A 54,337-nucleotide genomic window follows, 5' to 3' on the forward strand; every position below is an offset into this window, starting at 1 on the left:
GGAGTCGTGCTCACGCTGGGCGGACTCGCCGCGGCCGGGCTGGGTCTGGTCGGTCGCCGGGAATGAGCGCCCCCGGCGACTACCAGCGGCTCGTCGACGCCGCCGACGACCAGATCATCAACCATCCCGGGCGCATCGTCGGGGTCTTCCTCGTCCTGACGCTGGTGTTCGCGGGTGGCCTCGGCGCCGTCTCCACGGACGCCGGGACGGAGGGGTTCACCCAGGACGTTCCGGCGCAGGTTGCCTTCGAGGACGTCCAGCGCCAGTTCGAGACGACCCCGTTCAGCGCGGACACCGGGAGCACACAGCTCATCCAGCGTGGGGAGAACGTGCTCTCCCGGAACGGGCTGCTCCGGATGCTCGGCATCCAGGACCGGCTCGAGTCCCACGAGTCGCTCCGGGTGCAGTCGACCTCGTCGGCCGCGACCATCGTCGCGACCCAGCTCGACCCGGAGGCCCGGACGACCGAGGAGCGTATCCGCGCGGTCGAGCGCGCCACGCCGCGCGAGATCGACCGTGCGGTCTCGCGGGCGGCCGACCGGAACCCGCAGTTCGTCGGCCTGCTCTCGAACGACTTCAACCGTGAGAGCGCCTCCGCGAGCGCGACCATCGGCGTCGTCACGCACGAAGTGCCGGGCGGCACCTCGGCCTCGGCCGGGCAGGGTGGGTCGAGCTCGCTGACCCCGCTCCAGCTCCGGACCGACAGCGTCGTCGACGGCGCCGGGGGCGATGTCATCGTCTTCGGCTCGGGCATCGTCTCCGCGGAGTTCTCGAACGTCATCGGCGACTCGCTCATCATCGTCGTCCCAGCGGCGGTCCTGTTCATCCTCCTCTTCCTCATCGTCTCCTACCGCGACCTCGCGGACCTGCTGCTCGGGGTGGTGGCGCTGGCGATGGGGCTCATCTGGACGTTCGGGTTCATGGGCCTGGCCGGCATCCCGTTCAACCAGATCCTCATCACCATCCCGCCGCTGTTACTGGCGGTCGGCATCGACTTCGGCATCCACGCGGTCAACCGGTACCGCGAGGAACGGACCACCGGGCTGGAGATCGGGCCGGCGATGCGGGTGACGACCGACCAGCTACTGGTCGCGTTCTTCATCGTCATGGGGACGACCGTCATCGGCTTCGGCGCGAACCTGACGTCGGCGCTGCCGCCGATCCGTGACTTCGGGGTCGTCGCCGCGGTCGGTATCGTGTTCACCTTCCTGATCTTCGGCGTGTTCCTGCCGGCCGCGAAGGTGCTGCTGGACCGGTCACGGCAGAACTACCCCATCCCGACGTTCTCGACGACGCCGCTCGGAGCGGAGGGGTCGGCGCTGGGACGGGTGCTGTCGGGCGGCGTCATCGTGGCACGGCGGGCCCCGGCGCTGTTCCTCGTGGTCGCGCTGGTCGCCTCCGGCGGGATGGCCTACCACGCGACCGGCGTCGACACCTCGTTCTCGAACGAGGACTTCCTCCCCCCCGAGGAGAACCCCGACTACCTGATGGCGCTGCCCGAGCCGTTCAAGCCCTCCGACTACACGGTGACCGCGGTGACGAACTACCTCTCCGACACCTTCGAATCCGGCCAGTCCGACACCGTCACGGTGTACGTCGAGGGGCCGTTGCGCGAGGACCAGACCCTGGAGATCCTGCACCGTGCGGGCGATGACCCGCCCGACTCGTTCGTCCGGCGCGACGGCCGAGCCGACGCTACCTCGATCATCTCCGTCATCGAGGACCACGCCGCACGCGACGAGGAGTTCCGGCGACTGGTCGAGCGCAACGACCGCGACGGTAACGGCGTTCCCGACGACGACCTGCGGGCCATCTACGACGCGCTGCTGGCCGAGGACTCGCCGGTCCGGGGGCAGGCCCAGCGCTACATCGCCGCGGATCGACGCTCGACGCGGCTGGTCTACAGCGTGGAGTCCGGCGCGACACAGTCCGAGGTCACCGAGGACGCGCGGACCGTCGCGAGCGACATGGAGCGCCCGCGGACGGAGGTGACGGCCATCGCCACCGGGTCGACGGTCGTGTTCGAGGCTATCTCCGGCCTCATCCTCGACTCGGCGGTGACCTCCCTGGCCATCGCGCTCGCCGGGACCGCCCTGTTCCTGCTGCTGGTCTACTACGTGCTGGAGGGACGGCCCACGCTCGGCATCGCCAACCTCGTTCCCATCGTCGTCACCGTCTCGTTCGTGGCGGGGTCGATGCGTGTCTTCGGCATCTCGTTCAACGCGTTCACCGCGACCATCCTCGCCATCACCATCGGGCTGGGCATCGACTACTCCGTCCACGTCACTCACCGGTTCGCCGACGAGTACCGCGAGCGCGACCTCTCCACCGCCCTGGAGCGGACCGTCCGGGGAACCGGTGGCGCGCTCGCCGGGTCGATGCTCACCACGGTCTTCGGCATCGGCGTACTCGTGCTGTCGGTGTTCCCGGCCATCGGCCAGTTCGGCGTCCTCACCGGGTTGAGCGTCATCTACGCGTTCACCGCCTCGCTGCTGGTGCTCCCGTCGGCCCTGGCGGTCTGGGCGAAGCTCGTCGTGGAGCGCGGCGGGTCGGCGGCCGGCGGCCCGACCGTCGAGGAGGCGACCCCCGACGACGCCGCCTGACGGGTCGGCAGAGGCCGTCGGTCGGGGTCCTCCGGCCCACCGTTCGAACCGGTCGTAGGGTGGTTCCAGCGGACCTTTGGACGGAGTTGTCAGAACCTCTTCACGGGAGTACTCCTCCCAGTGTGATACGCGGACTCACCCGCACACAGACCATGTCGAACTCCGCCATCTCGCCCGACACGTCCACCCGCCCGGCGACGGCCCGACTAGCGACGGTCAGCCGGGACAGCGTCGCTCTCGTCGGTCAGCCGATGGCCGGCACGACCGATATCGCCCTCGAAACGCTCGAGCTGGCGGCCGAGAACGGGCGTGACGCCCTCCTCATCTCGACCGCGTGGGGTTCGAGTCGCCTCGACGTTCCCGACGGGGTCGCCTGTATCGACTGCACCCCCGGCTCGACGCCGGAAGCCGACGCGTCGGTCAGCTCCCCCGCCGATATGACCGGCATCAGCATGCCGCTGTCCCGGTTCCTCGACGGCGCCGACTCGCCGGTCGTCGTCCTCGATTCGCTCTCCTCGCTCCTCCTGTACGTCGAGAACTGCGACGCGTTCCGGTTCCTCTCCGTCCTGTCCGACCAGGTCGAGGGCGCCGGCGGGCTGGTCGTGGCCACGGTGGACGACGGCGCTCACGACGAGCGGACGGTCCGGACGTTCGCACAGCTGTCCGACGGGCAGGTCGAACTCCGAGAGACGCCCGGCGGCGTGGAGGCCCGCGGCAAGGGCCTCCCGACGATGCCGGCCAGATGGCTCCAGGCGCGGCGGTAACGGCGCGGTCCGGGTGGCTCTCTCGCTCTCTCGACGTCTCAGCCCCAGCGCTCGCGCAACGTCGCCGTCCGCTCTGGGTCGTGCCCCAGCAGGACCGTCGCGTCGGTCCGGCGCTCGATGTCCTTCAGGCGCCGGCGTGACTCGCGCCACGCGGCGTTGTCGGTGGTCAGCGACTGGCCCATCGGCACTCCCTCCTCGTAGTTCGCCGCCAGGAACGCCTCGTCGCCGGCGACGAGCACGGTTCCGTGGGCGTCGGTCTCCAGCCGCGCGCCCAGCAGCCCCGGCGTGTGCCCGGGGAGATGGAGCAGGTCGACCCCCGGCAGCAGCTGGCGTTCGCCGGCGACGACCGCCCAGTCCAGGTCGCGGTCGAAGTCGCTGGCGAGGTAGGCGTTCGCGCCCGCCGGCGTCTTGGCCGACAGGTAGGCGAACTCCACCTCGCGCCGGTGGACGTACACCGGCACGTCCGTCCCCTCGAACCGGTGGAGCCCGCCGGCGTGGTCGAGATGGAGGTGGCTCTGTACCACCATGTCGATGTCGTCGAGCGTGTACCCGATGTCGTCCAGTGCGGTCGGCAGGTCGCGCTCGCCGGCGTCCGGATGGGCGAACGCCTCGAACAGCGGCTCGGGCCAGTGGCCGTCGGCGGCCTCCGGATGTGAGCCGGTGTCCCAGAGCACGGTCCCCTCCGGATGGTCGATGAGCAGGTTCCAGACGGCGAACTCCCCGTAGTCCGCGTCCGGGTTGCGGTCGGAGTATGTCGCCGCCGTCGTCCCGTCGATGGCGAAGTTCCGGTCCGACATGATATGTCCCCTATCGAGGAGGTGCAGGTCCATCTCGACCATGCCCCCGGCTACGAGCGGTGCGGAGTTAACCGTTCAGGGGTGGTCGTCGGCCAGCGCGTCCTCTCGTGAGTACCGGTCGCAGCGGACGGTAGTGAGAGGGCATGGAGTATTACGCGGAAACGGCGTATTTATCGGGGTAACACGTACGATAATCCGATTACCGTCGGACTGCGAACCCCTCCCGGTCACCCCTGGGCCCGCGTCAGCGACCCGAGGAGGCCGTCGTCGGTGGCGGTTCCCGTCGGCGTCGCCCCCGGGACCGGCGTGTCGTCGACGACCCCGTCGTCGGTGGCGGTGGACGTGCCGTCGTCGAGTAACCCGTCGTCGGTTGGCGTCGGCGTCGGCGTCGGCGTGGGGGTGGATGTCCCGGCGGGGGTCGCGGTGCCGTCGCCCGTGTCCGTCCCGTTCCTCGTGCCGAAGATGTCGGTCTCGAACTCCTGCGTGTAGGTCAGCCGGTCCAGCGGGACGCGGATCTCGTTGCCGGTCGGGAGCTCGACCCTCGCGTAGAAGTCGATGCGCAGGGTGGTCCGCTGGTCGTTCTCCAGGTGTGAGACCCACCACTCGTCGAGGTTCCGGTTGTCGATGGTGGGCGTGGTGCTGATGGTCTCGGTACTACCGCCCGGGATGACGTAGGTCTCGTCTGTCGTGCCCTGCCCCATCGGAACCCCGTTCATCGAGATGTCGTAGCCGACCTCGGTGATGGTGTAGGGCTCTAACTGCGGGTTGTAGACGACGAACTCCATGGGGATGGGGGTCGTCCGGCGGTCGACCTCGCCCCACTCGGCGTCGGTGCTGTTGATGTAGAGGACGGGGTTGTCGTAGAGCGGGTTCGACGGGCCGTCGACGGGCCGGGTCTCGTCGGAGGCGAAGGCGCTGATGATGTCGGTCTCGACCTCCTGCTGCTGATCGAGGTCGAACGACCGGTTGCCGAGGACGGACGTGCGGACCGTCGCGTCGATGGTGACGTTGGTGACCTCGTCGTTGCGGATGTGCGACACCCACCACGGCGGGATCCGCTCGTTGAACATCCGGGTCCGGAACGGGAGGGTACTGTTCCCGGACTCGATCCGCAGCCCCGCCTTCGACCCGCGGGCCATCTCCACGTCGTTCATGAGGACGGTGTAGTTGACCGTGGAGTCACCGAGCCGGACACCGATCGGGTTCGGGTTGTCGACCGTGAGGCCGGTGTTGATGATCGTGCGGTTCTGGTTCACGTCGCCGAAGCGGTTCTCCACGGCGACGACTGACGGCGCACCGACCAGCCCGACCGCGAAGGCCCCCACGACGCTCGCCGTCAGCAGGCCGAACGCCGCGAGCGCGACCTGCAGCCGTGCGACGGCGCGGTCGTTCGTCATACCGGCCCGGAGTTGTGGCCGCGGTATCAACTTTCTGACTGTCGGTTCCCGACGAACCGTTCAGTCGGCGTCGGGTGTGGACCGCCGCCGGGGGTCGCAGGTGCCGTGCCGGTCGAAGCGGCAGTCTCAAGTGGTCGCCGTCGAACCGGAACGTATGGAGACCACGGCGACGTCCGACAAGTCGATCGGACTGAGCGTCCTGTTCGGGGCGCTGGGGCTCGCGGGGGCCCTGGGGATGTTCCTCACCGCTATCAGCCACGACCAGCTGGGCTCGGGTATCGCCTTCGCGGGCGCGATGATCGCCGGCGCGATGGCCATCGGCGCCGTTCACGCATACGGTTGACCGCCCGGTCAGGGGTACCGTCAGGTGGGGTCAGGACGGCCCGAACCCGGCAGCCGTGGCGGTGACCGACAACGGTTAAGTCCGTTCCGCCCTTGCCACTGTATATGAGCGAGATGAGTGAGGAAGACGAGCGGATTCTCTCGTATCTCCGTGACAGCGTGTCCAGGGGCGACCGGTACTTCCGAGCCAAGAACATCGCGACAAAGGTCGGGCTGACGGCGAAACAGGTCGGTGCCCGCCTCCCGAGACTCGCCGAACAGTCCGAGGACGTCGACATCGAGAAGTGGGGCCGCGCGAAGTCGACGACCTGGCGCGTCACCCCCGAGTAGCTCTCCGAACGAGTCCGACCGGCTCTCTCCCCGGTCGGCATGCCCTATCGCCGAACGGGGCTCGGCGTTCGACCGTCCCCCTTTTGTTCCGACACCACGATAGTCGTGTATGACCGTCCGCGTCGAACGCACCTTCGAGCTCGCGGCCCCACCGGCCGACGTGTGGGCGTTCATCGCCGACCCTCGCAAGCGGGCCGAGCCCATCAGTGTCGTCCGCGAGTTCGAGGTCACCGGCGAACACACCGCCGTCTGGCACGTCGCGCTGCCCATCCCGTACACGGACCGCACCATTGCGGTCGAGACGGAGGACACCCGCGTCGAGGAGCCGACCTACGTGGAGTTCGTCGGCCGCTCGAAAGCGATGAACGTCCAGGGCGAGCATACGCTGGAACCGGACGGCGACGGCACCCGGCTCGTCAACCGGTTCGTCGTCGACGGTAGGGTGCCCGGCGTGGAGCGATACTTCAAGGGGAAACTCGACGACGAGCTCGGGAACCTGGAACGGGCCATCCGGACCGACCTCGGGCTCGACGCGGAGGCGTAGGATGACCGGTGACGGGGGCAGACGCGTCACCTGCGCCCAGATCGCCATCGAGGCCACCGACCGTGCGGGGAACCTCGACCGTGCCGAGCGAGCGATCGAGCGGGCCGCCGCCGACGGGAGCGACCTCGTCGTGCTACCGGAGGTGTTCACGGTCGGCTACTTCGCGTTCGACACCTACCCCCGGACCGCCGAGCCGCTGGACGGGGGGACGGCGACCCGGATGGCCCGGGCCGCGGCCGAGCACGACTGCGCGGTGCTCGCGGGGACGTTCGTCGAGGATCTGGCGGCGACGGCGGAAGGGGTCCCCGGCGCGGAGCCGCCGGCCACGGACGGCTACGCCAACACTGCGGTCCTGTTCGACCGGACGGGCGAGCGCCGCGCGGTCTACCGCAAGCAACACCTGTTCGGCTACGGCTCCGCGGAGACGGAGCTGCTGACCGCCGGCGAGTCGCTCGGCGTCGCCGACCTCGACGGGCTCACTGTCGGGATGACGACCTGTTACGACCTCCGGTTCCCGGAGCTGTACCGGGCCCTCGCCGACGCCGGCGTCGACCTCGTCGCCGTCCCGAGCGCGTGGCCATACCCACGGGTCGAGCACTGGCAGCTCCTCCCCCGGGCCCGCGCCGTCGAGAACCTCTGCTACGTGGCCGCGGCGAACGGGAGCGCGACGTTCGAGGACGCCTCCCTCGTCGGTCGCTCGACCGTCTACGACCCCTGGGGGACGCCACTGGCCAGCACGGACGACGACCCTGCGCTGGTAACCGCCGACGTCGACCCCGAAGAGGTCCGGTCGGTTCGCGAGGAGTTCCCCGCCATGCGGGACCGCCGGGGGGATCTCTGACCGGCGATAACTCCCTCGAAGGGCGGGCCTCCCCCGATCGCGGCCGCATGGAGAAGCCAGAGTTTATATGCCACCGAACCGTACTCGGAGTTGCCCAACCGACGCTTTTCTCGTCGTGAGGGCGACAAAAACAGCGCGCCCGCAACGCGTCGGGTTGCCCGGCCCCCGGCGCACATCCACCGGCCCAACTCCCCCTTCGCTTCTTCAATCGTCTGAGGCGTCCACGTTCGCGAGCCATGACTACCCGCGAACCGTTCCCGAAAGGGTAGAGACACGCCGCTCAGCGGCGGTCGATGGTGTCGCGATAGACCGTCTCCAGCCGGTCGACCGCGTGCTGGACGCTCGTCGCGTCGCGTCGGGCCAGACAGGCCGCGGACAGCGCCTCGCGCTCCGCCAGCGTCCGGCTGATGGCGTCGCGGAACGCCGCCGGGTCGTCCTGCGGGAAGTGGTAGCCGGTCTCCCCCGCCTCGACGGTCTCGGCCAGGGCGCCGCTGTCGACGCCGACGACGGGCGTACCGCAGGCGTTGGCCTCCAGCGCGACGAGCCCCTGTGTCTCGACGGGGCTCGGGAACAGGAAGGCGTCGAGCGCCGAGTAGAAGGCGGGCAGCTCCCCGCGGTCGAGAAACCCGAGGAAGCGGACGTCGGCGTCGAGGTCCTCCGCCCGTCGCATCAGGCCCGCCCGGGCCGGCCCGTCGCCGCCGAAGACGACCGTCGGACGGACCCCGTCCACCCGGAACCCGTCGACGGCGTCGAGGATGGCGTCGAGCCCCTTCTCGTAGCCGTGGCGGCCCGTGTAGCCCAGCAGCGGGCCGTCACCGAGTTCGTGTCGCTCGCGGAAGCCAGCCGTCTCGACGGGGCGGAACCGGTCGACGTCGACGCCGTTGGGAACGACCTCCACGCTGGCGCCGACGCCGATGTCGGTCAGGTGCTCGCGGGCCGGGGCCGAGGGGACGATGACGGTGTCGGCGCGGTCCAGATACCAGCGCTCGTAGCGCCGGGCGACGCTCTCGACGGCCGCCGAGAGCCGCCCGTCGGCGATGTAGTCGGCGTACTCCGCCGTCGGAGTGTGGTAGGAGGTGACCAGCGGGAGGTCCCGCCGGCGGGCGAACCGGGCGGCGCCCAGACCGAGCAGGAACGGCGTGTGCGGGTGGACGATATCGACGTCGTCGCGCTCGACCGCCGTCGGGACGCTCGGGAGGCCGAGCCGGAACCCCTCGTAGTAGGGGAAGGCGACGCTCCGCACGGGGTGTTCGGTTCCCACGGGGTCGTGCGCCGAGGCGTCCGGGTAGACGACGTGCATCCGACCGCCGCGACGGCCCCACCGCTCCTGCCAGGTGCTCACGGTGTAGGTGACGCCGTTCACAGTCGGGAGGTAGGTGTCAGTGAACGCGGCGACCGTGGGGACCGCCATCGGACCCCGGTTCTCGGGCCCCCCGTTAATCCGTTCGGGTTCGCGGCTGTGGCGGGACGGTCAGGCCGCGATACCGTCCTCGGCTTCCAGCAGCTCGTGGTACCGGTTGCGGATGGTGACCTCCGAGATGCTGGCGACCTCGCTGACCTCGCTCTGGGTGACCTTCTCGTTGCAGAGCAGCGAGGCGGCGTAGACCGCGGCGGCCGCCAGGCCGACGGGCGACTTCCCCGAGTGGATGCCGGCCGCCTTCGCCGACTGCAGCAGTTCGCGGGCGCGGCGCTCGGCCTCGTCGCTGAGGTCGAGGTCGCTGGCGAACCGGGGCACGTAGCTCTCCGGGTCCGCCGGGGCGATCTCCAGGTTCAGCTCCCGGACCACGTAGCGGTAGGTGCGGGCGATCTCGTCCTTCTCGACGCGGGAGACCTGCGAGATCTCGTCGAGCGAGCGCGGCGTGCCGGCCTGGCGGGCAGCGGCGTACAGCGCGCTCGTGGCGACCCCTTCGATGGAGCGGCCGGGCAGGAGGTTCTCGTCGAGAGCCCGGCGGTAGATGACCGACGCGGTCTCGCGGACGTTGTCCGGGAGCCCCAGCGCGGAGGCCATCCGGTCGATCTCGCCGAGGGCCTGTTTGAGGTTGCGCTCCTTGGAGTCACGCGTCCGGAACCGCTCGTTCCAGGTGCGCAGGCGCTGCATCTTCTGGCGCTGGCGCGAGGACAGCGAATTGCCGTAGGCGTCCTTGTCCTGCCAGCCGATGTTGGTCGACAGCCCCTTGTCGTGCATCATGTTGGTCGTCGGCGCGCCGACACGGGACTTCTCGTCCTTCTCGGCGGCGTCGAACGCGCGCCACTCCGGCCCGCGGTCGATCTCGTCCTCGTCGACGACGAGACCACAGTCCTCACAGACCGTCTCGCCCTGGGCGGTGTCAGTGGCGAGGTTGCCACTGCACTCCGGGCAGACGAGTTCGTCGGTCGTCTCGGACTCGGTCTCGTCCGTTTCCTCGTTATCCCGCTGGAAGCGTCGGACACTCGTGTCTGTCATTGTGGAGATAGCAGCGATGTGGAGCTACCGTCAGAAGCTCCCTGTGTGTTATCACGTTGGGACCCAGCCGACTTAAAATATGGGGGTAGTTCACCGGTCTCGTCCCCGGTCGAGGCCGAATAACCCCAAAATTCGCCGCAGTTCGGTTCACGTCATATCGCTGAATGGTTGTTGTCCACGGGACAGGGATGAACCGGTGCCACGCGGGCCCGCCATGGACGGGGAGTCGAAACCCTTAGTGGCGGGTCAGTCGCATGCCAGGGCATGAGCGATTCCGAGTCCGTCGACCCCGAGGAGGTCCGCCACGTGGCCGGCCTGGCCCGTGTCGACCTCGACGAGGCGGAGGTCGAGCGGTTCGCCGACCAGTTCGGCGACATCCTGTCGTACTTCGACGCGCTGGACGAGGTGCCCGAGACCGACCGCGAGGCCGACCTCGCCAACGTGTTCCGCGCCGACGAGGTCCGCGAGGGGCTCACCCAGGCGGAGGCGCTCCGGAACGCCTCGGACAGCGAGGACGGCCGGTTCAAGGGCCCGCGGGTGGGCTGATGGCGGCCGAGAACCCCCCTGGCGACGGCCGCCTCGTCCCCGACGACTTCGACGACGACCACGCCGCCTTCCTGACCGTCCAGCGGGTCGCAGGGGCCGACGACGGCCCGCTCGACGGCGCGACCGTCGCGGTCAAGGACAACATCTCCACGGCCGACATCCGCACGACCTGCGGGTCCGCGATGCTGGCCGACTACGTGCCGCCCTACGACGCGACGGTCGTCGAGCGCCTGAAGACCGCGGGCGCGACCGTCGTCGGCAAGACGAACATGGACGAGTTCGGGATGGGGACGACCACCGAGACCAGCGCCTTCGGCCCGACCGACAACCCGACCGCACCGGGGCGGGTCCCCGGGGGCTCCTCGGGCGGGTCCGCCGCCGCCGTCGCCGCCGGCCAGGTCGACTACGCGCTCGGGAGCGACACCGGCGGCTCCATCCGCTGCCCGGCCGCGTTCTGTGGCGTCGTCGGTATCAAGCCGACGTACGGGCTCGTCTCCCGCTACGGGCTGGTGGCGTACGCCAACTCGCTGGAGCAGATCGGTCCCATCGCCCGCGACGTGGCGGGTGCGGCCGCCCTCCTCGACGCCATCGCTGGCCCGGACGAGCACGACGCCACGACCCGCCACGACACCCGGGAGGACCTGGACGTCGACGGCCACCCGGCCGACGCGACGAGCTACGCCGATGCCGCCGGCGGAGGCATCGACGGGCTCTCCGTCGGCGTGGTCACGGACCTCGTGGAGGGCGCCGACGAGGCCGTCGTCGAGCGGTTCGAGGCCGCCCTGGACGACCTCCGGGCCGCGGGCGCGACCGTCCACGAGGTCTCGCTGCCCTCGGTCGAGACCGCCGTCCAGGCCTACTACGTCATCGCGATGAGCGAGGCCTCTTCCAACCTCGCGCGGTTCGACGGCGTCCGCTACGGCCAGTCCGGCGGCTACGACGGCGACTGGAACGAGTCGTTCGCGACGGCCCGCGAGGCGGGGTTCGGCGAGGAGGTCAAGCGCCGCGTGTTGCTCGGCACCTACGCCCTCTCGGCGGGCTACCACGACAAGTACTACAGGCAGGCCCAGGACGCCCGTGCCTGGCTGAAGCAGGACTTCGACGAGGCGTTCGAGACCGCCGACGTCCTCGCCTCGCCGACGATGCCGGTGCCGCCGTTCGAGCTCGGCGAGTCGCTGGACGACCCGCTCCGGATGTATCTCGCGGACGCGAACACCGTTCCCGTCAACCTCGCGAACCTGCCCGCCATCTCGGTCCCGGCGGGCGAGACCGACCGCGGCCCGGCCGCGCTCCAGCTGATCGGCCCGGCGTTCGGCGAGGAGAGGCTCGTCCGCGCCGGCAGCGCGCTGGAGTGACGGGCGCTCGAGGATTCAGCCGCTCAGATACCGCTCCTCGAACGTCTCGTCGTCCATCAGCAGGTAGCGTGCCGCGTCGATGAGCGCCAGCAGCGCCGGGATGAGCGTCCAGAAGAAGAGCAGGTAGAGTCCGCCCTGGGCCCTCTGCCCGAGGTAGAACTTGTGGATGCCGAAGACGCCGAACACGAGCGCCAGCAGCGCCGCGATGAGCTTCTTGTCGCTCGCCGCACGCCCCGGCGGGTCCCTCAGCCGGACGCCGCACTCGGGACAGATCTCCGCGGCCTGTTTGATGACCTCGCCACAGGAGGAGCAGTACTGCTCGTCGGGACCAGGGGAGCGGCTCGTGCTCACGGCGGTCGAGACGCGGCCCCGGGTCGAAAGCGTGTCGGCCGGTGGCTCCCCCGACGGATGCCCTCCATCAGCGAGGCCGACCGCGACGGCGACCGACGACACATCGAGGGCCCCCCGTGGCCGCGATGGCCGCTCACGGGGGACGGACTGCCGGCTAGTACCGCCGGTTCGTGATGGTGCGACACGCCGTGCGCCGGGTGATGGCCCCGAGCCGTGGGCTAAAGCTCCCGGGATAGACCGGCAAGGTTGAAACCGGAGCCGAGCGAAGACGGAACCGGTATGCCAGGAGGACACGAGCAGACGCTGCGACCGTTCCTGTGGCGCGCCGAGACGCTGTACGAGGACACGGAGGTCGTCTCGCGCACCCACGACGGTATCGAACGCTACACCTACGACGAGTACTCCGACCGGACGGCACAGCTCGCGGGCGCACTCACCGAGGCCGGCATCGAGGAGGGTGACCGGGTGGCGACCTTCTGCTGGAACCACCACCGGCACTTCGAGACGTACTTCGCGGTGCCGACCATCGGGGCCCAGCTCCACACCATCAACCCGCTGCTGCCGGACGAGCACATCCGGTTCATCGTCCAGAACGCCGAGGACCGGACGATATTCGTCGACCACTCGCTGTTCGGGAAGCTGGCCGGGGCCCTCGCGGACGCGGACGACGAGTTCGACTCCGTCGACCGGCTCGTCACGATGGGCGAGGGCGTCCCGGAGGGCGCCGCCGACCTGCCGATCGACGTGGTGGCCTACGAGGCGTTCATCGACGGCCACCCGACGGAGTACAACTGGCCCGACGTCGACGAGGACCAGCCCGCCGGGATGTGCTACACCTCCGGCACCACGGGGATGCCGAAGGGCGTCGAGTACACCCACAAGATGCTCTGGAGCCACACGATGGCCACGCTCACGCCCCAGGGCATCCCGATGGCCGACGACGACGTCGTGATGCCGGTCGTCCCGATGTTCCACGTCAACGCGTGGGGGATGCCGTTCACGGCCACGGCGGGCGGCGCCAAGCACGTCTACCCGGGGCCCTCGCCGGAGCCAGAGGACATCGCGAGCCTCATCGAGGAGGAGGGCGTCACGGTCACCGCCGGCGTCCCGACGGTCTGGATGGGCCTGCAGGACTACATGGAGGACAACGAGGTCGACCTGTCGACGCTGGACACGGTCATCGTGGGCGGGTCCGCCGCGCCCGAGGCGATGATCCGGTGGTTCGACGACCACGACGTAGAGCTGCTCCACGCGTGGGGGATGACCGAGATGAGCCCCATCGGCTCCGTCTCGCATCTGAAATCCGACCTCGAGGACGCCGACTACGAGACCCAGCTCGACCGCCGCGCCAAGCAGGGACTGACCGTCCCCGGTATCGAGTTCAAAGTCGTCGACGACGACGGCAACGAGGTCCCGCACGACGGCGACGCGTTCGGCGAACTCCACGTCCGCGGCCCGTGGGTGACCAAGGAGTACTTCCAGCGCCCCGAGGCCAACGAGGAGGACTTCGAGGACGGCTGGCTACAGACCGGCGACATCGTGACGGTCGACACGGACGGCTACCTCCAGATCGTCGACCGCGCGAAGGACGTCATCAAGTCCGGCGGCGAGTGGATCTCCAGCGTCGAACTGGAGAACGCCATCATGGCCCACGAGGACGTCGCCGAGGCAACCGTCATCGGCGTGCCCCACGAGAAGTGGCAGGAACGACCGGTCGCGTTCGTCGTCCCCGGTGCGGAGGCCGACGAGTCGACCCTCGACCGGGAGGTACTCGACATGCTGCGCGAGGACTACCCCAAGTGGTGGCTCCCCGACGACGTGGTCTACATCGACGAGGTGCCAAAGACCGCGACGGGCAAGTTCTCGAAGAAGGACCTCCGCGACGAGTACGCCGACCAGTCGCTCGGCGGCGAGGTCCCGGAGGAGGCAGCGCCCAGCGAGAGCGACGACTGAAGCGGCCCCACCGGTGACCGACGGTGCCGGTCATCGGACGCCGCTGCCGTGCGGTTCTTGTTGCTCGCGGTCCAATGGTGGAACGTATGGAACTCAACCTGCTGGACGCGAGCCTGATTCCCGAACACGCCCGCGACATCAAGGCCGAGGCTCGCGAGTTCGCCCAGGAGCATATCGCCCCTAACGCCGAGACGTACTACGAGAGCGGGGAGTACCCCTGGGAGGTGCTGGAGGCTGGCATGGACGCCGGGCTGGTGGCCGCCGACGTGCCCGAAGAGTACGGCGGCCGTGGCTGGGACCTCTACCAGATCCTCGCGGCCGCCGAGGAGTTCTACCGGGCGGACGCGGGTATCGGGCTCACGCTCCAGCTCGCCTCCTTCGGGACCGAGATGCTCGCCGAGTACGGCACCGAGGCGCAGAAGGAATCGTACCTCGGCCCGGTCGGCCGCCACGAGCAGATCACCGGGCTGGCGGTCTCGGAGCCGGAGACCGGCTCCGACCTCGCCGGGATGACCACGGCCGCCGAGAAGGACGGCGACGAGTGGGTCATCGACGGCGAGAAGTACTGGGTCGGGAACGGCGTCGAGGCCGACTGGGTCACCCTCTACGCGAAGACCGGTGACGACCCGGACAACCGCTACGGCAACTACTCCATGTTCATCGTGCCGACCGACGCCCCGGGGTACGAGGCCGAGCATATCCCCGAGAAGATGGGGATGCGTGCCTCCAAGCAGGCCCACATAACGATGAACGGCTGCCGGATTCCCGAGGAGAACCTCATCGGCACGGAGGGCGCGGGCTTCTACATGCTGGCTGACTTCTTCAACCACGGCCGCGTCGTGGTCGGGGGACAGGGCCTCGGCATCGCCGCCGCCGCCACCGAGGAGGCCTGGGAGTTCGTTCACGGCCGGAACGCCTTCGACCGGCAGATCAACGAGTTCCAGGCGGTCCAGCATATCCTCGCGGACATGCGGCTCACCTTCGAGCAGGCGCGGTCGCTGAACTGGCGCGCCGCCGAGAAGGTCGCCGAGGGCGAGCAGGCCGGCCTCTGGGCCTCGATGGCGAAGGTCGCCTCGACCGAGTCCGCTGTCGACTGCTCCGAGCGCGGCATGCAGCTCCACGGCGGCCGATCCATCTTCAAGGACCGCCGCATCGCCCGAACCTACCGCGACGCCCGCATCCCGGTCATCTACGAGGGCGCCAACGAGATCCAGCGGAACCTCATCTACAGCCAGTCGTAGGATCCGCGAGTAAGCCCCCCGGTCGGCGGGCGCTCCCGTTGCCGGATAAACTCGTAATGTTCGCTATTGGCGGTCAAAACGGGGCTATCGGGGACTGATGACCGGATATCTGAACTGCGTAGCGGCCGTGCCGACAAGCCCCCGGGCACGCGACGATACCGACGCGACCGCTCCCCACAATCCTCTTTGCGATCCGCCGGCACCCGCAGATATGCGGTACGTCGACTTCCTGCTCATCCCGAAGGAACGGCATCTCCACCCGGCGACCGCCGCCATCGCCGCGGACCCCGGCGTCAGTCTCGAGGCGATCCACCACTTCAACGTCCTCGAGGACGGCACCGCGGTCGTCCTGATGGAGTTCTCCGGCGGGGTCGACCGGCTGGACGCGCTGGTCGGCGACAACCCGGACGTGCTCTCGTACGACCCCTCGGCCTCCGAGCAGGGGGCATTCGTCTACAGCCGCGTCACCGCCGACGAGGAGCTCCAGCAGCTGTACAGCGTCCCTCGGCGGCGGGAACTCGTCCTCGACACGCCGATGCGGTACACGGACCGCGGCGCGCTGGAGGTCCGGGCCATCGGCAACCAGCGTGCCATTCGCGAGGCCATCGAGGACGTCCCCGACGGGCTGACGCTGAAGTTCATCTCCACGGGTGAGTACGACCCCGACCGGCCCGAGAGCGAGGACCAGTTGACCGAGCGCCAGCGCGAGATCCTCCGCACCGCTGTCGAGATGGGCTACTACGAGGAGCCCCGGGAGACCAACTACCAGGAGCTCGCGGCGGAGCTCGACCTCTCCTCCGGGACCGTCGGCGAACACCTCCGGAAGATCGAGTCGACGGTGCTCAAGCGGCTCGTACCCTGAACGGGCAGCCTCAGCTGTAGATCCCGTCGATCTACTCGCCGAACCCCTCGCAGATGGCGCGACGTTTCCTCTTCATCGACGGGGTGAGGTAGTCGTTCTCGGCGGTCCACTCCTCGGGGACGAGCCGGAACTGCTTGATGCGGGAGTGCTTCGGGACCCCCTCGTTGACACGGCCGACCTCCTCCCCGATGTACTCGCGAACGCGGTCGTCCTCGCAGACCCCCTCGGGGTCCCCGGGCAGGTCGATGCCCTCCGTCTCGGCCCAGCGCCGGACCTACTCGAAGTTCGGCACGACCGAGCGCCGATGAACTTCTCGTCGTCGCCGGTCACCTCGTCGTCGTACTCGCCCTCGGTTCGGAGCCAGTCCGGCTCCACCTGCCCGCGGCCGATGGTCCCGGCAGGGTCCTGCGTTGCTATCCGCGGCTTGCCCGCCCGGGCGTGGTATTCTGACGGTTCCGAATCCCGTGTTCCGTCGAGCGGAGGCCGCTATCGGCCGCTCGCCGGCGGTAGCGGGTCCCGGGGTCGTGACCCGGCGCCGGAGCGGCGGGCGCGCTCGGACGAGCGCGTCCTCAGAAGTAGTCCTGCTCTTCCATCCCCTCGATGAGGGCGTCGACAAGCTCGTCGACGGAGTCGTAGGGGTATTCGGCCTGTCCGGATGCCTCCTGGTTGAGCTCCATCGCGGTGATGGTCTCGTCCCCGATCTCGAACGTCGTGCCGGGGCCATTGGGGAGGGCCGGCACGAGGTCCATCGGGCTGTTGACCGGGTAGTCGGCACCCTCGAACGCTTCGGTGAACTGCTGACGGACGTTCTCTCTGTCTGTCATAGCAGGCGGTGAGTCGTGTCGCGCAGTCGTATCCTTATCGCCTGTCAACTGCGGGCTTTTTAATCCCGGGCCCGCGGGAGCCGCGGCGGTCGGCCGCGGGCGCCCGGAACCGGGACCCGACACGCCTATCCGAACGACCGCCGCACGACGGACATGGAGCAGAAACGCGCCCTGACCAGCGTGGACTGCGCGGCGCTGGTCCGCGAACTCCGGAGCTACCGGGGGGCCAAACTGGACAAGGCCTACCTGTACGAGGACGACCTCGTCCGGCTGAAGCTACGCGATTTCGACGTCGGGCGACTGGAGCTGCTGGCGGAGGTCCGGGACCCGAAGCGCATCCATCTCGCCGACCCCGAGCGGGTGCCCGACGCGCCGGGGCGGCCGCCGAACTTCGCGATGATGCTGCGCAACCGGCTGTCGGGCGCCGACCTCGCCGACGTGCGGCAGTTCGAGTTCGACCGCATCATCAGCGTCGAGTTCGAGCGCGAGGACGCCAACACCACGCTCGTCTTCGAGCTGTTCGGCGACGGCAACGTGGCCGTCCTCGACGCCGAGCGGGAGGTCGTCTCCTCGCTGGACACGGTCCGGCTCAAGTCCCGCACCGTCGCGCCGGGGTCGACCTACGGGTTCCCCGACTCCCGGTTCGACCCGCTGGAGACGACCCGCGACGCCTTCGCCCGCCGGATGGAGAGTTCGGACACGGACCTCGTCCGGACGCTGGCCACCCAGCTCAACTTCGGCGGCCTCTGGGGCGAGGAGTTGTGCGCGCGGGCCGGCGTCGAGAAGGTGCTCGACATCGCCGAGGCCGACCGCGAGCAGTACGACGCGCTGTTCGACGCCTGGGACCGCCTCCGGGGCCGCATCAAGGAGGGCGACTTCGACCCCCGCGTCTACACCGAGGCCGTCGAGGACGCCGCGGACGACGGCGACGAGGAGGTCCCCCGACGCGTGGTCGACGTGACGCCCGTCCCGATGGCCGAGCACGAGGCCGCGGACCTCCACGCGGAGGCGTTCGACTCGTTCAACGACGCGCTGGCGGCCTACTTCCACCGGCTGACGCACGAGTCCGTCGGCGAGGGCGAGGGCGGCGGGGGCGGCCGTGACCGCCCGGACTTCGAGTCCGAGATCGCCAAGCACGAGCGCATCATCGAGCAGCAGGAGGGTGCCATCGGGAAGTTCGAGGAGCAGGCCGAACGGGAGCGGGAGAAGGCCGAACTCCTCTACGCCAACTACGACCTCGTCGACGAGGTGCTGTCGACGGTGCGGGAGGCCCGCGAGGCGGACCGCTCCTGGGAGGAGATCGAGGCGCGGTTCGCCGAGGGCGCCGAGCAGGGGATCACCGCAGCCGAGGCCGTCGTCGACGTGAACGGGGCCGAGGGCACCGTCACCCTCGAGCTGGACGACCATCGCGTCGAACTGGAGCCCGACGCCGGCGTCGAGCGGAACGCCGACCGGCTCTACACCGAGGCCAAGCGCGTCGCCGAGAAGAGGGCGGGCGCACTCGCCGCCATCGAGGACACCCGCGAGGACTTAGCGGAGGTGAAACGTCGCCGGGAGGAGTGGTCGACGGACGATGACGAGCCGTCCGAGGAGGAGGCGGAGGAGACGAGCGACACCGACTGGCTCGACCGGAGCTCGATCCCCATCCGGAGCGACGAGGGGTGGTTCGAACGGTTCCGCTGGTTCCGCACCTCCGACGACTTCCTCGTCATCGGCGGCCGCAACGCCGACCAGAACGAGGAGCTCGTCAAGAAGTACATGGACAACAGCGATCTGTTCTTCCACACCCAGGCTCACGGTGGCCCCGTGACCGTGCTGAAGGCGACGGGCCCCAGCGAGGCCGCGACGGACGTGGATATCCCCGACCGCTCGAAGCGTGAGGCCGCACAGTTCGCCGTCGCCTACTCCTCCGTCTGGAAGGACGGGCGCTACGCCGGCGACGCGTACATGGTCGACCCGGACCAGGTGTCGAAGACCCCCGAATCCGGCGAGTACCTGGAGAAGGGCGGGTTCGCGGTCCGGGGTGACCGCACCTACTTCGAGGACGTCGAGACCGAGGTGGCCGTCGGCATCCAGGTCGAGCCGGAGTCCCGGGTCGTCGGGGGGCCGCCCGAGCCCATCGAGGAGCGGACCGTGACCAGCGTCCGCCTCGAACCCGGCCGGTACGCCCAGAACGACATCGCGAAGATGGTCTACCGGGAGTTCCGCGAGCGGTTCACCGACCAGTCGTTCGTCCGCAAGGTGGCCAGCGCCGACCGCGTTCAGGAGTTCTGCCCGCCCGGCGGCTCTACGATGGTCGACCAGTAGGTGACTCGCCGCCGTGTCGCCTGTAAGCCCCGCTCCACGCACAGCTATCACCTCCGTCGACGTAGATGATCCAGCTGTCGTTCCTGCCCGTTCCGATGGTCCTCGTGCTCGGGTACGGGGCGCGGGTGCGCCGCGAGTCCGTCGCGGACCCCGGGACCGAGTCCGCACCCGTCTTCGACGGGGGACCTGCTCGCCGACGGCCTGAAGCAGCTCGCCGCCGCAGTCATCTACCTCCTGCTCCCGGCAGCGTTGACCTTCGTCGCCGTGTCCGGAAAGGTCGGTGACGCCTTCGCGTTCGGTCGGATGGGCGCGCTGGTGACGACCCGAGCGTACGCGGTCCGCTGGGCCGTCGCGCTCGGCGTGCTCGTTCCGGGCGGCGCCGTCGCGGGTGTCCTCGGTGCGACCGGCATCGGCGTGGTCGCCCCGTTCGTGACGTTCTACGCGACCGTCTCGGCGTACTACCTGTACGGCGGCGCGGTCGGCGTCATCGCGCCCACGGCCGAGGGGAGCGGCTCCGACTCCGCCGTCCGTCCCGCGGCCTGAGTCGCCGGAACGGCAAACGGACCCGCCTGCTCCTGGAACTACCGTTGAAGACCCGTCTCCCAACACGTGAACCGTCTACAACCGGGAAGTAGGTCCGGTGAGCCGTTCGGAAACCGCTACCGGTCTCAGTCGGTTGAGGGGTGACCACGGCACGGGTCTCCGGCGTGGTCGGCTCCGCGTGCGACGAGCCGGGGTGACCCCGACACCGAAACGGCGGCCGGGAACGGCAGGGTCTTTGCGGCCGCCCGCCGAGTCCGGGTATGCGAATACAGGACCGCCACGCCGTCGGCGAGGGGCGCGAGCGAATCGAGGTGGTCCCCGAGAGCCTGGACGACCTGTGGCATCTCACCTACGTCATCGAGCCCGGCGACGAGGTGGGGGGTGACACGACCCGACGCATCCAGCGCAACGACGACCAGATGCGCGACACCGGCGGCGAGCGCGAACACATGTACGTCACCATCCAGGTCGAGGACGTGGAGTTCGCGAAGTTCGCCAACCGGCTCCGCGTCGGCGGCGAGATCGCCGACTGCTCGCGCGAGGACCAGCTCGGCCTCCACCACACGCTCAACGTCGAGGAACTGACCGAGATCGAGATCACCAAGCGCTGGAAGAGCGACCAGCTCGAGCGGCTACAGGAGGCGGTCGAGGCCGCCGAGAACCCGGACGTCGTCATCGCCACCGTCGAGGAGGGCGAGGCCTACGTCCACACCGTCGCGCAGTACGGCGTCGAGGAGCGCGCCGGCATCACGGCGACGACCGGGAAAGGTGAGTACGCCCAGCCACGGGAGGGGCTGTTCGCGGAGCTGACGGACGTGCTCGTGCGGACGGATGCCGACGCGGTCATCCTCGCCGGCCCCGGGTTCACCAAGCAGGACGCCCTGGAGTACATCGAGGAGGAGGCCCCCGAGGTGGCCGAGCGGGTCACGACCGTCGACACCTCCGGTGTGGGCGACCGCGGCGTCCACGAGGTCCTCAAGCGCGGTGCCGTCGAGGAGGTACAGGCCGAGACCCGCATCGCAGAGGAAGCCGAGTACATCGACGAGCTGATGGACCGTATCGGGCAGGGTCACGAGGCCGCCTACGGTGTCGAGAACGTGATGGAGGCCGCCGAGTTCGGCGCCATCGACGAACTGCTCATCCTCGACGAGCGGCTGCGCGTCGAGCGCGCCGGCGAGGGGGACTGGGAGGCCGACGCCAACGACCTCGTGGAGACGGTCGAGCAGAAGGGTGGCTCCGTGACGGTGTTCTCCAGCGAGTTCGACCCCGGGCAGCAGTTGCGGAACCTCGGCGGCGTCGCCGCGCTGTTGCGCTACCGGATCGACTGACGCGCTCGCCCCACTCAGGACGGGTCCACCGTCAGCCCGTCCTCCGCGAGCCGGACCTCGCCGTCGTACCGTTCCGCCATCGACGCCAGCATCCCCTCCTCCTCGCCCCGCGTATGCGGGTAGAGATGGGTCAGGTAGACGGTCCCGTAGTCGCCGCCGGCGAGCGTCGCCCCGAGCGAGGCCGGGGTCGGGTGGTTATCCACGTCGACCGCGTCCGGGAACGAGCAGTCGTGGACGAGCGCGTCGGAGCCGTCGGCGAACCGCGCCAGCCGGTCCGTCGCCTCGGAGTCGCCCGAGAAGGTGAACGTCGGCCCATCGTCGCCCCCGTCGACCGTCCCGAACCGGTACGCGTGACAGTACATCGAGTGGACCGTCTCCATCGCGTCGACGCTGTAGCCCGCGAGGTCGAACGGCGCCTCGTCGGGTGTCACCTCGCGGAGTCGCAGGTCCAGCCGGTCCTGCATGTAGTCGTGGACGTCCAGCAGCCCCTCCACGAGGTCGCCCGTTCCCGGGGGCCCGACCACGCGGAGCGACTCGGCCCCGGCCAGCCAGCGGGCCTTCATCAGTGGCATGAGGTCGGAGACGTGGTCGAGATGGTGGTGGGTCAGGAGGAGGGTGTCGACGCCCTCGTAGCCGACCTCTGTGGCGGCCAGCGAGTGGAGCGCGCCGCTACCGCAGTCGACCAGCAACGGTCCGGCATCGCCCTCGGAGTCCACGAGCAGGCCGGTCTGCATCCGCTCGCCGGTCGGCATCGCGCTCCCGGTCCCGAGGAAGGTCACCTGCATACGGATACCCTCGGCCGTGCCGGGCAAAGGCGTAGTGGTGGCGTCGTGATGCCGGCCGCCGTCGACGCCACGTTCGACGCCCTCACCGCCCGGCAAAGGTTAAGTCACGTCCTCGCGTCAGTCCATCCGCACTGAGAGGTGCGTGTCAACACATGTCAGGCAAACAGCTCCTGATGATCGTCGGCGACTTCGTCGAGGACTACGAGGTCATGGTCCCGTTCCAGGCGCTCCAGGCCGTCGGGCACGAGGTACACACGGTCTGCCCCGAGAAGTCGTCCGGCGACAGCGTCAAGACTGCCATCCACGATTTCCGCGGGGACCAGACCTACCTCGAGACCCGCGGCCACGACTTCGAGGTCACCGCGACCATGAGCGAGGTCGACCCAGCGAACTACGACGGCCTCGTCGTCCCGGGCGGTCGAGCGCCGGAGTACCTCCGGACGTACGACGCCGTCCTCGAGACGGTCCGGCACTTCTTCGAGCACGAGAAGCCGGTCGCCGCGCTCTGTCATGGCCCGCAGATCCTGGCGGCCGCCGACGTGCTCGACGGCTACGAGATGACCTCGTATCCGGCCGTCCGCGCGGAGGTCGAGGGTGCGGGCTGCTCGTGGGTCGACGGGGTGACCACGGACCGGAACCTCGTGACCGGGCAGGCCTGGCCGGACCACCCCGAGTGGATCGCGGCCTTCCTCGACCTGCTCGGGACCGATATCCAGCACGGCGAACCGGTGGTCGCGGACTGAACAGCGGGACACACCCGCCCCTCGCCGCGGGCGGGCGTCGGCCCGGCAGAGCCAACCTTATCAACCCCACCCACGGTAGGGGGGAGAGCATGGACCGCTCGGAGATGTTCGAGGAGATGGTGGAGACCGTCGGCGTCGGCGTGGGAATCTACGGCGCCGACGGGCGATACCGCTACGTCAACCGGGCGTACGCCGACCTGCTCGGATGCGACCGCGAGTCGCTCGTGGGGACCCCCATCTGGGAGGTCGTCCCGGAGTTCGACCGCGACCGGTTCGAGGACTACTGGGACTCGTTCGAGGGCGGCGAGACACGGACCACGCAGACCGTCCACGAGTTCGAGGGAACGGCCGTCCCGGTGTCGGTGGTGACGACCCGGAAGACCATCGAGGGCGCCACCTACCACTTCGGGACCATCCGGGACATCACGGACCTCCGGGAGCGCGAGCGCGAACTCGAGGCCCAGAACGAGCGGCTGGAGGCCTTCACCGGCGTCGTCAGCCACGACCTCCGGAACCCCCTCTCCGTCGCGAACGGCTACGTCGAGATTCTCAGCGAGGATATCGACCGGGACGAACTGGAACTGGTCGACAGCGCGCTGGACCGGATGAGCATCCTCATCGACGACCTGCTCCGCCTGGCCCGCGAGGGACGGGCCATCGACAACCCGGCGCCCGTCTCCCTGACCGGCGTCGCCGCGGCCGCGCGCAACACCGTCGACAGCGGAGGAGGTACCATCACCATCGAGGACGACATCCGCTTCATGGCCGACGAGAGCCGGTTCCAGCAGCTACTGGAGAACCTCATGCGCAACGCCGTGGAGCACGGCTCCACGAGCCCCGACTCGGAAGCTCGGCGGGACGCCGTGGAGCACGGGGGCGGGGACGTGACCGTCACCGTCGGCGCGCTGCCGGACGAGCCGGGCTTCTACGTCGAGGACGACGGTCCCGGCATCCCGCCGGAGGACCGCGAGACGGTCTTCTACCCGGCCACCTCGGACAGCGACCCGGGCCTCGGCCTCGGGCTCGCCATCGTCAAGGAGGTCGTCGATGCCCACGGCTGGGACGTAGCCGTCACCGAAAGCGCCGACGGCGGCGCCCGGTTCGAGGTGACCGGCGTCCGGACGGAGGCCTGACGGCGAAAACAACCGAACTGTATGCGGTGTCCGACCAGTACTGTCGAAGCAGCCGGAATATCCGAACCGTTGTCTCGTTATTGGCGAGAGAGGTGGCGTTCAGACGCCGGCTCCACCGCCTGGCCGAGTCGCGTTCAGGAGCGGTCGGAGTCGTCGGTGACGTGGCCGGCGGGACGCTCGGCGGTGTCGGCCGCGTCGTCGCCCGTCCCCCCGGAGTCGGCCGTAGCGGTCCCGGCGAGGCCCGTCCCTCCCAGCCCGCCGAGCAGTTCGGTGAACTCCCGTCGCTGCATGAACTACCACCCCGTTCCCCGCACCATCCCCAGAGGCTACTGACGCTTTGCAGGGGTGTTCACCCCACTGAACGCTCGGTACAGGTGCTGAACGGCGGTTCAAGCGGGTCCCCGACGCGTTACACACCCGGCGAACGGGGCGTCAGACGCCCGGCACACGGTGCCACAATACCTATACTACCGGAGGGCCGAAACCATGGTATGACGGAACACACCACCCCGTACGTGTTCGGCGATGAACGTGGCGACGGCGGCCTGGAGGTCGAGCTGGAGAGCGACCACGGGACCGAGACGGTCATCGTGGACGGTGACGCGATGAGCTACAGGAGCTACCAGAAGTCCACGGAGGCGGAGTGAGGCGGCTCCCTCGGCCGTCGACACCGGTATCAGACGGCAGTCGCCACTCCTGACCCATCCATCGCGACCGGATAGCCGCCGCCCGAGCGGGGAGGTGAGCGTGAGAAGGGGGTGCCTCGCCGATTCAGTCGTCCGCGGGCGCCTGGGGCGCGCCGACGAGCGACTCGGGTTCGACGCTCGCGTACCGCGCGACGGCGTCGAACACCTGGTCGGTCATCGCGAACCGCTCGCCGCTGTCGATGGCACGTGACTCGTCGCGGAACCGGGTGTTGACGAACCCCTCGGCCACCAGCGCACGGCGGCCGTTGCCGTCCTCGATGTCGGCCTGTGCCTGCGAGAGCAACAGTGCGCCCGTCACGACGTCGAAGACGAGGTCGGCGAGCTGTTTGGCCTGGTACTGGGCGTAGTCGCCGTCCTCGGCCGCCAGCGCGGCGAGCCCGGACTGGAGGTCGGCGAACGCGTCGGCCACCTCGTCGGCCAGGGGTTCGAGATGTGGATGCTCGACGGCGTCGAGATGCTCCTGCACGTACGGCAGCAGCGCCTCGGCGGCGCGCTCGCGCTCTAAGGCCCGGAGCACGTCCAGCGACAGGACGTTCGAGGGTCCCTCCCAGATGGGAAGCACCTGCACGTCACGGAAGAACCGCTCCGTGACGAACCCCTCGACGTAGCCGTTACCGCCGAGGATCTCCATCGCGTAGCTGACATCGTCGACGGCCATCCGGGCGGTCTTGTACTTCGCGACGGGGACGAGCAGTCGCATCAGCTGGTAGGCCCGGGAGTCGTCGCCGGCCGACCGTTCGTCGGCGTGTCGCGCCGACCGTTCCTCCTGTTCGCGCCGGTCCATGAGCCGCGCGGCCTCGAAGGTGAACGCCGAGGCGGCCTCGTAGTCGACGGTCAACTCGACGAGGTCCCGGCGCATCAGGGGGTAGTCCTCGAGGACGCTCCCGAACGCCTCGCGGTCGGCGGCCCGCACCTTCGCGGCGAGCAGCGTCCGGCCGATGTGGGCGACGGCCGCCGACGCGTTCGACAGCCGGCAGTAGTTCATCATCTCGGCCATATATTTGAAGCCGCGCTCGGGCTCGCCGACGAGGTACGCCTCGGCGCCCTCGAACTCGATCTCGCCGGTCGGGACCGAGAGGGTGCCCAGCTTCTCCTTCAGCCGGCGGTAGAGCTGCCCGTTCGGCTCCCCTCCGACCTCGTGGGGGACGACGAACAGCGAGAGGCCGTCGGTGCCCTCCGGTGCGTCAGGTCGACGGGCGAGCGCGAGTGCACCCTGGCCGTCGATGTTGGAACAGAACCACTTCTCCCCGTACAGCCGGTACACCTCGGCATCCTCGGGGGCGTCGTCCGAGACGGTCTCCGGGTCGGCGGGCTCGGCCCGGACCTCGTTTGCGCCCACGTCGGACCCGCCCTGTTCCTCCGTGAGGAACATCGCGCCCTCGATATGCGCCTCGGGGTCGTCGGTCGTGAGCCGCTCGAAGAACCCGTCGAGCGTGCCGTCGTCGAACCTGTCGAGGACCACGGCCGCGCCGACCGTCATCGACGCCGGGCAGGTGAACCCGGGGTCGACGTACGAGAGGAGCGTCTGCATCATGAGCGCGTGGGAGAGCCCCAGCGGTTCGTCCCGACCCTCGGGGGCGTGGAAGGGGTCGTGACTCAGACCGAACTCGCCGTAGGCGAGCCGCTCGTTCTCGAACTGTTTGGGGTGGTACTCGACGTCGTTTTGCACCTCGCCGTAGTCGTCGTACGTATGCAGTTCCGGCGGGTTCCGGTCGATGAGGGCGGAGTTGTGGGCGATGGTGTGTCCACAGACCGCGCCGAACTCCGATAGCTGGTCGGTCGCCCACTCGCGCTCGTCCTCGGAGTAGATCCGATCGGCGGCGGCACGCAACGTGGGGTCGTACTCCCAGTAGTTGCAGCCCGCGGCCTCGTCCAGGGCGGCGTAGTCGATGGGGTCCGTTGTCATACGTCAGGCCTCGGTGTCGGCCCGCATAAACGCCTCGCTCGCGGTCAGCTATCCGCGGTCGTCACGTCGGTGAACTCGAAGCGGGCCCCGCCGTCGCTACCGGCGGTGGCGGCCACCGACCAGCCGTGGGCCTCGGCGCACTCGGCCACGATGCGGAGCCCGAACCCGGTCCCCCCCTCGCCGGTGGTGTAGCCGCGCTCGAACACGCGGTCGCGCCGCGCCGGCGGGATGCCGGGGCCGTCGTCCTCGACGTAGAACCCCGACTCGCCGGGGAGGTCGTCGATGCGTACCGTCACGGGCGTATCGGCCGACGTTCCCTCCCCGTCACCCGGGTCAGCCGCCCCGTGCCCGCCCGAACCATCAACGCTCCCGTCGGCGGTGGCCTGCGAGGGCGCCGGGTCGGACCCGTGTTCGACCGCGTTCCGGAACAGGTTCTCCAGCAGCTGCTGGAGCCGGCTCTCGGCGGCGCGAACGGTCCGGTCCGTCCCGGCGTGGAGCGTCGCGTCCCCGGTAGCGACCACGTCCCACGCGCGTTCGGCGACCACGTCGAGATCGACGTCGCCGAACTCGGTGACCCGTCCCCCCTCGCGGGCCAGCGCGAGCAGGTCCTCGACGAGCGCATTCATCCGGTCCAGTCCCCGGTGTGCGCGGTCCAGCTCGCCGAGGTCCTCCCGCTGCTCGGCCAGCTCCAGCGAGCCGCGGACGACGTTGATGGGATTGCGGAGGTCGTGGCTGATGACGCTGGCGAACTCCTCCAACCGCTCGTTCTGTCGCTCCAGCTCGTGCTCGCGGATCTTCCGTTCCGTGATGTCCCGAATCACGCCGACCGTTCCCCGAAACTCGTCCTCGAACGGGAGTAGCGAGACGTGGTTCTCGCAGGTGATCCGCTCCCCGTCGGCGGTGCGGATCGTCATCTCGTAGGTCCCCCGGTCGCGGCCGGTGACGAGCAGCGACTCGATGAGCTCCTCGCCGCGTCGGACGTCCTCCGCCGGGAGCACCTTCGAGACGTGTTCGCCGAGGAGTTCGTCCTCGGCGTAGCCGGTCATCCCGACGATGCGGTCGGTGACGAAGCCGAACCGACCCGCGGCGTCGATGACGTACACCGGGTCGCCCGACGCTTCGACGATGCTCTCGTACCGCTCCAGCTCGCGCTCGCGCCGTTTCAGCCGCCGGCGCGCCTCGGCCCCGTCGAGGGCACCCGCGATGGTCTCCGCCAGCTCCGTCAGGATGGCGCGTTCGGTCCCGTCGAACGCGGCCCGGCGCCCGGCGTAGAGGGTGAGCAGCCCGTGGTCGGACTCGCTCCCCTGCAACGGGAGGACGATGACCGAGCGGAACTCGTACCGCGCAGCGACCTCGTGCCACGGCTCGAAGCTCGGGTCCTCGGGGATGTCCTGTGCGACCTGCGACTCGCCGGTCCGTACCGCCCGACCCGCGGGCCCGCGCCCCTCTGGGGTGTCGCCGGTCCGGATGTCGGCGGAGTCGAGGTAGTCGGCCGCGTCCCCACCTGTCGCCCGTGCGACGATGGCTCCCGTCTCGGGGTCGGGGCCGCCGATCCAGGCGAACCGATACGGGTCCGCGGCCGCGACCGTCTCGCAGACCATCCGCTCGATCTCGGCCACCGTGTCAGCCCCCGTGATACGCCGGTTGACACGGCGGATGAGCCGGTTGACGCGCTCCAGTTCGCCGGCGCGGTGTCGCTGTCGCGCCGCCGTCACTGCCTTCCGGACCCGGTTCGCGAGTAGCGCGTACTGTTCGGTGCTGAACTCCTTGCGGAGGCAGTCGGTCACGCCCGCGGCGATGGCCTCGCTGGCGACCGACTCGTCGCCGGTCCCGGCGAACAGGAGGAAGGGGATGTCGCCGTGGCGTTCGCGGACGGCCCGCAGCAGTTGGATACCGTCGAGCGTGGGCATCTCGTAGCCGCTGACGACCGCGTCGAACGGCTCGTCCGCCAGCCGGTCGAGTGCTCGGGAGGGGTCGGTCTCGGTTCCGACGGACAGCGACGGGTCCGCGCGCTCCAGATGACGAGCCGCCTGCTCGCAGAACGCCTCGTCGTCGTCCACGTGAAGGAGACGGATAGCTCCGTCCGGCCCCGAGGTCCCCCCATCCTCGGCGCTCGAGCCCTGCATGTCGCCGGGTTACGTCACTGTGACATATAAATCGGGTGTCCACTCCCCGACTGCTTTCGATCGGCGGCTGACTCCGGGGAACGTCGTGCCTGGGGGGCAGCCGCCTGACGCGACCGATGTCCGGGGGTCGAAACCCCCTACAGTGGTTCGACGAGGTCCGTTAACGCGGCTCGCGGGTCGTCGGCCTTCGCGACCCCGGAGGCGAGGAGGACCCCCTCGGCACCCAACTCGCGTGCGGCGACCACGTCGTCACCGGTCGAGATGCCGGCGCCGCAGAAGACGTCCACGTCGGGGTCGACGGCTGCGACGGCCGCGACGGCGTCCTCGACGATGTCCGGGTCCGCCGCGGAGACCGGCGTTCCGGTGCCGATGAGTTCGGGCGGTTCGACCGCGACGGCGTCCGGACCGAGGGCGGCCGCGGCGGCGACCTGTGTGGGCGTGTTGCCACAGACGACGGTCTCCAGGCCGGTCCGGTCGGCCGCGTCGACGGCGCCGTCGATGCGGTCCAACCGGAGTCGGCGCTCGGAGTGGTTGCAGAGCGTCCCGACCGCGCCGGCGTCGGCGAGGGTCTCGGCGAGCGCGTGGCCGGTGCTACTCCCGGGGGGCACGGGGTCGACGTGCTGGGCGAACGGTTCGGCGTCACTCCCGGCCAGCGCGTCGGTCACCGCGCGGAGGTCGGCCGCCTCGGGCGCGACGGCGATGCGGGCCTCGGTGTCGGCGGCCACGTCGGCGGCCGCCTCGGCCACCGCGACCGGGTCACAGGGGTACGTCTTCAGGTTGACGAGGACGAACATACCGGTCGCGCGACCGCTCGTCGCAAGTAGCTACCGCTTCGGGCCGCGTTGGCGGGACCTATCGCATCTCCTCGGGGTCGAGACAGGCGTCGGCGTCGGCGGTGAGCCAGGTCGACATCCGCTCGATGTGGCTGGCCTCCGGCGGGTACATCGTCACCCGGTCGGGTTCGCCGGCGTACTGGACGAGCGTCGACGCGAGGCGCGGCCGCGCCGCCGGTTCACTCGCGCCATCCCCTTGCCCCCGCACCACACCGCTGTTCACGCGCGGTTCGTCCGTGTTCTCGGAGTCATGTATCGACATGTGTTCGGGTTGCCCGCGTCCGTCCCCTGGACCACGAGTTAGTAGCTTCTGCGCGGGGGGAGTGAAGGGGCTGGCGCTTGATATTTACGGGTCCGACCACAGGTCCGGACATGTCCGACCTGCACGGAGCGCGCGTCGCGGTGACAGTCGACGGTGAACGGCGGACGGGTGCCGTCATCAGGACGACCTACACGAGCAAGTACGGCCAGCCGCTGGTCGCGGTCGCCCTCGACGAGCCCCTCCCCGGCGGGCGCGAGCAGCACGTCGCCCCTGCGGACGCCGTCGAGCGTTGCTGAATCCGGACCGCTCTGCCGCGGGGTCAGCGCATCGCCTCGAGGTCCCGGAAGGCGTCGGCGTCGGCGGTGAGCCAGGTCGACATCCGGGCGACGTCGTCGGTATCGGCGGGATACACCGTCCGCCGGTCCGGCCGGTCGTCGTACGGGACGCGCGTCGCCGACAGGACCCGCGGCCGCCCGGGCCCCTGTTCGGTCCCCTCGGTGTCGGTGCCTCCCTCCTGCCGTGGGTCGGACGCGGCCATCATCCGGGTTACCCGACACGAGAGGCATAAGCGATGCTATGAGCCCTATTGTGGAGTGGATACCGGATGGAACCGCTACGAGGGTCCGCGTCGGTGGGCCGCTCAGTCCTTGCGCTTGACCACGTCGCCGAGCGTGGTGGTGCCCGCCGAACCGCTGCTCTCCCACTCGGCGTCCCCGCCGTCGCCCCCCTCGGTCAGGGAGATGTCGAGTTCGCGCTCCAGCTTGGACTGGACGGAGTCGGTCGGGAGCATGTCACCGTGCTCGAGCTTCCGGATGAGGCTGGCCTTCTCGTTCAGTTCCTTCGCTAGGTCCTCCTGGCTCAGCCCCCGGGACTCCCGAGCCGAGCGGATACGCTGGTCGTAGTCCGGCACGACCTCGTCCATGTTGTCGAACATGTCGCGCCGGCGCCCGCCCCCGGAGCTAGACGAAGACGAGGCGGAGCTCGACCCGCTCCCGGATCCCGACGAGGAGGAACTCGACGATGACGTGGAGTACTTCGTCGACGTGCTGGAGGTCTCCTCCGTCCGGACCTCCGTGCCGAAGTCGGCACAGTCGGCACACACCTCGAGTTCGGCCCCCTCGATCTTCACCGTCTTCGGGGCCCCGGTCTCCGTGCCGCACATCTCACACTGGACCATGACCGCCGGTTGGCCACCGCGAGGCATAAAACGTGTGCCGGTGGACGCGGCGAGCCGGCGACCTCCGGTGAGACCGAGACCCGGGCGACCGAGGCGGCCGACGCGGCTGTGGCCCTCCGCGAGGAGACCCGAGCCGCGCGCTCGGAGCGTGAACCTCCCGAGGAACTGGACATCCCCCGTGCCGACCTCGAGACCGGCAGGGGGCTCCGGCACCAGTTACTCGGGGCGCTGCGGACCGAGGGTGACGCCGGCACGGCCGCGGAGCCGGGTCCCCCGGTCGTGGCGGTCAGTATCAGCGGAGTTTAAGACCGGTCTCGACGTACGAGCGGACGGATGTCCGGAGAGCGATTCGTTTCGGCGACCGTCGAGGCGCCGCCGGTCACGTTGCTCCGCGACGCCGCGGTCCGGGACGGGGTCGTCGTTCCGGAGTTCCAGCTCCGGACGGAGGGCCGCTCGTCCCCGGTGCGAATCCACCAGCCCCTGCCGGAGGGACTGGACGTGGTCGATGCCGACTTCCAGTCCGGCGCGGCCCCCGACGAGTGGGCGTTCGCGGGGGGCGGTGTCCGTATCGACGCGGACGTGCCGGGCGGCGGTCGGACCCTGAGCCTCGGGCTCTCGGTCGCTCCGGACACGACGGTCCCCGAGAGCTTCGCCCCGCCGAGGCTCTCGCTACGGGACGCGATCTGCGGGGACGGGGACACCGCCACCCGGGGCGCCGACCCCGAGACGCTGGACGAGGCCATCCGCCGCGTCGAGGCCGGGGAGGCCCCGGGCCCGGACCTGAGTGACCGCATCCCGGACGCGGAACCGCCCGAGGACGAGGGCGCCGTCGTCACGCGCGAGCAGATCGCCGAACGCAACGAGGAGCTGATGTGGCTCCGGGCGCGGGCAGTCGTAGCCGAGCGCGAGCGCGAGCGACTCCGGGCGACCGTTCGGGAACTCCGGGACGCGCTGGCGGAGGCCGACGGGGTCGACGCCGACTCGCTCCCTACCCTGGACGACGACCCCTGAGGCCGAGCGCCGCGACCACGCTCCCCTGGGTGCTTACAACCCGCCCCGGCGTAGCGGGAATCATGCAGGAGACACGCCGGCGGGTGCTGGACGCGCTCGCCGACGGCCCGGTGACGGGCCCGGCGGTCGCGGAGCGACTCGACGTCTCGCGGGCGGCCGTCTGGAAACACGTCGAGGCGCTCCGGGAGGCCGGCTTCGATATCGAGGGCACCGACGACGGCTACGTCCTGCAGGGCCCCCCCGAGTACGGCGGCCCGGCGGTCGAGTACGGGCTGGAGGCGCCGTTCGCGGTCGAGTTCCACGACTCGCTGGGCAGCACCAACGAGCGGGCCCGCGAGCTCGCGGCCGAGGGTGCCACGGACACGGCCGTCATCGCCGCCGAGCAGACCGGCGGCCGCGGCCGCCTCGATCGGGGGTGGTCCTCCCCCCGGGGCGGCGTCTGGTCGTCCGTCCTCTGTCGTCCAGCGGTGCCGCCGTCGCAGGTCCCCGTCTTCACGCTCGCGGCCGCGGTCGCGGTGACGCGGGCGGTCCGAGAGGCCGGCGTCCGGGCGGAGATCAAGTGGCCCAACGACGTCCTCGTCCCGGTCGACGGGGAGGAGCGGAAGCTCTGTGGCATCCTCACGGAGATGGAGGGGGAGGCCGACCGCGTCTCCTGGGTCGTCGTCGGCATCGGCGTGAACCTGAACGTCGACGAGGCCGACCTGCCGCCGGCGGCCGACGCCACGAGCGTGCGGGCCTGCCGCGAGCGCGCGGGCCAGGAGGACGCCGACGTCCCGCGGCGACTCTTCGTCCAGCGACTGCTGGAGGCGTTCCACGACCTGCGGGGTGACCCCGAGGCCGTGCTGCCGGCCTGGCGGGAGTACGCGAGCACGCTCGGGCGCCGGGTCCGCGTCGAGACACCCGGCGGCGAGGTCGTCGGCGAGGCCGTCGACGTGACCGTCCCGGGGACACTCGTCGTCGAGACGGACGACGGCACCCGGCGCGTGACCGCGGGCGACTGCGAGCACCTCCGGCCCGTGGAGTGAGCCCCCGGTCGCTGTGGCCCTCCGCACCCGACCTGTCGGGTACCTCGCCGACGCGGACGGTCAGGACCGGGACCGGCGAGTTCCTGACGACGCGCTCGGCGACGCTCCCGAGGGGGGTCGATGTCGTCGCGACCGTGTGTACCCATCACGACGAGGTCGCAGTCGGTCGTGGTCGCGTAGTCGACCACCTCCGTGGCCGGACTCCCCTCGTTGATGACCCGCTGGACGCTCATCTCGGGGGCGAGCGTCGCCGCGATGCCCTCGAACGAGGACTCCATCGGCAGGGTGGCCAAGGCGGCCGTCTCCACCACGTACAGCGGATGGCGGGTGGCGCCGTGCGTGCCGGCCAGCCGCGCCGCGTGCTCGACGGCTCGGTCACTCCCCGCTGACCCGTCGGTCGGCACCAGTATCTCGTCGTACACCGCCCGACGTGGAGCTCACACCCGGAAGTGTTAGTCGTGTGGCACGATCCACCACGGGCCGGGGAGCGCCCTCGCCCGGGCCTCGTGCGCCGTCGGTGACCGATAGCCGTGATTTAATACCCTCCCATCGCCTACCCGCTGGTATGAGCGACGAGATCGAACACCGGCGGCTCATCATCGCCGGCACGGGGATGGCCGGGCTAACGGCGGCCATCTACGCCGGCCGGTCGAACAACGACCCGCTGGTGCTGGAGGGTGACGAGCCAGGCGGGCAGCTCACGCTGACCACCGACGTGGCCAACTACACCGGCTTCCCGGAGGGAATCTCCGGCCCCGACCTCATCAACGACGCGAAGGAGCAGGCCGAGCAGTTCGGCGCCGAGTTCGACCACGGTATCGTCGCGGACGTCGCGAAGCGCGACGACGGCAGCTTCCACGTCGAGCTGGACGACGGGACCGAGTACACGACGGACGCGTTCATCGCCGCCTCCGGTGCCTCCGCCCGCACCCTGGGCGTCCCCGGCGAGGAGACGATGATGGGCTACGGGCTCTCGACGTGTGCCACCTGCGACGGCGCCTTCTTCCGCGACGAGGACATGCTCGTCGTCGGCGGCGGCGACGCGGCCATGGAGGAAGCCCATTTCCTCACGAAGTTCGCCGACACCGTCTATCTCGCCCACCGCCGCGAGGGGTTCCGCGCCGAGGACTACTGGGTGGAGAAGGTCATGGAGAAGGTCGACGCCGGCGAGGTCGAGATCATGCGGAACACCGAACTCCTGGAGATCCACGGCACCCAGGCCGACGGCGTCGACCACGTCTCGCTCGCGCGCAACGAGGCCGGCTACCCCAAGGAGAACCTGGACGACCCGGACACCGAGCAGTTCGACATGGACGTCGGTGCCGTCTTCTACGCCATCGGCCACACCCCGAACACGGCGTATCTGGAGGGCACGAGCGCCGAGATGGACGCGGAGGGCTACCTCGAGACGCAGGGCGGCGAGGGCGGCGGGCAGACCGCCACCGCCGTCGACGGCCTCTTCGGCGCCGGCGACGTCGTCGACCATCACTACCAGCAGGCCGTCACCGCCGCCGGGATGGGCTGTAAGGCTGCCATCGACGCCGACGGCTACCTCGAGGACCTCGAGCGGGCCGGCGAACTCGGCACCCTCGAGGCCGAACCCGAGGCCGAGACGGCCACCGGGGACGACTGACGGGAGCCCTTTCTGCGGCGGGTTCCCCCGGCGGCCGGCGAACCACCTGGAGGACGTTCAGAGAGATCGCCGGCACCCGGGGCCCGGGGCGCCCTCGCGCCGGTGAGACGCGCTCGCTCCGCTCGCGCCTGTGGGGCGGGAACCAACGGCTCCTGCGGGCGCCCGAAGACGGGTTCTCGAGTTAGAGCCCGTTCTGTCGGATTACGCACCGGATTCCATGTCAGTACGCACATCTAGTTGCGAACGGTCGCCGTAATGCTCTTATGAGCCGAGGCGGTTCTGGACGATGTTCGCGACGGTGCCCTCCCACTACTGCTGTGTGCGCTGGGTCCTCTCGGGCTGCAGCCTGCTCGGTGGGACCGGGACAGCGACGCCCGAGCCGACGCCCGCCGCGACCGGGACGCTGACGCCGACACCGACGTTCGGGCCGTCGGTCTACGATGTGGCCGACGCCGTGGCCTCGACCGACCGGCTCCGCGAGGCGGGGTCGTGGAACGCCACCATCACCACCCGGTACGGGTCGAACCGTTCCAGATCCGACCTCGGCGAGTACCCCATCGTGCTCTCGCTGCGGGCGAACACCTCGACGGGGCACCGGTCGGCGGTCGAGCGCCGGGCGGACGGGCGCGTCGAGACCACGTTCGTCGACGGGACCGGCGGCTACGAGCGCGACGACTCCGCGGACGGTGACGTCAGCTACCAGTGGGCCTCGCGGCCCGGGGAGACGATCCTCGTGGACTGGCTCGCGTACCCGGCGCTGTCGGGCACGCGGCTCCGGTTCGTGGACGACCCCGGCGAACTGCCGCTCGCGAAGGTCGGCTACGAGCGGTACAGGGGGGAGCTCGTCGCGGTGTACACGGCCAACGGCAGCGAGGTCGAGTTCGACGTCGACCGGTCGCTGCGGGTCCCCGACCGGGCCCGGCTGGTGCGCTACGAACAGCGGCTCAGACTCGCTCGCGACGGCCGACTCGTCGCCCGGACCGTCACCATCGAGTGGGTCGACCCCGGGCGGGAGGAGCGCGTGACCGACGAGCGGGCCTTCCGACTGCACCGGGTGGGTGGTGTCACCGTCGAGCGGCCCGACTGGGTGGACGCGGCCCGGGAGACCGAGGACGAGTTCGCGGAGGACTGAGCGTCTACGCCGGCACCCGCGCGAGCCACCGCTCGGGGTTGTCCAGCTCCTCGTCCGTCGGCAGCAGGTCGGGCTCCGACCAGACGACGCCCGCGGCCGCCACGGAGCGCGCGTCGGCGACGGCATCGAAGAAGGCCTTGCCGCGCTCGTACTGTCGGCGCTTCATCCCCAGGCCGAGTAGCCGCCGGACGAGCTTCGTGAGCGGCCCCTGTCCGGAGCGGCGGGCCTCCAGCTTCGCGCGCAGGTCCTCGTACTCGCCGTCGAACGCGCGGTCCATCACCAGCTCGGCGTACCCCTCGACGGAGGTCATCACGGTGTCGAGTTCGCCGATGGCGTCGCGGTTGAGGCTCCCTTCGCTCAGGTCACCGACGGCCGACTCCATCCGCGACTCGAGATGCTCGGAGAGCCATGGCGCGGCGCCGAACTCGGCGGCGTGGGTCACCTCGTGGAAGGCGATCCAGCGGCGGAACCGCTCCGGCTCGACCTCCAGCGACGCGGCCACCCGCTCGATGTTGGGGTGGACGAAGTAGAGCGCGTGGTCGTCGCCGTTCCGGTCGCCGGGGGGGCCCTGCTCGGCTCCGTCCGCCAGCAGGAGGGGGTCGTACTGGCCGAGGACGTTGTTGGCGAGGAAGGAGAGCATCACCGCCATCGAGCCGGTGTTGGTGGTCCGGGCGATGCCGAAGGCGTCGGTCTCCAGTTCCGCCAGCGGCTCCATCACCCGCCGGAAGGTGGCGATGTTGGCGTCGATCCAGTGGTGCCGGTGTTGCACCTCGACGGTCTCGGGGAGGTCGAACCCGAGTCCGGTCACCTCCCGGACCCGATCACGGGCCTCCCGGATGTCGGTCGCGTACCCCTCACGTTCGGCGGGCGTGAGTTCGATGGACCCCGGGCTGACGGTGGCCTTCGAGGCCGCCGCGGCCCCGTTCCAGTCGACCGGGCCGTCGCCGCTCCGGGGTGCGTCCGCGACCGCGCGAATGGCACCGAGAATCGTCATACGGTGGCTAGCCGTGGTCGGGGCAAATGCCTTCCGACGACGCTCCACTTTCGCTCCGGTGTGGCAAGGTTGAGGCCCCCGGGTCGGTTACGTCCGATGGATGTCCGAACGCGCGGAACTGCCGGGAGCGCCGGCCCCCGAGGACCGCGTGGTCGCGCACGTGGATATGGACTGCTTCTACGCGGCCTGCGAGCGGCTGAAGGAGCCGGCGCTCCGTGGCGAGCCTCTCGTCGTGGGGATGGGCTACGAGCCGGGCGAGACCAGCGGCGCGGTCGCGACCGCCTCCTACGAGGCTCGCGAGTTCGGCGTCGAGAGCGCCATGCCCATCGACCGGGCGCTGGAACTGCTCCCGCGACGGGTCGACGTCGAGGACGTAGCCGAGGGGGAGGACGGCGACCAGTCGGCGACCGAGGCCACCGGCTTCTATCGCCCGGTCGATATGGCGTTCTACGAGGACACCGCGGCTGACGTGAAGACGGTCCTCCACGAGACGGCCGAGACGGTCCGCGAGGTGAGCATCGACGAGGCGTACCTCGACCTCACGCCGGTCGGCTGGGACGACGTCCGTGCCACCGTCGACCGCCTCCGCGAGCGCATCCGCGAGGCGGTCGGCGTCGTCGCCAGCGTCGGGGTCGCGCCGACCATGTCCACCGCGAAGATCGCCTCCGACCACGACAAGCCCGACGGCCTCGTCGTCGTCCACCCCGACGAGGTCCGGGGGTTCCTGGCTCCCATCCCGGTCGAGGACCTGCACGGCGTCGGGCCCGTGACGGCCCGGGAGCTCCACGGACTCGGCATCGAGACGGCCGGTGACGTGGCCGACGCCGACCCGGCCGCGCTCAAGCGCGAGTTCGGCGAGCGCGGCCGCGAGTTGTACGACCGGGCCCGGGGCCGTGACGACCGCGCCGTCGAACCCCGCGGCCGGCCCAAGAGCCTCTCCAGCGAGTCCGCACTCGCGCCGACGACGGACCCGGAGACCAAACGGGAGCTGGTCCGGTCGCTCGCGGCCGACGTGGCAGAGCGGGCCCGCGCCAAGGACGCCCTCTACCGGACCATCGGCGTGAAGGTGGTCGAGCCGCCGTTCGACGTCAACACGCGTGCCCGCTCGCTCCCGGGGCCGGTCGACGACCCCGACCTCGTGGAGGCCGTCGCGCTGGACCTGCTGACGGAGTTCCGCGAGGCCCAGGTTCGCAAACTCGGCGTCCGCGTCTCGAACCTGGCCTTCACCGCGGCCGACCAGGCGACCATCGACGGCTGGGACGGGACCGACGGGGGGGCCGGCACCGCGTCTGAGGTCGCTGAACGTCCGGTTCCCGACGGACAGGCGACCATCGACGGCTGGGCCGACGACGCGGAGGAGGACTCGACCGGTGGCTACGTCCGGCGTGGACAGACCCGGCTCCCCGAGTTCGAGGACGGCTGAGTCCGACGGCCCCGGCCCTCGCGCCCGTGACGGAACGCCTATGCCCGCGAGCGACCCAACCGGGCGCATGCAACTCGGTTCGCTGCCGTCACGCCCGCTGAGCCTCGACGAACTCCGCGAACTGGAGGACAGCCACCGGTTCCGGGCCGTCGTCCCGGTCGGCGTCTTCGATCTGGCCGACAGCGACCGGCGACTGGTCGCCGCCGTCGTGTTCGTCACCGACTCCCGGGTCGCGGCGGTGGGCTACGACCAGGCGACCGACGGGAACGGGGGCGATGCGGCCGTGCAACCGGCGGGACCGCCGGGCGCCTGGACGGTCGTCAACGAGGGCGAAGCCGGCGACAAGGCGGCGACCGAGGAGCGCGTCCGCGCCCTGGAGGGGGCGCTCCGGGACTGGGCTGACGGGCAGCCGTGGGCCGAGGACCCGTCGAACCTCGTGGAGGCACTGTAGCCCGGACCCGGTATGAACCGGGGGTGCCCGCGGTGGCGACGACGCTTATGCGTAGGCGAACCCTCCCGACGGTATGAGACGAGCCACGGTGGCGACCGGTCCCGCCCGTTCGGGGCCCGCGAGCGGGGAGCGCGACGTGCCGACCCCGACGCTGTTGATGGGCGCGCTGACGGCGGTCGCGACCGGCGGGTTCGTGGCCTGGGCGCTACTCCCCCTCCCGTACACCGTCGCCGGCCTGCCGGCGTACGCCGTCGCGGCCGTCGCGACGACGCTGTGGTCGGGCATCGCCTTCCTCCGTCGGGCACTCCCGACCGGGGTCCTCGCCGAGGGGTTCTACCTGATGGCCGTCGCGGTGCTGATGCGACCGGTCGCGGTGTCGCTGTCCGTGGACGGGGTCCCGGCCGCCCTCCGCCAGCCGGGGGGCGCGTTCGCGAGCACGGTGGTCGCGCTCGTCGTGGCGGGCGTCCTGCTGGTCGCGGGATGGCGGCTCGACGCTCGCGCGCAGGAGGCGTGTCTGCGACGGATGCGCCGCCGGGTCCGACGGGGGATGTCCAGCCGACGGGCGACGAACAGTCTGCTGGCGGGCGGTCGGAGCGAGGAGTCCGAGCGCAGCGAGCAGGACGGTTGAGCCGGGTCCCGGGGTTCAGAACGGCGTCGGGATCCGGACGAGCAGTCGGACGAACTCGTACGTGTACACGTGGTTGAGGAGGACGTACGCCAGGACGCCGAGGGTGAGCGAGACGGACCAGACCGCGACCGCGACCCGGCCGACGCGGGCGTGGACCGTTCGGCGCATCTCCTCGCGGGTGTGCGTGAGCCCGATAGTGATGTTGTACAGGACCAGCGGGACCGACAGCACGGAGAGCAGGATGTGGATGCCGAGCATGGCGAAGTAGGCCAGCGCGGCGGCGTCGGGGCCGACGAACTCCTTGCGGCCGCCACCCCCGGTCTTCAGCAGGTAGAGGACGAGGAAGACGAGGATGAGGCCGAACGCGCTGATCATCGCTGCGCGGTGCTTGCGGATCTCGCCGTCGCGGATGAACTTCCAGCCCGCGAGCAGGAGGACTACCGTCACCGTGTTGATGACGGCGATGGCGTCCGAGAGCAGATTGACGGTCCCTATGTCGACACTCGGGTAGATGGGAAGACCGACATAGAGCGTGCCGATGACGAGCGCGTACCCGACGACCGTCAGGACCGCCGTCAGGGCGCGCGGGTGCTCCTTCGCGGTCCGGGACACGGGGCCGGCGTCGGCTGTCGCCATGGATACGGGTTCGAGCGCCCCCGGCATGTCGGTATCGCTTTCGGGTCCCATTCCCGCCCCCCGCGACCGCGAGGCATAAGCGGCCGACGGCCGCAGTCGGTCCCGTGCGGTCCCCGTTCCGGTCCCGCGATGAGCTCGAGTTCACCAGCGGCTCCGTCGGCTGGCCGCTCTACCACCTCGCCCTCCCGGTCGTCGTGACGACGCTGCTGCAGACCGTCTACAACCTGACCGACACCTTCTGGGTCGGGCGGTACGGCAGCCCCGAACTCGCCGCGCTCACGTTCTCCTTCCCGCTCGTCTTCCTGTTCGTCGCGCTGGGGTCGGGCGTCTCGACGGCCGGGCGCGTACTCGTCGCGCAGTACGAGGGCGCCGGCCAGGGGAGCCGCGCCTCGTTCGCCGCGGGACAGGCGCTCGTCTTCAGCGCCCTCGCGGCGCTCGTCGTGGCCGCCATCGGCATCGTCGGCATCGCGCCGCTGTTCCGGGCGATGGGTGCCGCTCCCGGGACCCGGGACCTCGCCCTGGGGTATATGCAGTATATCCTCGCGGGGCTCCCACTGCTCTTTCTCGCCTACACGTTCTCCGCGCTGCTCCAGGGCTACGGCGACGCGCTGACGCCGCTGCTGGTCGTCCTCGGGTCGGTACTGCTGAACCTGGTGCTTGATCCGCTCCTGATATTCGGCGTGGGCCCGGTCCCGCGGCTGGGGCTTGAGGGCGCCGCCATCGCCACACTCGGCTCCCGCGGGGTGGCCGCGGTCGCGGGCGTCGGCCTGCTGCTGTCCGGGCGCGTCGAGCCGTCCGTCCGACTCGGGGACCTGCGCCCGGAGCCGTCCTTCCTCGGCACTGTCGCACGGGTCGGCGTCCCGGCGTCGCTGGAGACGGCCGCCATCGCCGTCTCCGTCACCGCGTCGCTGTTCATCGTCGGCCGGTTCGACGCGCCCGTCGTCGCGGGGTTCGGCATCGGCGAGCGGGTCACCTCGCTGATGTTCCTCCCCGCCGTCGGCGTCTCCGCGTCCACCATCACCATGGTCGGGCAGAACCTCGGGGCCGGGGAGGCCGCCCGCGCCCGCCGGGCCGCCCGCCTCGCCGTCGCCGTCCCCTTCGTCGGGCTGACCGCCGTCGGGCTGGTCGTCGTGGCGTTCGCCGAACCCATCGCCGGGGTGTTCACGACCGACCCCGATGTGGTGGCGCCGGCCGCCGAGTTCCTCGCCGTCATCGGGCCAGCGTACGGCGCCGAGGCCGCGGCCCGCGTCTACAGCGGCGTCTTCCGCGGCGGCGGCCGGACGGACGTCGCCATGGTCGTCACCGGGACGACGTTCATCCCCGTCCGGCTCGGTATCGCCCTCGCGCTGACCGGGCCGCTCGGCTACGGTCCGACCGGCGTCTGGCTGGGGTACGCCCTCTCGGGGGTCTTCGGCGCTGGTTTGGGCCTGGTCGTCGCCAGACTCCTCCCGTGGGACGAGGCTATCGTCGACCGGGAGGACCCGGAGGACTGATCCGCCCGGCCGTGTGGCCCGTCGCGGCCCCACGGTCGAGCCGCCCGTTTCAAGCCCCCGCGCCGCCAGACCCTCGGCATGCCCGGACTGTACTACGAGGAGTTCGAGGTCGGGGAGACCATCCGCCACGGGAAGCGCCGCACCGTCAGCGAGAGCGACAACCAGCGGTTCTGCGACATGACCATGAACCAGCAGCCGCTCCACCTCGACGCCGAGTTCGCCGAGGAGTCCGCCTTCGGCGAGCGGCTGGTCAACGGGCTCTACACCATGTCGCTCGGCGTCGGCCTCACCATCCCCGACACGACCGACGACACTATCGTCGCGAACCTCTCCTACGACGACGTGGAGCACCCGAACCCGACGTTCCACGGCGACACCGTCCGCGCCCAGTCGACGGTGACCGACAAGCGCGAGACCAGCGACGGGGAGCGTGGCATCGTGACGATGCACGTCGAGGTGTTCGCGGTCAACCGGGAGGCCGACGACGGGGAGGACGTCCTCGTCTGTGAGTTCGACCGGACCACGCTGTCGCTGAAGCGCGCATACGCCGGCGACGACTGAGGCCGCCGGCCCCGAGCGCGGGGTTTTCGGGCCGGGGGCGCCTACCGCCGGTGATGGCAGTCGTCGACGACCTCGCGGCGCGGAGTCGCGCCATGGCGGCGCCGTTCGTCCGTCGGGCGCCGAGCACGGCCGCGGTCGCGCGGCTCGGACTCGGACTGATGATACTGCTCGCCGGCGTCCACAAGCTCGTAGCACCCGGCCTGTGGGCGATCTACGTCGTCGACTGGCTGGAGCCGTGGCTGGTCGTGACGCCCGTCGACTTCATGTTGCTGAACGGCTGGCTGGAGGTGGCGTTCGGCCTCGCGCTGCTGGTCGACCGCTACACCGCGTTCGCGGCGGCCGTGGCCGCCGTCTCGCTCACCGCGACCTGTGGCTACCTGGCGGTCGTCTGGGCGACGGCGGGCCTGTTCGGCGACGTCCTGGTGCGGGACGTGGGGCTGGCGGGGCTCGCGTGGGCGGTGCTCGTCGAGGCGCTCCGTCGGCCGGGGTGAGCCGGGGCCAGACGCACTCGTCTCCGGAATCGACAGTTCCGTCACTCACGAGGTATTGAACCGGACGCCGGGGTTGCCTGGCTGTTCCAACACGGGTGAGGCCTGCTCGCCTCCTCCACCCCGCGACCCCACGGGCGACAGGTGTCCCCGATACCGCTGCTCGCTTCCGCGCCTGACGGGGTTCTCGGGGTCAACCGGGCCCGTGCCTCCCTGCAGAGATCGGTTCCCGGACCGCTGCCCTCGTGGGACGAGGCTTCGACGTTGGCTTGCAGGGCCCGCACTGGTCCACCCAGACGCGCCCGGTGGTCGGCCCCAACATGAAGACCGTTGGAGGCGATGGGGCAGTGGCCTAACTGCCCGGCCTAGTCCGACCTGAACCTACATCACTCCTGCTTATGGGCTTTTCGGGAACGGGCCGCCAGCCCTGGGTCAAGAACGGCGCCGCTGTCGGGCGGTTTCCCCTCAAACCAGGCGCAGCGCGCGGGCGTACCAGCCGGCGCTCGCGAGCGGCACCAGCCCGGCCGTCGCGAGCAGCCAGCGCTGGTACGTCAGCAGCGCGCTGGCCCCGCCGAGCGCGTCCACCCGCGCGGTGAGCGCGAACAGGACACCGGTGACGGCGACGAACCCCCCGAACACGAGCACCGCCCCGGCGACCAGCGCGGGGTCCGACCGCTCCTCCCGCCCGGCGGCGAAGACGATGACGCTCACGAACGCGAGCAGCCCGGCCGCCAGCGGCGTCACCGCGCCCGACCCGTAGTAGGCCGAGACGACCGACGCCGGCTCCTGCAGATACGGCCACACCAGGACCGCGAGCACGAGCAGACAGCCGACGATGCCCGCGGTCGGTGCCGTCTTCGTCCCCTTCATACCTCCCGGTGCGCCCGTCCGGGTCTTAACGACGGCGTCTTCGGCAGCCGGCCGCGCGTCGACCGCCGCGAAGCCACAACGGATAGGAGTCTCCGTCCGGAACGAATCGGTATGGCTCTCGGTGGCGCGACTAAGAAACTCCAGCAGATCGTCGACATGGCCGAGGAGACGTACAAGCGGCTGAACGATGTCCGCGAGCAGGTCGAGCGGATGCGGCGGACGGTCATCGACACGAACCGGCGGGTCCGGGAACTGGAGCGGACTGTCGACGACCAGCGCGCGCTCATCGAGGCACTGGCCCACGACGCGGACGTTGACGTCGAGCAGATACTGGCCGAGGCGGCCATCGAGGAGGCCGAGCCAGCCGATCCCGACGTGCCCGACGCCCGGGCCGACGGCGCGTCCGACGGTGGGGACGACGCCGTCTGAGCCACGCTCCGAAGCCGGTGTGCCTACCCGAAGCCCGACTCGTGCTCCCGCATTACCCGAGGAGCCGCTGGTGCTCGACCTTGATGCACTCGTCCTGGACGAACCGGCGGCCGGAGGCCTCGACCCGCTCGCCGGCCTCGTCGTCACGGATGTTCAGCTGGAGCCAGACCCCCTCGACGTCGCCGCGGTCGAGCACCTCGTCGACGATGCCGGGGACCTCCTCGCTGGGCCGGAACACGTCGACCAGGTCCACCTCGCGGTCCACCTCGGACAGCGAGTCGTAGGCCGGGCGCCCCTGGACCTCGTCGGTCGTGGGGTTGACCGGGATAACGTCGTACGAGTGCTCGACGAGATACGCCGGGACGCCGTGGGCGGCCTTCCCGGGCGTGTCCGACATCCCGACGACGGCGATGGTCCCGACGTCGAGCAGTGCGCGGCGGTCGTCATCGGTCGTGGCTGACATACCCGGAGGAAGGCCGGGGCTGGACTAAAGCCTGCCGCGGGCGCTACAGCAGGTCCGAGACGTCCTTGGCGCTCACCACCTCCGGGATGACTACCTCGTCGGCGCCGGCCCGGCGGGCGAGGTTCTCGTACATCTCGTCGCCGACCCGGACCACCAGCCGGACCGAGGGCCCCAGCTGCGAGCCCACGATCGCGGTCTGAACGTTGGTCGCGGAGTCGTCGATGGCGGCGACGACAGCCCTGGCCTCGTCGACGCCGGCCTCCGCGAGCACGGACTCGCGCCGGGCATCGCCGACCACCGCCAGCGCCCCTGCCGGCAGGTTCTCCAGTTCCTCCTCGTTACGCTCTACCACGACGACCTCCTCGTCCGCCTCGGACAGCCGTTCGGTGACGGTCCGGCCGAACATCCCGAAGCCACAGACGACGACGTGGTCGCTCAGGTTCTCGATGCGTCGGTCTCGCTGCATGCGTTCCAGTTCCTCCATGACCCGGCCGCCGAAGGCCGCGTTCAGCACCGTCTCGCCGGTCCAGATGCCCGCCAGGAGCAGCCCGCCGAACACGGCGAGGGCGTAGGCCTTGACCAACTGCTCCGGGCCGGCATGTCCCTCGAAGTGGAGTTCGATGCTGGTCGGGTCGAGCAGCCAGAAGGCCGCATCGACGGCGCTTACGCCGGCGAGGGCGACGAAGCCCACGATGCCGGCGACGGCGATAGCCACGAGCGTCCCGACCGGGAGCAGCGCCGTTCGCAGGCGGGCGGCGAGTCGACTGACCACGCCACGTGTTAGCATGGGAACAGCTAAGCGTTTCGCCGGGCGGCGCGTGCCATAGCATATAAGGGCGGGGGCGGGCGTGAGGTAGGGTAGATGACACGGCCGGCTGCGGTGGCGCTCGTACTGGTTCTGGCGGTTGCCAGCCTCGTGCCCGCAGTCGGCGCCGGGGCCCTCGCCGCGCCCGAGCACAGCGCCGGGGCCCTCGCGCCCGAGGACCGGGACGGTGTCGCCCAGGTCGGCAACCAGTCGGTCGACTCTACGGAGTTCCGCATCACCGTCTACGGGAACGCCTCCGCCCGATGGGTGTTCCTCTACAAGACGACCCTGGAGAACGAGACCCAGCGGTCGGACTTCGAGTCCTACGCCGACCGGTTCAACTCCGAGGAGACGGAGCTGTACACGAACTTCAGGGACCGCGCCCGCTCGATCACGACACAGGGGTCGGACGCGACCGGGCGGTCGATGAACGCGACCGGCTTCTCGAAGCGGGCGTACGTCGACGAACTCAACAGCCAGGGCGTCGTCCGGATGAGCTTCGTCTGGACGGCCTTCGCCGAGCGTGACGGCGATGCGGTCGTGATGGGCGACGTGTTCGAGGGCGGCTTCTACCTCGCCCCCGACCAGCGGCTCGTGGTGCTCTACGGCCCGAACCTGCGGTTCCAGTCCGCAGCACCCCAGCCGGCCCTCGACGAGGACTCGCTGGCCGCGAGCGACACCCTCACCTGGGACGGGGAGCGGGAGTTCAACCCCCAGCGCCCGGAGGCCCGGCTCGTCCCGCCCTCCGAACCGACCCCGACCCCGACCCCGACGACGGCCGGCGGCGGCGGGACCACCGCGACCGAACCGGGCAGGTCGGTCGGGTTCCTCCCCGTCCTCGGCCTCGGCGTCGTCCTGCTGCTGGGGCTGGGCGCGGCGCTGGCCTACCGGGCCGGAGCACTCCCCGGGGACGACGACGGCGCCGCGGCCGCGTCGGCCGAGCCGGGTGATGGTGGTGACGGCGCCGCGGCGGCGGCCGCTGGCACCGGCGGGGCGGCCGCCGACACTACCTCGACGGAGCCGGCCGTCGCGGACGAGGAACTCCTCGACGACGAGGAACGGGTGATGCGACTTCTGGACCGGAACGGCGGCCGGATGAAGCAGGTCGTGATCGTCGATGAGACCGGCCGGTCCAAGTCGAAGGTCTCGATGCTGCTCTCGGACATGGAGGAGGCGGGGGAGATCTCCAAGCTCCGGGTCGGCCGCGAGAACATCATCTCGAAGAAGGGGATGGAACCCGACGCCGCCGGCTCGCCGTTCGACGACGAGGAGTGACCGGCGTCGCGGTTCGGCACAGGCTACCTGAGGGCCGATATCCCCGGGCCGGAGCCCCCGTCGCATGACCCATACGCTCGAAGTCGGCGACGAGCTGTACGGGCGGCCGGACCGACACCGCGAGTCGGACGAGCCCATCGATGCGCTCGTCACGACCCAGGAGACCGAGGGGCGTTCCTCCGGGAGGACTACGCCGGGTGAGGAGCGGGCCGGGACCCGTCGGGTCGCGGTCCGGTCACGCGTCATGCGCTCCGCTCGCGGCCCCGGTCGAGCCGTGGCGTCGTCCACCCGGCGCCGGCTATCACAACGCCCTTGCCGTCCGCCCGTGAGTGGTTCGATACCCAGGTGGTTTCGGTGACCAAGAAACGCGAATACACGGGCGACTATCCCGACAAGACGCTGTATCTTCCCGGCCCGACCGAGGTCCGCCAAGACGTCATCGAGGCGATGGCCGAGCCGATCTTCGGCCACCGGATGGACCGGATGACGGATCTCTACACGACCATCGTCGAGGACACAAAGACCTTCCTCGGCACCGACGACGATGTCATCGTCCTGACGGCCTCCGGGACGGAGTTCTGGGAGGCGACGACGCTCAACCTCGTCGAGGACCGTATGCTGGTCCCGACCTCCGGCGCGTTCAGCGAGCGCCAGGCCAACGTCGCCGAGCGGCTCGGCAAGGCGGTCGACCGTATCGAGTACGAGTGGGGGACGGCGGTCAAGCCCGCTGACGTGCGCGAGGCACTCGAGACCAGTGACGAGGGCTACGACGCCGTCGGGATGGTGATGAACGAGACCTCAACCGGCGTCCGCAACCCCGTCGAGGCGATCGGCGACCTGCTGGGCGACTACCCGGACACGTGCTTCGTCGTCGACGCCATCTCCTGTCTCGGCGGCGACGCCATCGACATCGAGGGCCACAACATCGACTGCATCTTCACCTCCACGCAGAAGGCGTTCGCCATGCCGCCCGGACTGGCGGTCTGCACCGTCAGCGACGCCGCCTACGACCGCGAGATGGAGACGGACTCGGCCTCCTGGTACGGCGGCTTCCAGCGGACGCTCGACTACTACGACCGGAAGGGCCAGACCCACTCCACCCCCGCCATCCCGCTGATGCTGGCCTACAGGGAGCAGATGAAGTACATGCTCGACGAGGGGCACGACGCCCGCGACCGGCGCCACCGCGAGATGGCCGAGTACACCCGCGACTGGGCGCGCGAGCATTTCGGCCTGTTTCCGGAGGAGGGGTACGAGTCCCGGACGGTCACCTGCGTCGAGAACACCCGCGACATCGACGTCGGCGCGACCATCGAGGCCGTCTCCGAGGAGTACGACATGGTGTTCTCCAGCGGCTACGGCGACCTCAGCGAGGATGCCTTCCGCATCGGGCACATGGGGGAGCACGACGTGGAGAGCATCCGGGCGCTCACCGACGCCATCGAGGACGTCGCCGGGCTGTAGCGTTCCCCGGATACGGTTCGGATAGCTCGATAGTTCCGGAGATATGCCCGCTATATCCGGCTCGCACGTCGAAGCCCGGGCTCTCTTCCCGAACGACCAGCGCCGCCGGTCGGGTCCCCCGGGCCGTCACCCCCAGGACCGGGCCGACTCGACGATGGCGACGCCGGAGGAGGCACCGATGCGGGTCGCGCCGGCCGCCACCATCTCCAGGGCGTCCTCGAAGGACCCGATGCCACCGGAGGCCTTGACCCCCGTCTCCGGGCCGACGGCCTCGCGTATCGCCCGGACCTCGCTCGCGTCGCAGCCGCCGTCGTAACCCACCGCCGTCTTGACGAAGTCGCCCCCGGCCTCGTCGACCAGCCGGGCGGCCCGCCGGATCCCGTCGTCGGTCAACGTCGGCGACTCGATGATGACCTTCAGCGTCCCCTCCCCGACCGCCTGCTTCACCGCGCGGATGTCGGTGACGACCGCCTCGTCGTCGCCGTTGGCCAGGGCCGTCCGGTCCAGCACCATGTCGAGTTCGTCCGCGGACTCGGCGAGCGCCTCGACCTCGGCGCGCTTCGCCGCCGCGTTCTGAACCCCGTACGGGAACCCGACGACGACCACGACGTCCGCGGCGTCCCCGAGCGTCTCGGCCGCGAGTTCCGCGTGGTACGGGACGACGCAGGCCGCGTTGAGGTCGTGCTCCAGCACCGCCTCGCAGAGATCGCGTACTTCGGCGGTCGTCGACACCGGGTCGACGTTCGTGTGGTCGATGAGTTCGGCGACGCGCTCGGGCTCGGCGCGGAGGGTTGCGGCGTCCATGCGCGGCGGGACTCGGGGCACGGGCTTCCGTGTTTCGGGCGTGGGCGCCCCGCACCACCGGGTGGTTCCCCCTCCGTGTCGATTCACCGCACGGCATCGGGGAAGCGCAACGGTTAATAAGGCAACCTGGTTACGCTGTGGTACGCTCTGGTAGTGTAGTCCGGCCAATCATATTGCCCTCTCGAGGCAATGACCAGGGTTCAAATCCCTGCCGGAGCATCCGACTTCTCACGCCCGCTATCGGTGGATCCCACACTCCTCTACCCTGCTCATTGCCGACCAGGCAACGATTACCCCTCGATCGCCGAATCTTCCCCAGATGGAGAGCGCGAGTCGGTCAGGCGATCGAGGGTTGTGACCCGAGTCGAAAGCACGACCGGTAGCACCGAGCATACGGCTCAGTCGGCGACGAACGGCGTGTTGATGTTGTTCTCGATGTACTCCCAGTCGTCGAAGGGCTCCCCGTCGTTGTACCGGACGGTCGGCCACGGGGCGTCGTAGTCCATCACGCTCCGGTACTCGGAGTAGGGGACCTCCTCGGAGTCGATTCCCTCGTACGTATCGAGGTATAGACCGACCGAATGCCCGGGCTCGTGCACGAGGACATCGGCCGTCCCCCGCACGCGGTACGAGTTCCCGTCGTCATCGCTGGTCTGGAACACGAACTCGCCCATTCCCCCGAAGCCAACTGCATCCACATCGTATGACTCGGTCTGCGCGTCCTGGACCGCGACCGCGTAATGGTACCCCTCACCGGAGTGGTTGGGTCCCCTTTCAGCGTCCCGAGGTCTTCCGAAGTAGTCGGAGACGCCTGTTCGATGGAGTCATCGAGCACGAGATGCAGGGAGATGCCGGTCGAACCATCCGGGCTCTCGATCGGGGCGTCCGCGTATGCCTGCTCGACCGTCTTCAATGCCGACCGTGACGGCCGATGTCCTTCATGTAGTCGACCTCGACGAAGACATCCATCCGCATCGGGTCCGCGTCGGCCAGTGCCCCGCTGTTACCTCGCCTCCGTCGGGCAGGCCGTCGCCATCGGTGATTTCGTCGGTAGCATTCGTCCGGTACTCCTGGATCTCCCGCCCGTCGTCCAGTCCGTCTCGATCAGTATCGTTGGCCACCGGATTCGTGCTGTACTCGGTGACCTCCACCGCATCCTCGAGGCCGTCGCCATCAGTGTCGCTAGCTGCCGGATCCGTGCCGTATTCGGTGACTTCCACTTCGTCGCCGAGGCCATCTCCATCCGTGTCCGCGTTGGCCGGATCCGCCCCGTACTCCGACTCGGCCCGGTCGAGAAGTCCATCGCCATCCGTATCGTCCAGTGCCGTGCCCGACTCGCACTCGGATATGTTCACCCCATCTTGGATGCCATCGCCATCGGTGTCAGGGTCAGCCGGATCCGTCCCGTATTTATCGACTTCTACCCCATCGGCGAGCCAGTCGGTATCGGTGCTGTTCGCCCACGGGTGCGTCCCGTACTCACTGCGCTCCGCACGGTCATCGAGCCCGTCACCGTCCGTATCCGGGTCCGTTGGTCTCGTCCCGGACTCTAGTTCTCTCATGTCGTCGATTCCGTCACCGTCGGTGTCTGCCGCCTTTGGATCTGTCCCGTATTTACTGACTTCTACCCCGTCGGGGAGGCGATCGTCGTCGGTACCCGGCAGGACCGGATTCGTTCCGCACTGGTCTACCTCTGCCCCGTCATCAAGGCCGTCCCCGTCGCTATCCGCGTTCTCCGGATCGGTTCCGAAATCCTGCTCTCGGTCGTCCGAGAGTCCATCCCCATCGGCGTCGATAGTCCGGGTTTCGGTTGGCGTTGCGTCGGAGGGAGATGGAACATCGGTCGGTGTCATTCCCGAACCGGTGCCGTCGTTCGATTCGTCGGTATCCATGGATGGTAGGGATACGGTATCCAGTGGAACTGCTCCGGATGCTGTCGCTCCGATTCCGAGTGCCGTAACGAGACCCACTACGCCCACCCACCGAGCAACCCATGCGTTTTCTTAGTTGATATCGTGGTTAAACACTTCTGGAGGTATATTTTTCGAACGAATCACCGGATAGTGGTATCATACACATTTCTGACCGGTTCGTTCTCTGAGCCGGTCACGCCACCACTGATAGCGAGTAGGTACGGCTCTCGACGGTTGCTGACCTCGCGGCGCGAATCAGTCGGTAGTCGGTCGTCACCTGGCAGGAGCACGGGTTGATACATACCGAGGAACGGGGTGTCACAACTGCTGTGGGTGACCCGGATGGCACGGTATCAGAACATCCCAAACTCACTCGGGCGCCACCGGCGCTCCCTTTTAGAATACCACTCCGTTCCCGCCTCGCTCAGCAAGGTCGGTGACGGTCCCGCCGACCCACGACTGCTCTGACGCCCGAAACGGTTCGTTCCCCATCGCGCCATACTCACCGAGACAGGGACGGTCAGACGACGTGAGACGTGATCACTCTCCAGGCGGTTATCCGGCCGGTCGTTCTGTTTTGTCAGTGCCGGAGTCCCGACATGTCCCGTCGGGTGCACCGACCAGCCATACCGCGAGCGCGTACAGCGTCCACGACAGCCCCAGCGCGACAAGCAGGTCACTCAGCGATGCGACTGTGGGGAGCAACCCCGCGCCGTGAACTGCCCAGGGCGCCGCCAGCCCCGCCGCCCGAACGGTAGTCCGGGGTCCTGCCGAGACGGCGACGACCGGACCGTATCGGCGGGCGAGACGAACCAGCACGGCAGTCCACAGAGTCAGGCCCGTGAGAACGGCCACCTGGACGGCGAGTCCGCTGGTCACGCTGACTCACCCCCTTCAGAACCGGCGGTGACTCGGTCGCCCGCCCAGAGGTACAGGGTCTCGGCTGTGTCAGGGGCATCGTAGACGTCGTGGTCGGTCCGCCGGTCGTCGGGCCGGCTCAGCTCGACATCCCGGAACCGGGGGACGAGACCGGCAGCGATCCAGAAATTCGAGTGATCCTGGACCTGGAAGTGGAGGTGGGGCTCGGTGGACATGCCCGAGTTCCCACATTCACCGACAACGTCGCCACGGGAGACCCGCTCGCCAGGGCTGACCGTCACACTACCCTCCCGGAGATGGGCCAGTGTGCTGTACTCGCCGTCGTCGTGTTCGATGACGACGTGGTTGCCGACGATGTTCCAGGTCCGCCACTCGACCCGTGCGCTCCCGGGCACGGGGTGGTCACGCAGCCCGTCCTCGACGGCAACGATGGTCCCGTCGGCGGGTGCCGTGACCGGCGCGCCGAACGCGTAGTAGTCCACCAACTGCTGCCCGTTGCCTTCGTGAGTGTCCCCGTTATCGTCGGTGATCACGAGATCGTAGGCGTACCGCTGGGAGACAAGCCCCCAGGAGTGGGATGTGGACTTGGTGACGCCGCCGTTGGTGACCGTCCACTCGCTCTCGACGGGGACGGAGAACTCCGTCGTCGGTGTCCTGCGGGTCCGGTTGGGCGGTCGCCCGCGGTGTCGGATGTAGGCGACGGCGGTCCCGCCCAGTTGGAGGACCTGCGTCAACAGTCCCCAGGGCGTGACTGACCAGGCGAGCTGTGAGGCAATGATCTTCGCCCGCGTCCAGTTCGACAGGTCGTGGTCATACCCGTCCTCCGTCGTCGAAACGGTCGCCAGCACCAGCGGCAACACCCCGCCGATGAGGTACAGGACGTTGTCCGCCGGTTCGGGCACGCCGAGATGGTCGGCAGTCAGCCCCGAGACGAGGAACGCGCCCACGATGGCGAAGCTGTTGCGGTTGGCCAGCCATTCGACGACCCGCCGGAACGTCGATAGCTCCGGGTCTGCCTCTTCGGCCGACGCGGATCGGTCGGTGGATGCAGTTAGGTTCTCACTCATCGCCATAGCCCTTGTACCATTGAATATTAGTGATTTTGAGAAATCAGCTTCACAAGTCTTGCTAGCAAATTGCACGTTCGGGGCCGCCTGACCTACGGTAGGCTTAGTACGGTGTCCCACCGACTGACGCATATGACCGACGGCGAGGAACGCCTCGCTCAGCCCCGGGATGCGTTTGCCCTGCTGGGCCACGACCTCAGGCTGGAAATCCTACTGGCCCTGCTCTCTCACTGGGAAGCCGTCGAAACCGAACCCCAGCGATACTCCGAGTTGATGCGGGCGGTCGGAATGGAGGACAGCGGGAAGTTCAACTATCATCTCGACAGACTCCGAGGTGTCTACCTCCGGAAGACCGACGACGGGTACGTCCCTACCGCCAGCGCTACCGCGCTGTACCGTGCTGTCCTTGCCCACCGACCGACTGAGACGCCTGCTCGCACCCAGCTCGACCCAGGTATCGATTGCCCCAACTGTGGGGCGGCGCTTGTTGGCGTGTACGAGCGGGAGTTCTTCTCGCTGCGGTGTGACCCCTGTGACAGTGTCGTCGGGGAGTTCACCTACCCGTTGCCGAAGAACAGCTTGGCTGAGCGGACCGACCGGGAGGTCCTCGAAGCCGTCTACGACCGGGCGCGCGAACATATTGGCCTCGCCCGTCGCGGGCAGTGCCCTGATTGTGGCGGGACGACGACGCGGGACGTGGAGGTGTCGGCCATCACGGAGACGGAGTCACCGGTCCGCATTGACTGTGACACCTGTACATGGACGGTTCGAACCGGCTTCCTCCTCCCGTTTCTGACGGATGCCCGTGTGCTGGCTGCTCTGGATGGGGTGGGCGTGGCTGTCGAGGATTGTTCTCCGTGGGAACTTCCCGAACCGACGGCGATGGTGACCGGTGCCGACCCCGTGCAGGTTGATCTCGTCGTGACGGCCGGGGAGGGTGAGGTGACGATCACCATCGACAACGACCTGTCGGTGCAGGAGACCCGGACGGACTGCCGGGCATCGGAGCAGTCGACGTGAGCGGTCGAGATGCTGCTCTGGCGAGAGGGCTGCAGTAATCAGCTACCCCATATCGCTACACACGCGAGCCCGTTCTTCGGGCTGACTCCGTCGACCACTGGGTACCGAAGCGAGTCACTGTGCCACATGCATCCTCTGTATCGGTCACGCCAGTTTTCTCAGGTGGCGGGGCCGGAGGGAGAATCACCATTTCGCCGGACGCGGGCAGTTCCACAACACGATCACCAGACGGGGAATCACTCGGGCAATGATAGGTTGCTGCGGGCGTGCTGAATACAACGCGCGGATCCTGCACTATGACTCGGTCTACATTCCGCCTGGCTGCGGGCGCTGTTGTTACTACCCTTGAGTGGTCACGCCTCGTCAGCTCCGCTCTCGGTTGATGAGTGGTACCAACAGCAGAAACTCACTGCCACTGCCGGCAATGGAATGATAGCTTCAGCCGCTCGGCGACACTGACGACCGTGCCAGGAGTCCGCCACTCGTCGCGCTACGCGACTGGGACGACGACGCCCTGGCCCTGGCCACCCCGACACCGTCGACGAGCCAGTCCCCAGTCCGGACGCAGTTTGTTCGCAACCGACTAGTGGTATCGCAATTGGATATACTCGGTCGATATCGACGGGAGAAATGTCCACATCCCCACGATTAGTGAGCGACCTGTTGACCGTGGTAGAGATGAAAAAAGCAGGATCCGTGCTAACTGCACGCTCCGTATCCAACGCTGTAGTCGGATTGCCAGAGGTCTGCGGCGGTCCGGACGGTCGCCCCACGCCTCGACATATCGACTCAGTTTCACCGCGATACTGGGAACAGTCCGGTCACATCGG

At 69.5% G+C, this 54,337-nt stretch carries 57 protein-coding genes, 1 tRNA gene, 1 other RNA gene and 1 pseudogene (1 of these 60 running past the window's edge); 35 read left to right on the forward strand and 25 right to left on the reverse strand.

Features of this window, described 5'->3' with window-relative positions:
• The 3 genes from DP107_RS19935 to DP107_RS08485 form a co-directional block, all read left to right on the forward strand.
• Positions 1-66, forward strand: partial view of a COG1361 S-layer family protein gene (locus DP107_RS19935; protein WP_185977231.1) — the 3' portion only. 1,947 nt of this gene lie to the left of the window's left edge; the window shows 66 of its 2,013 coding nt (coding positions 1,948-2,013); its start codon lies off the left edge, out of view; the stop codon is at positions 64-66.
• Positions 63-2,603: an efflux RND transporter permease subunit gene (locus DP107_RS08480; protein WP_144261725.1), complete on the forward strand. Its 2,541-nt coding sequence runs from the start codon at positions 63-65 to the stop codon at positions 2,601-2,603. The genes DP107_RS19935 and DP107_RS08480 overlap by 4 nt, the downstream gene beginning before the upstream one ends.
• Before the next feature lie 152 nt (positions 2,604-2,755).
• Positions 2,756-3,367, forward strand: a complete 612-nt coding sequence (locus tag DP107_RS08485) for a DUF7504 family protein (protein ID WP_144261726.1) — start codon at positions 2,756-2,758, stop codon at positions 3,365-3,367.
• Positions 3,368-3,405: 38 nt separating this feature from the next.
• On the opposite strand, the gene DP107_RS08490 is transcribed toward DP107_RS08485, so the two are convergent.
• Together DP107_RS08490 and DP107_RS08495 are read right to left on the reverse strand one after the other, a co-directional pair.
• On the reverse strand, positions 3,406-4,206 hold the full coding sequence (locus DP107_RS08490) for an N-acyl homoserine lactonase family protein (RefSeq protein ID WP_144261727.1): 801 nt from the start codon (positions 4,204-4,206) through the stop codon (positions 3,406-3,408).
• A gap of 185 nt (positions 4,207-4,391) precedes the next feature.
• Positions 4,392-5,561, reverse strand: coding sequence for an LEA type 2 family protein (locus DP107_RS08495; protein ID WP_144261728.1), 1,170 nt, complete (start codon positions 5,559-5,561; stop codon positions 4,392-4,394).
• 154 nt (positions 5,562-5,715) lie between these two features.
• Between DP107_RS08495 and DP107_RS08500 the strand changes: the two genes are divergently transcribed.
• From DP107_RS08500 to DP107_RS08515, 4 genes are all read left to right on the forward strand, one after another.
• Positions 5,716-5,904 carry a DUF7525 family protein gene (locus DP107_RS08500; protein WP_144261729.1) on the forward strand — a complete coding sequence of 63 codons (189 nt, stop codon included), beginning with the start codon at positions 5,716-5,718 and terminating at the stop codon, positions 5,902-5,904.
• A gap of 104 nt (positions 5,905-6,008) precedes the next feature.
• On the forward strand, positions 6,009-6,233 hold the full coding sequence (locus DP107_RS08505) for a DUF7123 family protein (protein WP_144261730.1): 225 nt from the start codon (positions 6,009-6,011) through the stop codon (positions 6,231-6,233).
• Positions 6,234-6,342: 109 nt separating this feature from the next.
• A complete protein-coding gene (locus DP107_RS08510; protein ID WP_144261731.1) occupies positions 6,343-6,777 on the forward strand; it encodes an SRPBCC family protein in 435 nt (144 codons plus the stop codon).
• A 1-nt stretch (position 6,778) separates the two neighbouring features.
• Positions 6,779-7,618, forward strand: coding sequence for a nitrilase-related carbon-nitrogen hydrolase (locus DP107_RS08515; protein WP_144261732.1), 840 nt, complete (start codon positions 6,779-6,781; stop codon positions 7,616-7,618).
• 280 nt (positions 7,619-7,898) lie between these two features.
• Here the strand turns inward: DP107_RS08515 and DP107_RS08520 are convergent, their stop codons facing one another.
• A complete protein-coding gene (locus DP107_RS08520; protein ID WP_144261733.1) occupies positions 7,899-9,029 on the reverse strand; it encodes a glycosyltransferase in 1,131 nt (376 codons plus the stop codon).
• 60 nt (positions 9,030-9,089) lie between these two features.
• Positions 9,090-10,061, reverse strand: coding sequence for a transcription initiation factor IIB (locus tag DP107_RS08525; RefSeq protein ID WP_144261734.1), 972 nt, complete (start codon positions 10,059-10,061; stop codon positions 9,090-9,092).
• Between the two features lie 264 nt (positions 10,062-10,325).
• Between DP107_RS08525 and gatC the strand changes: the two genes are divergently transcribed.
• Positions 10,326-10,607 (forward strand): Asp-tRNA(Asn)/Glu-tRNA(Gln) amidotransferase subunit GatC, encoded by a 282-nt coding sequence (gatC, locus tag DP107_RS08530; RefSeq protein WP_144261735.1) that lies wholly within the window; start codon positions 10,326-10,328, stop codon positions 10,605-10,607.
• Positions 10,607-11,962: an Asp-tRNA(Asn)/Glu-tRNA(Gln) amidotransferase subunit GatA gene (gatA, locus tag DP107_RS08535; protein ID WP_144261736.1), complete on the forward strand. Its 1,356-nt coding sequence runs from the start codon at positions 10,607-10,609 to the stop codon at positions 11,960-11,962. Before gatC ends, gatA begins: the two co-directional genes overlap by 1 nt.
• A 15-nt stretch (positions 11,963-11,977) precedes the next feature.
• On the opposite strand, the gene DP107_RS08540 is transcribed toward gatA, so the two are convergent.
• Positions 11,978-12,313 carry a TM2 domain-containing protein gene (locus DP107_RS08540; protein ID WP_144261737.1) on the reverse strand — a complete coding sequence of 112 codons (336 nt, stop codon included), beginning with the start codon at positions 12,311-12,313 and terminating at the stop codon, positions 11,978-11,980.
• Between the two features lie 279 nt (positions 12,314-12,592).
• Here DP107_RS08540 and DP107_RS08545 point away from each other — a divergent pair, with 279 nt between their 5' ends.
• The 3 genes from DP107_RS08545 to DP107_RS08555 all read left to right on the forward strand — a co-directional run bounded on the left by DP107_RS08545 (position 12,593) and on the right by DP107_RS08555 (position 16,369).
• A complete protein-coding gene (locus DP107_RS08545; RefSeq protein ID WP_144261738.1) occupies positions 12,593-14,266 on the forward strand; it encodes a long-chain fatty acid--CoA ligase in 1,674 nt (557 codons plus the stop codon).
• Between the two features lie 86 nt (positions 14,267-14,352).
• Positions 14,353-15,507, forward strand: a complete 1,155-nt coding sequence (locus tag DP107_RS08550; protein ID WP_144261739.1) for an acyl-CoA dehydrogenase family protein — start codon at positions 14,353-14,355, stop codon at positions 15,505-15,507.
• A 211-nt stretch (positions 15,508-15,718) separates the two neighbouring features.
• Entirely contained in the window at positions 15,719-16,369 is a 651-nt protein-coding gene (locus DP107_RS08555; RefSeq protein WP_185977232.1) for a helix-turn-helix domain-containing protein, read from the forward strand.
• A gap of 569 nt (positions 16,370-16,938) precedes the next feature.
• Here the strand turns inward: DP107_RS08555 and DP107_RS08560 are convergent.
• Positions 16,939-17,193 carry an MTH865 family protein gene (locus tag DP107_RS08560; protein ID WP_144261741.1) on the reverse strand — a complete coding sequence of 85 codons (255 nt, stop codon included), beginning with the start codon at positions 17,191-17,193 and terminating at the stop codon, positions 16,939-16,941.
• A 153-nt stretch (positions 17,194-17,346) separates the two neighbouring features.
• On the opposite strand from DP107_RS08560, the gene rqcH reads away from it, so the two are divergent.
• From rqcH to DP107_RS08575, 3 genes are all read left to right on the forward strand, one after another.
• Entirely contained in the window at positions 17,347-19,500 is a 2,154-nt protein-coding gene (gene rqcH / locus DP107_RS08565) for a ribosome rescue protein RqcH (protein WP_144261742.1), read from the forward strand.
• 264 nt (positions 19,501-19,764) lie between these two features.
• A complete protein-coding gene (locus tag DP107_RS08570) occupies positions 19,765-20,043 on the forward strand; it encodes a hypothetical protein (protein WP_144261743.1) in 279 nt (92 codons plus the stop codon).
• 260 nt (positions 20,044-20,303) lie between these two features.
• A complete protein-coding gene (locus DP107_RS08575) occupies positions 20,304-21,371 on the forward strand; it encodes an mRNA surveillance protein pelota (RefSeq protein WP_144261744.1) in 1,068 nt (355 codons plus the stop codon).
• A 14-nt stretch (positions 21,372-21,385) separates the two neighbouring features.
• Here the strand turns inward: DP107_RS08575 and DP107_RS08580 are convergent, their stop codons facing one another.
• Complete coding sequence (locus DP107_RS08580) at positions 21,386-22,156, reverse strand: MBL fold metallo-hydrolase (protein WP_144261745.1); 771 nt, start codon at positions 22,154-22,156, stop codon at positions 21,386-21,388.
• 152 nt (positions 22,157-22,308) lie between these two features.
• On the opposite strand from DP107_RS08580, the gene DP107_RS08585 reads away from it, so the two are divergent.
• On the forward strand, positions 22,309-22,899 hold the full coding sequence (locus DP107_RS08585; RefSeq protein WP_144261746.1) for a DJ-1/PfpI family protein: 591 nt from the start codon (positions 22,309-22,311) through the stop codon (positions 22,897-22,899).
• 89 nt (positions 22,900-22,988) lie between these two features.
• Positions 22,989-24,032: a two-component system sensor histidine kinase NtrB gene (locus DP107_RS08590; RefSeq protein ID WP_144261747.1), complete on the forward strand. Its 1,044-nt coding sequence runs from the start codon at positions 22,989-22,991 to the stop codon at positions 24,030-24,032.
• Positions 24,033-24,166: 134 nt separating this feature from the next.
• Here DP107_RS08590 and DP107_RS19940 read toward each other — a convergent pair whose 3' ends face one another.
• Positions 24,167-24,322: a hypothetical protein gene (locus DP107_RS19940; RefSeq protein ID WP_185977233.1), complete on the reverse strand. Its 156-nt coding sequence runs from the start codon at positions 24,320-24,322 to the stop codon at positions 24,167-24,169.
• A gap of 201 nt (positions 24,323-24,523) precedes the next feature.
• Here DP107_RS19940 and DP107_RS19945 point away from each other — a divergent pair, with 201 nt between their 5' ends.
• Positions 24,524-24,679: a hypothetical protein gene (locus tag DP107_RS19945; RefSeq protein WP_185977234.1), complete on the forward strand. Its 156-nt coding sequence runs from the start codon at positions 24,524-24,526 to the stop codon at positions 24,677-24,679.
• 124 nt (positions 24,680-24,803) lie between these two features.
• On the opposite strand, the gene DP107_RS08595 is transcribed toward DP107_RS19945, so the two are convergent.
• The 4 genes from DP107_RS08595 to DP107_RS08610 form a co-directional block, all read right to left on the reverse strand.
• The gene (locus DP107_RS08595) at positions 24,804-26,645 is read right to left on the reverse strand and encodes an acyl-CoA dehydrogenase family protein (protein ID WP_144261748.1); all 1,842 of its coding nucleotides are present in this window, start codon (positions 26,643-26,645) and stop codon (positions 24,804-24,806) included.
• Between the two features lie 44 nt (positions 26,646-26,689).
• A complete protein-coding gene (locus DP107_RS08600) occupies positions 26,690-28,771 on the reverse strand; it encodes a PAS domain S-box protein (RefSeq protein ID WP_144261749.1) in 2,082 nt (693 codons plus the stop codon).
• Positions 28,772-28,908: 137 nt separating this feature from the next.
• Positions 28,909-29,565, reverse strand: coding sequence for a triose-phosphate isomerase (tpiA, locus tag DP107_RS08605; RefSeq protein ID WP_144261750.1), 657 nt, complete (start codon positions 29,563-29,565; stop codon positions 28,909-28,911).
• Between the two features lie 58 nt (positions 29,566-29,623).
• The gene (locus DP107_RS08610) at positions 29,624-29,866 is read right to left on the reverse strand and encodes a DUF7511 domain-containing protein (RefSeq protein WP_144261751.1); all 243 of its coding nucleotides are present in this window, start codon (positions 29,864-29,866) and stop codon (positions 29,624-29,626) included.
• Positions 29,867-29,976: 110 nt separating this feature from the next.
• Between DP107_RS08610 and DP107_RS08615 the strand changes: the two genes are divergently transcribed.
• Complete coding sequence (locus DP107_RS08615) at positions 29,977-30,162, forward strand: hypothetical protein (RefSeq protein WP_144261752.1); 186 nt, start codon at positions 29,977-29,979, stop codon at positions 30,160-30,162.
• Positions 30,163-30,185: 23 nt separating this feature from the next.
• Here DP107_RS08615 and DP107_RS08620 read toward each other — a convergent pair whose 3' ends face one another.
• Entirely contained in the window at positions 30,186-30,404 is a 219-nt protein-coding gene (locus tag DP107_RS08620) for a DUF7511 domain-containing protein (protein WP_144261753.1), read from the reverse strand.
• A gap of 102 nt (positions 30,405-30,506) precedes the next feature.
• Positions 30,507-31,043, reverse strand: a complete 537-nt coding sequence (locus DP107_RS08625; protein ID WP_144261754.1) for a multiprotein bridging factor aMBF1 — start codon at positions 31,041-31,043, stop codon at positions 30,507-30,509.
• Between the two features lie 108 nt (positions 31,044-31,151).
• On the opposite strand from DP107_RS08625, the gene DP107_RS08630 reads away from it, so the two are divergent.
• The 3 genes from DP107_RS08630 (at position 31,152) to DP107_RS08640 (ending at position 33,079) form a co-directional block, all read left to right on the forward strand.
• Entirely contained in the window at positions 31,152-31,349 is a 198-nt protein-coding gene (locus DP107_RS08630; RefSeq protein WP_144261755.1) for a hypothetical protein, read from the forward strand.
• 27 nt (positions 31,350-31,376) lie between these two features.
• Complete coding sequence (locus tag DP107_RS08635) at positions 31,377-32,054, forward strand: ATP-grasp domain-containing protein (RefSeq protein WP_144261756.1); 678 nt, start codon at positions 31,377-31,379, stop codon at positions 32,052-32,054.
• Positions 32,055-32,116: 62 nt separating this feature from the next.
• Positions 32,117-33,079: a biotin--[acetyl-CoA-carboxylase] ligase gene (locus DP107_RS08640; RefSeq protein ID WP_144261757.1), complete on the forward strand. Its 963-nt coding sequence runs from the start codon at positions 32,117-32,119 to the stop codon at positions 33,077-33,079.
• 7 nt (positions 33,080-33,086) lie between these two features.
• On the opposite strand, the pseudogene DP107_RS08645 reads toward DP107_RS08640, so the two are convergent.
• Positions 33,087-33,501, reverse strand: a pseudogene (locus tag DP107_RS08645) (universal stress protein); the annotation flags it as partial.
• A 143-nt stretch (positions 33,502-33,644) separates the two neighbouring features.
• Here DP107_RS08645 and DP107_RS08650 point away from each other — a divergent pair.
• Both DP107_RS08650 and DP107_RS08655 read left to right on the forward strand, forming a co-directional pair.
• On the forward strand, positions 33,645-34,712 hold the full coding sequence (locus tag DP107_RS08650) for an NAD(P)/FAD-dependent oxidoreductase (protein ID WP_144261758.1): 1,068 nt from the start codon (positions 33,645-33,647) through the stop codon (positions 34,710-34,712).
• Positions 34,713-34,998: 286 nt separating this feature from the next.
• The gene (locus DP107_RS08655) at positions 34,999-35,844 is read left to right on the forward strand and encodes a hypothetical protein (protein WP_144261759.1); all 846 of its coding nucleotides are present in this window, start codon (positions 34,999-35,001) and stop codon (positions 35,842-35,844) included.
• A gap of 4 nt (positions 35,845-35,848) precedes the next feature.
• Here the strand turns inward: DP107_RS08655 and DP107_RS08660 are convergent, their stop codons facing one another.
• Positions 35,849-36,838: a zinc-dependent metalloprotease gene (locus DP107_RS08660; protein WP_144261760.1), complete on the reverse strand. Its 990-nt coding sequence runs from the start codon at positions 36,836-36,838 to the stop codon at positions 35,849-35,851.
• Positions 36,839-36,938: 100 nt separating this feature from the next.
• On the opposite strand from DP107_RS08660, the gene DP107_RS08665 reads away from it, so the two are divergent.
• The 3 genes from DP107_RS08665 to DP107_RS08675 all read left to right on the forward strand — a co-directional run bounded on the left by DP107_RS08665 (position 36,939) and on the right by DP107_RS08675 (position 39,340).
• Positions 36,939-38,261 (forward strand): DNA polymerase Y family protein, encoded by a 1,323-nt coding sequence (locus tag DP107_RS08665; protein WP_144261761.1) that lies wholly within the window; start codon positions 36,939-36,941, stop codon positions 38,259-38,261.
• A gap of 67 nt (positions 38,262-38,328) precedes the next feature.
• Positions 38,329-38,712: a hypothetical protein gene (locus DP107_RS08670; protein ID WP_144261762.1), complete on the forward strand. Its 384-nt coding sequence runs from the start codon at positions 38,329-38,331 to the stop codon at positions 38,710-38,712.
• Between the two features lie 73 nt (positions 38,713-38,785).
• Positions 38,786-39,340, forward strand: coding sequence for a hypothetical protein (locus DP107_RS08675; RefSeq protein WP_144261763.1), 555 nt, complete (start codon positions 38,786-38,788; stop codon positions 39,338-39,340).
• 15 nt (positions 39,341-39,355) lie between these two features.
• Here DP107_RS08675 and DP107_RS08680 read toward each other — a convergent pair whose 3' ends face one another.
• Complete coding sequence (locus tag DP107_RS08680; protein ID WP_144261764.1) at positions 39,356-39,976, reverse strand: DUF420 domain-containing protein; 621 nt, start codon at positions 39,974-39,976, stop codon at positions 39,356-39,358.
• 104 nt (positions 39,977-40,080) lie between these two features.
• Between DP107_RS08680 and DP107_RS08685 the strand changes: the two genes are divergently transcribed.
• The 3 genes from DP107_RS08685 to DP107_RS08695 all read left to right on the forward strand — a co-directional run bounded on the left by DP107_RS08685 (position 40,081) and on the right by DP107_RS08695 (position 42,521).
• On the forward strand, positions 40,081-41,469 hold the full coding sequence (locus DP107_RS08685; RefSeq protein ID WP_185977235.1) for an MATE family efflux transporter: 1,389 nt from the start codon (positions 40,081-40,083) through the stop codon (positions 41,467-41,469).
• A 78-nt stretch (positions 41,470-41,547) separates the two neighbouring features.
• Positions 41,548-42,030, forward strand: coding sequence for a MaoC family dehydratase (locus DP107_RS08690; protein ID WP_144261766.1), 483 nt, complete (start codon positions 41,548-41,550; stop codon positions 42,028-42,030).
• 53 nt (positions 42,031-42,083) lie between these two features.
• On the forward strand, positions 42,084-42,521 hold the full coding sequence (locus DP107_RS08695; RefSeq protein ID WP_144261767.1) for a DoxX family membrane protein: 438 nt from the start codon (positions 42,084-42,086) through the stop codon (positions 42,519-42,521).
• A 58-nt stretch (positions 42,522-42,579) separates the two neighbouring features.
• Here the strand turns inward: DP107_RS08695 and ffs are convergent.
• Both ffs and DP107_RS08705 read right to left on the reverse strand, forming a co-directional pair.
• Positions 42,580-42,894: signal recognition particle sRNA (gene ffs / locus DP107_RS08700), an RNA gene on the reverse strand.
• Positions 42,895-42,983: 89 nt separating this feature from the next.
• Entirely contained in the window at positions 42,984-43,388 is a 405-nt protein-coding gene (locus DP107_RS08705) for a DUF7548 family protein (protein WP_144261768.1), read from the reverse strand.
• Positions 43,389-43,499: 111 nt separating this feature from the next.
• Here DP107_RS08705 and DP107_RS08710 point away from each other — a divergent pair, with 111 nt between their 5' ends.
• Positions 43,500-43,817: a DUF5798 family protein gene (locus tag DP107_RS08710; protein ID WP_144261769.1), complete on the forward strand. Its 318-nt coding sequence runs from the start codon at positions 43,500-43,502 to the stop codon at positions 43,815-43,817.
• A 52-nt stretch (positions 43,818-43,869) separates the two neighbouring features.
• Here DP107_RS08710 and DP107_RS08715 read toward each other — a convergent pair whose 3' ends face one another.
• Together DP107_RS08715 and DP107_RS08720 are read right to left on the reverse strand one after the other, a co-directional pair.
• Positions 43,870-44,280 carry a CoA-binding protein gene (locus DP107_RS08715; protein WP_144261770.1) on the reverse strand — a complete coding sequence of 137 codons (411 nt, stop codon included), beginning with the start codon at positions 44,278-44,280 and terminating at the stop codon, positions 43,870-43,872.
• A gap of 43 nt (positions 44,281-44,323) precedes the next feature.
• On the reverse strand, positions 44,324-45,067 hold the full coding sequence (locus tag DP107_RS08720; RefSeq protein WP_144261771.1) for a potassium channel family protein: 744 nt from the start codon (positions 45,065-45,067) through the stop codon (positions 44,324-44,326).
• A gap of 75 nt (positions 45,068-45,142) precedes the next feature.
• Between DP107_RS08720 and DP107_RS08725 the strand changes: the two genes are divergently transcribed.
• Positions 45,143-46,360, forward strand: coding sequence for a helix-turn-helix transcriptional regulator (locus DP107_RS08725; protein WP_144261772.1), 1,218 nt, complete (start codon positions 45,143-45,145; stop codon positions 46,358-46,360).
• Positions 46,361-46,714: 354 nt separating this feature from the next.
• Positions 46,715-47,824, forward strand: coding sequence for a pyridoxal-phosphate-dependent aminotransferase family protein (locus tag DP107_RS08735; protein ID WP_144261774.1), 1,110 nt, complete (start codon positions 46,715-46,717; stop codon positions 47,822-47,824).
• A gap of 126 nt (positions 47,825-47,950) precedes the next feature.
• On the opposite strand, the gene deoC is transcribed toward DP107_RS08735, so the two are convergent.
• Positions 47,951-48,628: a deoxyribose-phosphate aldolase gene (deoC, locus tag DP107_RS08740; RefSeq protein WP_144261775.1), complete on the reverse strand. Its 678-nt coding sequence runs from the start codon at positions 48,626-48,628 to the stop codon at positions 47,951-47,953.
• Between the two features lie 144 nt (positions 48,629-48,772).
• Here deoC and DP107_RS08745 point away from each other — a divergent pair.
• A tRNA-Glu gene (locus DP107_RS08745) sits at positions 48,773-48,847 on the forward strand.
• A 179-nt stretch (positions 48,848-49,026) separates the two neighbouring features.
• On the opposite strand, the gene DP107_RS08750 is transcribed toward DP107_RS08745, so the two are convergent.
• The 3 genes from DP107_RS08750 to DP107_RS08760 form a co-directional block, all read right to left on the reverse strand.
• Positions 49,027-49,302, reverse strand: coding sequence for a hypothetical protein (locus tag DP107_RS08750; protein WP_144261776.1), 276 nt, complete (start codon positions 49,300-49,302; stop codon positions 49,027-49,029).
• Positions 49,303-49,566: 264 nt separating this feature from the next.
• Complete coding sequence (locus DP107_RS08755) at positions 49,567-50,520, reverse strand: hypothetical protein (protein WP_144261777.1); 954 nt, start codon at positions 50,518-50,520, stop codon at positions 49,567-49,569.
• Between the two features lie 896 nt (positions 50,521-51,416).
• A complete protein-coding gene (locus DP107_RS08760; protein ID WP_185977236.1) occupies positions 51,417-52,487 on the reverse strand; it encodes a M23 family metallopeptidase in 1,071 nt (356 codons plus the stop codon).
• A gap of 132 nt (positions 52,488-52,619) precedes the next feature.
• On the opposite strand from DP107_RS08760, the gene DP107_RS08765 reads away from it, so the two are divergent.
• On the forward strand, positions 52,620-53,507 hold the full coding sequence (locus DP107_RS08765) for a DUF7351 domain-containing protein (RefSeq protein ID WP_144261779.1): 888 nt from the start codon (positions 52,620-52,622) through the stop codon (positions 53,505-53,507).
• The last annotated feature ends 830 nt before the right edge of the window (positions 53,508-54,337 follow it).

This window comes from Haloglomus irregulare, from assembly GCF_007421925.1.
In the GTDB taxonomy this organism is placed as follows: domain Archaea; phylum Halobacteriota; class Halobacteria; order Halobacteriales; family Haloarculaceae; genus Haloglomus; species Haloglomus irregulare.

Excerpts from the sequence above, each read along its gene's own strand:
- DP107_RS08725 (WP_144261772.1), top strand. The coding sequence starts at position 45,143 with ATGACACGGCCGGCTGCGGTGGCGCTCGTACTGGTTCTGGCGGTTGCC.
- DP107_RS08620 (WP_144261753.1), bottom strand. The coding sequence starts at position 30,404 with ATGGCCGCGTCCGACCCACGGCAGGAGGGAGGCACCGACACCGAGGGG.
- DP107_RS08690 (WP_144261766.1), top strand. The coding sequence starts at position 41,548 with ATGCCCGGACTGTACTACGAGGAGTTCGAGGTCGGGGAGACCATCCGC.
- DP107_RS08675 (WP_144261763.1), top strand. The coding sequence starts at position 38,786 with ATGAGACGAGCCACGGTGGCGACCGGTCCCGCCCGTTCGGGGCCCGCG.
- DP107_RS08550 (WP_144261739.1), top strand. The coding sequence starts at position 14,353 with ATGGAACTCAACCTGCTGGACGCGAGCCTGATTCCCGAACACGCCCGC.
- DP107_RS08560 (WP_144261741.1), bottom strand. The coding sequence starts at position 17,193 with ATGACAGACAGAGAGAACGTCCGTCAGCAGTTCACCGAAGCGTTCGAG.
- DP107_RS08715 (WP_144261770.1), bottom strand. The coding sequence starts at position 44,280 with ATGTCAGCCACGACCGATGACGACCGCCGCGCACTGCTCGACGTCGGG.
- gatA (WP_144261736.1), top strand. The coding sequence starts at position 10,607 with ATGGCGGCCGAGAACCCCCCTGGCGACGGCCGCCTCGTCCCCGACGAC.
- DP107_RS08695 (WP_144261767.1), top strand. The coding sequence starts at position 42,084 with ATGGCAGTCGTCGACGACCTCGCGGCGCGGAGTCGCGCCATGGCGGCG.
- DP107_RS08500 (WP_144261729.1), top strand. The coding sequence starts at position 5,716 with ATGGAGACCACGGCGACGTCCGACAAGTCGATCGGACTGAGCGTCCTG.
- DP107_RS08670 (WP_144261762.1), top strand. The coding sequence starts at position 38,329 with ATGCAACTCGGTTCGCTGCCGTCACGCCCGCTGAGCCTCGACGAACTC.
- DP107_RS08575 (WP_144261744.1), top strand. The coding sequence starts at position 20,304 with ATGCGAATACAGGACCGCCACGCCGTCGGCGAGGGGCGCGAGCGAATC.
- DP107_RS08650 (WP_144261758.1), top strand. The coding sequence starts at position 33,645 with ATGAGCGACGAGATCGAACACCGGCGGCTCATCATCGCCGGCACGGGG.
- DP107_RS08480 (WP_144261725.1), top strand. The coding sequence starts at position 63 with ATGAGCGCCCCCGGCGACTACCAGCGGCTCGTCGACGCCGCCGACGAC.
- deoC (WP_144261775.1), bottom strand. The coding sequence starts at position 48,628 with ATGGACGCCGCAACCCTCCGCGCCGAGCCCGAGCGCGTCGCCGAACTC.
- DP107_RS08555 (WP_185977232.1), top strand. The coding sequence starts at position 15,719 with ATGCGGTACGTCGACTTCCTGCTCATCCCGAAGGAACGGCATCTCCAC.
- DP107_RS08515 (WP_144261732.1), top strand. The coding sequence starts at position 6,779 with ATGACCGGTGACGGGGGCAGACGCGTCACCTGCGCCCAGATCGCCATC.
- DP107_RS08495 (WP_144261728.1), bottom strand. The coding sequence starts at position 5,561 with ATGACGAACGACCGCGCCGTCGCACGGCTGCAGGTCGCGCTCGCGGCG.
- DP107_RS08510 (WP_144261731.1), top strand. The coding sequence starts at position 6,343 with ATGACCGTCCGCGTCGAACGCACCTTCGAGCTCGCGGCCCCACCGGCC.
- DP107_RS08705 (WP_144261768.1), bottom strand. The coding sequence starts at position 43,388 with ATGAAGGGGACGAAGACGGCACCGACCGCGGGCATCGTCGGCTGTCTG.
- DP107_RS19940 (WP_185977233.1), bottom strand. The coding sequence starts at position 24,322 with ATGCAGCGACGGGAGTTCACCGAACTGCTCGGCGGGCTGGGAGGGACG.
- DP107_RS08680 (WP_144261764.1), bottom strand. The coding sequence starts at position 39,976 with ATGGCGACAGCCGACGCCGGCCCCGTGTCCCGGACCGCGAAGGAGCAC.
- DP107_RS08545 (WP_144261738.1), top strand. The coding sequence starts at position 12,593 with ATGCCAGGAGGACACGAGCAGACGCTGCGACCGTTCCTGTGGCGCGCC.
- DP107_RS08665 (WP_144261761.1), top strand. The coding sequence starts at position 36,939 with ATGTCCGAACGCGCGGAACTGCCGGGAGCGCCGGCCCCCGAGGACCGC.
- DP107_RS08660 (WP_144261760.1), bottom strand. The coding sequence starts at position 36,838 with ATGACGATTCTCGGTGCCATTCGCGCGGTCGCGGACGCACCCCGGAGC.
- DP107_RS08590 (WP_144261747.1), top strand. The coding sequence starts at position 22,989 with ATGGACCGCTCGGAGATGTTCGAGGAGATGGTGGAGACCGTCGGCGTC.
- DP107_RS08655 (WP_144261759.1), top strand. The coding sequence starts at position 34,999 with ATGTTCGCGACGGTGCCCTCCCACTACTGCTGTGTGCGCTGGGTCCTC.
- DP107_RS08765 (WP_144261779.1), top strand. The coding sequence starts at position 52,620 with ATGACCGACGGCGAGGAACGCCTCGCTCAGCCCCGGGATGCGTTTGCC.
- DP107_RS08720 (WP_144261771.1), bottom strand. The coding sequence starts at position 45,067 with ATGCTAACACGTGGCGTGGTCAGTCGACTCGCCGCCCGCCTGCGAACG.
- DP107_RS08585 (WP_144261746.1), top strand. The coding sequence starts at position 22,309 with ATGTCAGGCAAACAGCTCCTGATGATCGTCGGCGACTTCGTCGAGGAC.
- DP107_RS08635 (WP_144261756.1), top strand. The coding sequence starts at position 31,377 with ATGTCCGGAGAGCGATTCGTTTCGGCGACCGTCGAGGCGCCGCCGGTC.
- DP107_RS08505 (WP_144261730.1), top strand. The coding sequence starts at position 6,009 with ATGAGCGAGATGAGTGAGGAAGACGAGCGGATTCTCTCGTATCTCCGT.
- DP107_RS08600 (WP_144261749.1), bottom strand. The coding sequence starts at position 28,771 with ATGCAGGGCTCGAGCGCCGAGGATGGGGGGACCTCGGGGCCGGACGGA.
- DP107_RS08595 (WP_144261748.1), bottom strand. The coding sequence starts at position 26,645 with ATGACAACGGACCCCATCGACTACGCCGCCCTGGACGAGGCCGCGGGC.
- DP107_RS08490 (WP_144261727.1), bottom strand. The coding sequence starts at position 4,206 with ATGGTCGAGATGGACCTGCACCTCCTCGATAGGGGACATATCATGTCG.
- DP107_RS08580 (WP_144261745.1), bottom strand. The coding sequence starts at position 22,156 with ATGCAGGTGACCTTCCTCGGGACCGGGAGCGCGATGCCGACCGGCGAG.
- DP107_RS08610 (WP_144261751.1), bottom strand. The coding sequence starts at position 29,866 with ATGTCGATACATGACTCCGAGAACACGGACGAACCGCGCGTGAACAGC.
- DP107_RS08755 (WP_144261777.1), bottom strand. The coding sequence starts at position 50,520 with ATGGATACCGACGAATCGAACGACGGCACCGGTTCGGGAATGACACCG.
- DP107_RS08760 (WP_185977236.1), bottom strand. The coding sequence starts at position 52,487 with ATGAGTGAGAACCTAACTGCATCCACCGACCGATCCGCGTCGGCCGAA.
- DP107_RS19945 (WP_185977234.1), top strand. The coding sequence starts at position 24,524 with ATGACGGAACACACCACCCCGTACGTGTTCGGCGATGAACGTGGCGAC.
- tpiA (WP_144261750.1), bottom strand. The coding sequence starts at position 29,565 with ATGTTCGTCCTCGTCAACCTGAAGACGTACCCCTGTGACCCGGTCGCG.
- DP107_RS08525 (WP_144261734.1), bottom strand. The coding sequence starts at position 10,061 with ATGACAGACACGAGTGTCCGACGCTTCCAGCGGGATAACGAGGAAACG.
- DP107_RS08750 (WP_144261776.1), bottom strand. The coding sequence starts at position 49,302 with ATGGGCGAGTTCGTGTTCCAGACCAGCGATGACGACGGGAACTCGTAC.
- DP107_RS08485 (WP_144261726.1), top strand. The coding sequence starts at position 2,756 with ATGTCGAACTCCGCCATCTCGCCCGACACGTCCACCCGCCCGGCGACG.
- rqcH (WP_144261742.1), top strand. The coding sequence starts at position 17,347 with ATGGAGCAGAAACGCGCCCTGACCAGCGTGGACTGCGCGGCGCTGGTC.
- DP107_RS08615 (WP_144261752.1), top strand. The coding sequence starts at position 29,977 with ATGTCCGACCTGCACGGAGCGCGCGTCGCGGTGACAGTCGACGGTGAA.
- DP107_RS08710 (WP_144261769.1), top strand. The coding sequence starts at position 43,500 with ATGGCTCTCGGTGGCGCGACTAAGAAACTCCAGCAGATCGTCGACATG.
- DP107_RS08640 (WP_144261757.1), top strand. The coding sequence starts at position 32,117 with ATGCAGGAGACACGCCGGCGGGTGCTGGACGCGCTCGCCGACGGCCCG.
- DP107_RS08520 (WP_144261733.1), bottom strand. The coding sequence starts at position 9,029 with ATGGCGGTCCCCACGGTCGCCGCGTTCACTGACACCTACCTCCCGACT.
- gatC (WP_144261735.1), top strand. The coding sequence starts at position 10,326 with ATGAGCGATTCCGAGTCCGTCGACCCCGAGGAGGTCCGCCACGTGGCC.
- DP107_RS08625 (WP_144261754.1), bottom strand. The coding sequence starts at position 31,043 with ATGGTCCAGTGTGAGATGTGCGGCACGGAGACCGGGGCCCCGAAGACG.